Origin of the sequence: Bradyrhizobium sp. RP6 (genome assembly GCF_003837805.1) — a bacterium.
Lineage (GTDB): Bacteria > Pseudomonadota > Alphaproteobacteria > Rhizobiales > Xanthobacteraceae > Bradyrhizobium.
Genome location: NZ_RQIT01000023.1, coordinates 55,368 through 113,038 on the forward strand (window position 1 = coordinate 55,368; position 57,671 = coordinate 113,038).

The following is a 57,671-nucleotide window of genomic DNA, read 5'->3' on the forward strand; positions in this document are numbered from 1 at the left end:
GCTCAAGCCGTCATCGGCCGCGCGCGCGGTCGCGAGCGGCGCACCCTTCATCGAGCGCGTCGACCTCTTGGTGAAGCTGATCTCGCACCAGCTCGGCGTGCCCAATGCCGAGATCGACCGCACCGTCGACACCGTGGACCAGAAGCTGAACGAGAAGATCGTGCAGGGTGGATCGGGCGCGCAATAACGCGCCGTTTTCCAGCGACGTCGGCGCTCAGGCGATCAGGAACGATTGAAGCCAGATCAGGCCGGTCACGGCGACCAGCGTGACCGCGCCGGTGCGCGCGATCAGGTCGGGATGCCCGAGGTGGCGGACGCCGCGGCCGAGCGTCGCGCCCAGAATGATCCACGCGGCTCCTGCAGTGACGATCTGAAGCGCGATCACACCGAGCCAGGGCAGCAGTTCAAGCGGTCCGACCCCAAGGGGCAGGAGCAGGAACGCGAAGGCCAGCGCTTTCGGATTCAACAGGGTCGTCAGCAGCACCTGACCGAACGTCACCGCAGCCCCCTCGCGCAGCTCGTGCGTGTTGACGCGCCAGAGCATGACGGCGAGGCACAGGATATAGACGGTCACAGCCACGCGGAGCACGACCGCCGCAATCGGGATGTCGCTAATGACAGGACCAAGCGCCAGCCGCAGCACTGCGATCGCCAGCAGATAGCCGCACAACTCCGCCGCAAGCAGGTGAAGAGAGCGCGAGATGCCAGCCCCTGCGCCTGATGTCGCGAGCAAGGTGTTGGTCGGCCCCGGCACCGCCAGCAGGAAATAGGCCGTCGTGATGAAGGTCAGAAAAGTCATACGGCCGAATAACAGGCCTGGGGCTCACGGATCTTGATCTGCGTCATTCCGCGCCGAGCGTGGGATCGCCTCTTTGCATTCCCGCTCACCCAGCTTCGGCGCGACGCTGTTCCCGGTGTGGCACAAACTCAACGACAATTCTCGCGCGTCATATTCCACACGCCCCGCGCGCTGACGGCTGATATCACGACTGCGTGAGACGGCCGCATGCCGCTCGTCAGATCCCGGCGCTTCGCGGGCAAAGCGCGCCGATTGGACGCGAAATCAGCTCCCACACGTGCAGGTCCTTCATTCGCGCAGACGTTGCATGCGCGCAGGACGGGCCCGGCGTCTTGCCCAGCCAGGGAGAGATGAGCAACATATCTTTCTAGATCAGGTTTTTATTACCTGTTAGCCGGTCCGTTTGTTCCGGCGTGTTCGCAATGCACCGAGAGCCAGACAAGAACAACAAGAATGGATCAGGCGATGCTGAGCGTCGTCCGCGCAGTGGAGGCAGGCGCGACGACGATGAAGGGCGTGATCGACGCCACCGGACTATCCCGTCTCAAGATCGAACGCGCGTTGAATGCGCTGGAGAAGCAGAAGCTGCTGGTCCGCGACGGACAGGGCTTTCGCGCGACCGGCCTGCCAAAGACGACCCGGCCCGCCCGGCATTGCGGATCGTGCAATGCCTGCTGCGATATCCTGGAAGTGGCCGCCGTCGACAAGCCAGTGAACCAGCTCTGCAGACATTGGCAGACGGGGACGGGGTGCACGAACTATGACCGCCGCCCGCAGATGTGCCGCTCATTCGTGTGCGCCTGGCTGCAAGGCCATCTCGAGGACGACTGGTTTCCCGAGACGGCCGGCCTCGTCGTGCATTTCAGCCAGGACGCCGTCAATGTCACCGTCGACGACGACTGCCCGGATCGCTGGCGCGAGGAGCCATATTTCAGCAAGCTCGCCGAATGGTCGCTGAACGGCATCAGGCGGATCGGAAACCGCGGCTATGCCACCCTCGTCGTCTCCGGCACCGAGCGATTCCTGCTGCTTGGACGCACTGCCGTTCCCGATCCGACGCCGTTCGGCACTGCCTTCCTGCCGCTCACGGCCGACACGTTCCAATTCTGGAAGGCGACATCGCCGGAGCATTTGCAGCGGCTGCACGAGCGAATCGCCGAGATCGAGCGGATCAGGCAGGAATTCCGCTCCTGCGCGATCCCCGAGACCGAGGACGATGATCCGCAAGCCCCCTACCGGCCCGCGCTTCTACGGCTGTCGGGACACGCCTGAACCCCGCCGTGGGCAACGCGGCATGATTCGCCCTGCGCCGCTCGACGCGCCGCGACGGGATTGATAAGCCCCTGTCCGCGAATGATGGGGACTTGAGTCGGGGACATGACAGTTGCGATCGAGATGGGGCAGACCACGGCAGGCGCCGCGGCCGCCATGGACCTCGAGGAACTGCTGGCGACCCGCCTCCTGGTGCAGGGCAATTCGGGCTCCGGCAAATCGCACCTGTTGCGGCGGCTCCTGGAACAGAGCGCCCCCTGGGTGCAGCAGGCCATCATCGATCCCGAAGGCGACTTCGTGACGCTGGCCGAGCGCTTCGGCCATCTGGTGATCGAGGCCGAGGATCACACCGAGCGCGGCCTTCAGGTCGCGGGCGAGCGTGCCCGGCTGCATCGCGTCTCAACCGTGCTCAATCTCGAGGGGCTCGACGCCGAGAACCAGATGCGGCGCGCCGCGGCGTTCCTCGGCGGTCTGTTCGACGTCGACCGCGACCATTGGTATCCGATGCTGGTCGTGGTGGACGAGGCGCAGCTGTTTGCGCCCGCCGTTGCCGGCGAAGTGTCCGACGAGGCGCGAAAACTGTCGCTCGGCGCCATGACCAATCTGATGTGCCGCGGCCGCAAGCGCGGACTTGCGGGCATCATCGCGACCCAGCGCCTGGCAAAACTCGCCAAGAACGTCGCAGCGGAAGCCTCCAACTTCCTGATGGGGCGGACCTTCCTCGACATCGACATGGCGCGTGCCGCCGATCTGCTCGGCATGGAGCGGCGGCAGGCCGAAGCCTTTCGCGACCTCGAGCGCGGACAGTTCATGGCGCTTGGTCCTGCACTGTCGCGGCGCCCATCGCGTTTGAACATCGGGCCGACCTCGACCAGCCCGCGCAATTCGACGCCGCGGCTGATGCCGCTGCCGGAGGCGATGCTGGAGGATGCGCGCGCCGTGATCCTGGCGGCACCACCGCCCGATGCCAGCCGGCCGCAGCGCCGGCCTGCGCCGGATCTGCTGGAGCAGCTTCGTGCGGCGAAGGCGGCCGCCACACCGGAGATCCGGCCCGAGGTGGTCGAGGTGCCGGTCAGCGCAGAAGAGCTCGCCGCGCGGCGCGAACGCGTCGCCCGCACCTTGCGCGCCGTGCTGGCCGAGCCCGATGCCGGCTTCCGTGCCATCGGCGTGCTCTATCAGGAGTTCGTCGTCCGCTGTCGCATCGAGGGGCTCGGCGCGGCGGTGCCGGACCTCAACGAATTCCGCCGCATGCTGACGCATGCGCGCGCCGGGCTCGGGACTGATCTCACTGAAGACGACGCCTGGCAAGACGTCGCGCTGCGCGCCTCGATCCTGCCCGACGACATGCAGGGCGTGTTCATGATGATCGCGCGCGCGGCGAAGGAAGGCTGGCCGTGTCCCGGCGATGCTGCGATCGCCCGCGCCTACGGCTCGCATTCGCTGCGCCGCGCACAGCGGCTGCTCGGCTACATGGAGGAGCAGGGCCTGATCGTCTGCCAGCTCGACGGCGGCGGACGACGGATCGTGACGCTGGTGGAGCTCGCCTGGGCGACGGCGCCGGGCGATCCCCACGCCGACGACTTGCCGGTGGAACAGTTCCCGAGCGCGGCTTCGCTCTGAACAGGTGGAATCAGGGACGTCTCATCACGACGGCCTCAGTCGCATCGAAGCCCTCCACCGCGTCCGGCGAACTGTGCCCGTCATCCGAGAACATGCGGCGATAGAGCACGACCGAGGCGAGCCATGCGATCGCGAACAGCGCGATCACGACGAAGCCGACATTCGCGAGCGACTCGTTCAGGCCGTCGACCAGCGTCCACATGCCGCCGGAGAGGCCGAGCCGATCGCTGATCAGGCCGAGCGCTTCGACGCCGCCGATGAACAGCGCGACCGCGACGGAGGCGCCGGTGATCGTGAGATTGTACCAGAGCTTGCGCAGGGGATCGACGAAGGCCCAGCGATAGGCGCTCACCATCAGGACCGAATCGGCGGTGTCGACCAGCGCCATGCCGGCGGCGAACAGCGCCGGGAAGACCAGGACATCGGCGAGCGAGGCGCCGCGCGCAGCTTCGCTGGCGGAGATGCTGAGCAGGCTGATCTCGGTCGCGGTGTCGAAGCCGAGGCCGAACAGAAATCCGAGCGGATACATATGCCACGGCTTCGTCACCAGGCGGAACAGCGGCCCGAGCACCCGCGCCAGGACGCCGCGACGGGCGAGGAGCGCATCGAGGCCTGCGGCATCGTGAACGCCCTGCTCTCGCGCCATGCGAAACGTCCGCCACAGGCCGGCGAAGATGGCGAGATTGATGGCCGCGATCACCAGCAGGAACAGCGCCGACACTGACGTGCCGATCAGACCGCCGATCTCCTTGAGCAGGCTGTCACCGCCGAGACTCACGACGCCCAGCGCCAGCAGCATGGTCGCGACCACGACCACGGTGGAATGGCCGAGTGCAAAATAGAGGCCGACGCTGCGCGGCGTGCCGCCGGCCTGCATCAGCTTGCGCACGACATTGTCGATGGCCGCGATGTGATCGGCATCGACGGCGTGGCGGAGGCCAAACACCCAGGCCAGCAGCGCGGTTGCCGTCACCGTAGGACGGTCGCCGAACGCCGCGAAGGCCCAGGCCCATGCGGCGATATTGGCGGCGACGAGCCCGCCGAACAGCAACACCACGCCGGGCTCGACCGCCCGCAAAGACCATCTCGTCACGACAACCATTCCGTCCGCTGCACACCCCGTCGCCCACCCGTATGATATTTTCACAGGATACTCATACTGACTAGCCCCGTTGGCAGCCAGCTGATCGCATATGCGAATTTGCAGGTAGGTCGTCATGACCGGGCCTGTCCCGGGCATCTACGTTCTCCGTGGCGAGGCAAGCCGTGGATGGCCGGAGCAAGCTCGGCCATGACGGTGGATAGATCGAGCTACGCCGCCTCGGAACCGCCCAGATAGGCGTCGCGGATGCGCGGATCGTCCTTCAGCGCCCGCGCCGGGCCTGACAGCACGATCCTGCCGGTCTGAAGCACATAGGCTTCGTGCGCGATCTCGAGCGCGAGGCTGGCGTTCTGCTCGACCATGAACACCGAGACGCCCACCTGGTTGATGCTGCGGATCAGCTCCAGCACGCGATCGACGTAGAGCGGGGACAGGCCCATGGTCGGCTCGTCCATCACGATCATGCGCGGCCGGCTCATCAACGCACGCGCCATCGCCACCATCTGCTGCTCGCCGCCGGACAAGGAGCCGGCGCGCTGCGACAGCCGCTGGCCGAGCTTGGGGAACAGCGTCAGCATCCTGTCGAGGTCCTGCGCCACCGCCTCACGGTCGTTGCGCACGAAGGCGCCCATCAGGATGTTCTCGCGCACGCTCATGTCCGCGAACAGCCGCCGCGCCTCCGGCACCGAGGCGATGCCGCGGCGGACGATCTGCGGCGTGGAGAGGCCGATCAGTGAGGCGCCGTCGAACGTCACCTCGCCCGAGCGCGGCTTGACCAGACCCAGAATGATCTTCATCGTCGTCGACTTGCCGCTGGCATTGCCGCCGAGCAGGCACACGATGTGGCCTCGTGAGACCGTGATCGACAGGTCGAAATGCACCTGGGCCTGGCCGTAGAAGGTGTTGACGTTGGACAGGGTCAGCAGCGGTTCGGGAGAAGTGTTGATCATGCCGCGCTCTCCTGCTCCGTCGTGCCCGACAAGCCGTGACCGAGATAGGCCTCGATCACCTTGGGATCGGTCCGCACCTCTTCGCCCGGCCCCTCCGCGATCTTCCTGCCCTCGTCCATGACGATGACGCGATCCGACAGGCGCATCACCATCTCCAGCTTGTGCTCGATCAGGAGGATGGTCAGCCCTTCGGCCTTGAGCTCGGCGACGAGCGCCTGCATCTCCGCGGTCTCGGTCGGGTTCATGCCGGCGGTGGGCTCGTCCAGCAGCAACAGGCGCGGCTTCAAGGCGAGCGCACGCGCGATTTCGACACGGCGGCGGTTGGCGTAGGACAGACTATAGGCGGGCTGGTCGATCCGCGGCAGCAGCCGCTCGCCGAAGCGGGCGAGAATGGCCTTGACCTCCTCGCGCAAGCGCTCCTCCTCGGCCCTGACGCCGGCGGGTCGCAGCAGCGCAAGGCCCAACTCCAGCAGCGGGCCGATCACCGCCATCGCCGGCTTCACCGCACGCAGACGCGTGTGCGCGCCGATCAGGACGTTGTCCATGACGCTGAGATTGCCGAAGACGCGGCCGAGCTGGAAGGTGCGGGCGATGCCTTCCGCCGCGAGCCGCTCCGGCGAGAGACCAGTGATGTCCTGGCCTTCGAAGCGGACGGCGCCGTCATCGGGCCGATCAAGCCCGGTGACGAGATTGAACAGCGTCGTTTTGCCGGCGCCGTTCGGGCCGATGATGCTGATGAGCTCGCCCTTGCCGAGGTCGAGATCGATCGCATCGACCGCAGTGAGGCCGCCGAAGCGGCGCGTCAGGCCGCGCAGGGACAACATGGGCGCGTGCTGATCCGCCATCAGATCGTCCCCAACAGGCCCTGCGGCCTGAACCGCACGAGCAGCAGCAGAACGATGCCATAGATCAGGATGCGGTACTCGGCCGCGATGCGGAAAAGTTCGGGCAGGCCGACCAACGCGACCGAGCCGGCGATCGCGCCGACGACGTTGCCGAGGCCGCCGAGGATGACGACCGTCAGCGCCAGGATGGACTGCTGCGTGTTGAAGGTCTCGTGGTTGATATAGGAATAGAGATGCGCGGCGATCCCGCCGCTGATTCCGGCGGCGAACCCGCCGAAGATGAAGGCCAGCGACTTGTAGCGGTTCAGGCTGAGGCCATAGGCGCGTGCGGCGATGTCATCGTCGCGGATGGCCCGAAAGCTGCGGCCGAGATGCGAGGATAGCAGGCGGCCCTGCAGCAGCGCGAGCACGACCATGACCGCGAGGCTGAACCAATAGACCGAGGACGGGCTGATCAGGTCATAGCCGAACAGCGACAGCGGCGGGATGCCTGAGATGCCGATCGGCCCGCGGGTGACGCTTTCCCAATTCAGGATCACCAGCGAGACGATTTCGCCGATCGCGAGCGTCGCGATCGACACGTAGTGGCCGCGCAGACGAAACGACGGCGAGATCAGGAGCGTACCGAGTGCGGCGCTCATCAGGCCACCGCCGATGACGGCAAGTCCGGTGGGAACGGCCAGCGTCAGCGACAGCAATGCGGAGGTGTAGGCGCCGATCGCGAGCAGCGCGGCATGACCGAGCGAGACCTGCCCCATCGTGCCCGCAACCAGCGTCAGGCTGAGTGCGAGCATGCCGAGCAGCCAGGCGTTGATCAGGGTCTGGAGCACGTAGAAGGACACTGGAAACAGCGGCAGGAGCGCAAAGCCGGCAACGGCGACCAGCAGCACCAAGCGCGGAATATGCACCGGGCGGCTCGGCGCGACGAACGTGCCAGTGAGCGGCTCCGGCGGGGCCTGCCGTGCGCTGACGAACAGACCGTTCGGCCGCAGCACGAGCACGACGACGAGCAGCAGGAAAGCGAACAGATTGCGGTAGCTGGTGCCGAGTATGGCGACGCCGTAGCTCTCCACCAATCCGAGCAGCAGGCTGCCGATCACCGCGCCGGGCACGTTGCCGGCGCCGCCGACCACTTCCGCGACGACGCCTTTGAGCGTCGCCTGCAGGCTCATCGCGGTGTCGATCTGGTTGTAGTACATGCCGACCAGCATGCCGGAGACGCCGCCGAGCGCAGCCGCAATGCCGAACACGGCCTGATTGACGCGGTTGACGTCGACGCCCATCTGCATGGCGGCGTCGCGATCCTGCGCGGTGGCGCGCACCGCCCAGCCGAGCTTGGTGTAGCGCAGGAACACGAACAGCAGCAGCGCGCTGGTGAGCCCGACGCCGGCGATCAGGAGATCAAGTGGTCCGATGGTGCCGCCACCGAGCTGAAAGCGAACGTCAGGCAGCTGGCTCGGCAGCGCGCGCGGATTGGGCGAGAAGGTCAGCATCACCAGCTGGTCGAGCACGAAGCTGATGCCGATGGTCGCGAGCAGCGGCGCGATGCGCACCGAGTTCTGAAGCGGACGCAGGCCGAACCGCTCGATGATCAAGCCGACCACCGCGGCGGCCGCCGCCACCACGATGATGGTCAGCGGCAGCGGCGTGTGCAACCGCACCACGGCGACCCAGCCGATATAGGCGCCGACCAGATAAATCGATCCTTGCGCGAAGTTGATCAGCCGGCTGACGCCGAAGATCAGCGCGAGCCCGACCGCAACGAGGGCGTAGACATTGCCGACGATCAGCCCGTTGATCGTGTAGTCGAGCCAGGAAGACAAGCGATGATCCCCGCGAAAAGAGAAGCACGGCCGGAGCGATAAAGCGCGATGCGTTCATCGCGCCTTGGTTTGTTTGCGCATGATCTTTTCGGAAAACCGCTTCGCACTTTTCCGGATCATGCTTTGGTCCGGCCATCAGATCAGGTCGGCTTGCCGTCCCAGAGCGCGAACTGACCCTTGCGCACCACGAGCTCGGCGTTCATGGCGCCCTTGACGCGGCGGCTCTCGACGTCGAACGTCGCCTGGCCGTAGATGACGCTGGAGACGTCCTTCACCTTGGCGAAGGCGTCGCGGATGGCCCGGCGGTCGGTGCCGCCGATCTTCAGCACGGCAGCGGCCATGTTCATCGCATCATAGGAGTAAGCGTTGAAGGCATCGGGCTCCTGTCCGTTGTACTTGGCCTTGAAGCCCGCGATGAACTTCTTCACCTCTGGCCGCGGATCTTCCGGGAAATAACGCGTACCGAGATGGACGTCCTCGACCGCTTCGCCGCCGAGCTCCAGGAATTTCGGCGAGTACACCGAACTTGCCGCGCAGATCGTCTGCTTCAGGCCGACCTGGCGTGCCTGGCGGGCGATCAGCGCACCGTCGGAATAGTAGGAGATCAGGATCAGCCCGTCCGGGCTGGCGTCGCGCACGCGCACCAGGGTGGAGCGGAAGTCGCGTTCTTCCGCGATGTAGCCCTCGGTGACCGCGACCTCGGCGCCGTATTCCTTGGCCGCCTTGACGAAATGGTCGCGGCTGGTGCGGCCCCAATCGGTGTTGAGGTGCAGCACCGCGAGCTTCTTCAGACCAAGGCGCTTGACGGCATAGGACGCCAGCAGCGGCTGCTCGTCGGCCTGGCTGACGGAGGTGCTCCACATGAAGTCGCCGCCCTTGGTGAAATCGGGGTGCGAGTTGGTGAAGCCGAATTGCACGAGGCCGCCGCGCTGATAGATCGGCGAGGCCGCCATCGAGGCGGGACTCGAGAAATCGCCGAGCTCCATGACGATGCGGGGATCGGAGACGAATTTCTGGGCGATCGCCACCGACTGGCGCGGATCGCTCTGGCTGTCCTCGAACTGGTAGGCGAGCTTTCGCCCGTTGATGCCGCCGGCGGCGTGAATCTCGTCGAGCGCGAGATCAAAGCCCTGCTTCCATTGGGCGCCATATTGCGCGTTTGGCCCGGTCAAGGGACCGCTGACGCCGAGCAGGATCGGTTCGGCCGATTGCGCAAGGGCGGCGCGCGAAAACGCCGCTCCCGCCATCATGGTGGCGAGTGAGCCCCTGACCAGGGTACGACGATCGATGTTGCTCATGCACGGCTCCATCCATTCAATGTTGAAGACAGCAGCAATTCTTGTGCCGGTGAGGATTACCTATTTCGAGGGCTCGCCGAGCGACAGCATCAGCCGGTTCGCCCAGTTGAAGAACGAGGCGCCATTGATGACGTCGACGATCTCGGCATCGTCGAGGCCGGCACGGCGCAGCTCCTCGATATTGCCGGGACCAAACGCGATCGGCGTCGCGGCCAGTGCCACGGACGCCTTGACCACCGCATTCCAGCGTTCGCCGAGATCGGCTTCGACACCCTCGTCGAGCAGGCGCTGCACGTCGTCGCGGCGTTTGGAATAGGTGCTGGCAAACCGCGCATGAACGGAGGCGCAGTAGATGCAGCCATTGTAGCGCGAGGTGGCAGCCGCTGCGAGCTCGCGCTCCGCGCGCGGCAGGCCGTCCGCGGTATTGTAGAAGATGTCCTTGTCGGTCCTGGTGCGGGCTTCAAGGACTTCGGGATCGCGCACCAGGAGACGGAAATATTCCGACTTGGCACGGGCACGGTCGACCAGGCCCGCGTAATGCCGTTCGGTCAGCTCGGCCTCGGGCAGCGGATCGATCCACGAGACCCAGCCGAGCTCGTCCTGGGTGAAGACGACGGGCGGGTTGACGGTGCTCATGATGCGACCTCCTGCGCGCTTGCTGCTGCGAGCGTGCGCAAACCGCTGACGACGCGCACCTGGAACGACAGGAACGCAACGAGCTGAGAGAGCGTGACGATGCCGGTGGTCGACCAGCCGGCGGCCAGCAACGCCTTCATGTCCGCGGACGCGGCATCGCGCGGCCGGAACACCAGAAGGTGTGCATGCTCGAGCGCCGCTGTGAGCCTCGCGCCGAGGTCGGGCTTGCGCTCCGCACTGACGCGATAGATCAGCCCTGCCTTGTTCTCGATCGACAACGGGCCGGCCGGAAAGGCGCCGTACGGGCCGGACGTCCTGCCGCGCTCGATCTCGGCCTTGATCGCCTCAAGCAAGGGGGCTCTGTTCGCGTTCGCGGCGAGCTTCTCGCGATAGAAGGCTGCAACGGCGGACTCGCCATGAAGCCCGGTCACGAAGGCGGCGACCGCCGCGCGCTCGGCAAGCGAAAACTCGCTGGCGTCGATCGGCTCGAACAGGGCGAGGTAGCTCTTCTGCGCGTTCTCGCGTGCCTGCAGGCGCCGCGCGCGGATGGCGTCGAGAGCCGATCCCGGCTCGATTCCGGCGAGCGTGTCGATGATATCTTGTGTACCCATCAGTCAGCCCCGTGCAACGCAATGATGTTCATCTCGTCTAGCCCGCCAGCGCCACTTCGGGTGCCGTCCGGGTCCAGCCCAGCGCCGGCGCGACCTTGTCGGCGACGAGCTCGATCGAGCGCAGCACATAAGGATGCGGCGCATCGACGGAATGCACCTGGAAGACGAGATCGGTCACCCGCTCCAGCGTGGCATCGGTGCGGAGCGAGGCGATCACCTCGTCGGCGGCGCCGACATGGGTGTCGAACGCGGTGATCATCTCCTCCAGCGTCTCGCCCGGGGGAAGGTGACCGCCCTTCATGAATTGCGGGAGCGCGCGCCGCAGTCCGATGTCTGCGAGGCGCATCGCCTCGCGATGGTCGTCGGCGACGAAGACGCTGCGCGAGGCCATGATGCGCGGCTCGCATCCCGGCGGCAGCGCCGCGAGATAGGCATCGATGATCGGGTTCTGGATCTCGGCCAGCGTGGCCTTCGGCGCATCCTTCGTCCGCGGCTGGGTGCGCGACAACAAGAGGCCGTCGCCTGCCTTGCCGGCCCGGTCACCGCCGGCGACCGAGAACGTCGCCTGCCAGATGCGCTTGTCCAGTTGCGGCCGCTGCGGATAGAGCGTGTCGCCGCCGGCGAGCGGCTTGCCGACCAGCGCGGTGCGAACGACCTCGAGGTTGCGCGCAAAGATCTCGTTGCGCTGGCTGCTGTCGAGGCCGAAGGCGGCAAAGGCGGCCGGATTGCCGCCGGTGCCGACGCCGAGCTCGAAGCGGCCATTGCACATGAGATCGAGCACCGCGGCGTCCTCCGCCACCCGCACCGCGTTCTCCAGCGGCAGCGTGACGATGCCGGTGCCAAGCCGGATGCGCGAGGTCTTCGCCGCGACATAGCCGAGGAAAGTGAAGGGCGATGGCAATCCGCCCTCGCGCTCGTGAAAATGATGCTGCGCGATCCACGCGGAATCGAGACCGACCTCCTCGGCCCGCACGATCTGCTCGGCGGCGAAGCGATAGCGGTCCGCCGCCGGCGCCTCGTCGAGCAGCCGCGTGAAGAAGCCCAGGCGTTTCAGGTTTGCAAAGCGTTTCATACGACCCCTGTCGGGCGAGGATTGCCACGCCCCCGATGATGTCGGTTGCCGCAGCTCCAGACAAGCGGGGCATCGCGCAAGGCTGCCCGCCGGATCGCCCCTACATGGACTTTACGCAGGCAGACTGCCTACCAGCTCGGCAGCACGGCGCCCTTGAACTTGGCGAGGACGAACTCCTTGACCTCCGGCGTGTGGTAGCTGTCCACGAGGACCTTGACCCAGGGCTTGTCCTTGTCGGCAGTGCGCACGGCGATCAGGTTGACGTAGGGGCCCTTGGGATCCTCGCGCAGGATCGGATCCTTGACGGGATCAAGGCCGGCCTGGGTTGCATAATTGGTGTTGATCGCGGCGGCGTCGACGTCGTCGAGCGCTCGCGGCGCCTGCGCCGCGTCCACCTCGATGAACTTCAGCTTCTTGGGATTCTCGGTGATGTCGAGCACCGTCGGCTTGAAGCCCGTGCCGTCCTTCAGCTTGATCGCGCCCTTGTCGCGCAGCAGCAGCAGCACGCGGCCGCCATTGGTCGGGTCGTTCGGGATCGAGACCTTGCCGCCCTCGGGGATGTCGGCGAAGGCCTTGTGCTTCTTCGAATAGACGCCGATCGGGAAATTCACGGTCAGGCCGACGGCCTCGATCTTGTAGCCGCGATCGGCCTTCTGGTTGTCCAGGTAAGGCTGGTTCTGAAACGAATTGGCCTGGATGTCGCCGGAATCGAGCGCCGCGTTTGGCACCACGTAGTCGGAGAACTCGAGGAGCTGAATATCGAGTCCCCGCTTGGCGGCGATCGGCTTCACGGCCTCGAGGATCTGCGCATGCGGCCCCGGCGTCACGCCGATCTTGATGGTCTCGGCCGCAGCTGCGGCGGACCATGCGGCCAGCACGGCGGAGAGAAGCAGGGGGAAGCGAAACGACATTTTGGTCTCCGTAGGTCTGCGACAAGTATGGAACCGTATTCGCTTCTCCGCCGCGCGAAATCAATGAAATGGAAAACCATATTGGCAGGCCGCCGGCGGGTGCACGTTCTCCATTCGACATCAAACGGAAAAGAAATCACGCCGAGCGTCTTTGATCTGTGGCGATTTCCCGGCCGCGGCAATGATTCTTTCACTGGTGCAACACTCCGAAACTTGATGGATCTGCGCCGGCCGGGTTAGCGTTCTGGTGCGGCCTTAGAACTTCCCCAAGTTCACCTGGATCGCACCGGATCGCCGCCTGGGTCTCTCAGGCAGGCGATCCGGGTCCGTGCCTCGACCGGGGGCGCTCTCCACATCGTCATTTCGTCGCATCCCCGCCTTGCCGGCATTGCCGCCCCGGCCATCATGAAACATGATGGGTTGCCGGAAACGGTTTGTGCAGGTGGAGGTCGTCCGATGAACCAGAATGAGATCCGCGGTTTGATCGCCGAGGTGAAGCAAGGCAGGCTGTCGCGACGCTCGTTCATCCAGAAGGTCGCCGCGATCGGGATCATGGCGCCGGTCGCGAGCCAGATCCTGGTGTGGCACGACGTGGCGATGGCAGACGCCACGCTTGCCTACAAGCCGACCAAGGCCGGCGGCGGCGGCACGCTCAAGATCCTGCTCTGGCAGGCGCCCACCCTGCTCAATCCTCATTTCGCGATCGGCACCAAGGACCAGATCGCCACGCGCATCTTCTTCGAGCCGCTCGCCGGCTGGGACAAGGACGGCAATCTCATTCCGTGCCTGGCCGCCGAGGTGCCGACCAAGGCGAACGGCGGCCTTGCCGCGGACGGCATGAGCGTGATCTGGAAGCTCAAGCGGGGCGTCAACTGGCACGACGGCAAGCCCTTCACCGCCGACGACGTCGTCTTCACCTGGCAGTACGCCGCGGATCTCGCGACCGCGGCTTACACCACGGGCTCCTACAAAGACATCAAGGTCGAGAAGATCGACGACTACGCCGTCAGGGTGCTCTTCAAGGCGCCGACGCCGTTCTGGGCCGACCCGTTCGTCGGCGGATCGGTCGGCCAGATCCTGCCAAAGCATCATTTCGGCGACTATGTCGGCGCCAAGTCGCGCGAGGCTCCGGGCAATCTCAAGCCGGTCGGCACCGGTCCGTACAAATTCATCGAGTTCAAGCCGGGCGACATGATCCGCGCCGAGCGCAATCCCGACTATCACGTCAAGAACCAGCCGCATTTCGACACGCTCGAGGTCAAGGGCGGCGGCGACGCGGTGTCCGCGGCGCGCGCGGTGCTGCAAACCGGCGAATACGACTTTGCCTGGAACATGCAGGTGGAGGAGGAGGTCCTTAAGCGCATGGAGGCGGGCGGCAAAGGCAAGCTCGACATCACGCCGTCCGGCAATGTCGAGTTCATCATCCTCAACACGACGGACCCCTGGACCGAGGTCGACGGCGAGCGTTCGAGCGTCAAGACCAAGCACCCGACGCTGTCCGATCCCGCCGTTCGCCGCGCGATCAACCTGTTGATCGACCGCGATTCGATTCAGAAGTTCATCTACGGGCGCGGCGCCCTCGCAACCGCGAGCTTCGTCAACGCGCCCAAGCAGTTCAAGTCGCCGAAGCTGAAATACGAGTTCGACATCGACAAGGCCAACAAGATCCTCGACGAGGCCGGCTGGACCAGGGGCGCGGACGGCATCCGCGAGAAGGACGGCAAGAAGCTCAAATACGTGTTCCAGACCTCGACCAACGCCCCGCGCCAGAAGACGCAGGCCATCATCAAGCAGGCCTGCCAGAAGGCCGGCATCGAGATCGAGATCAAGGCGGTCACCGCATCGGTGTTCTTCTCCTCCGACGTCGGCAACCCCGACACCTACTCGAAATTCTATGCCGACATGGAGATGTACAACACGACGCAGCCGCAGCCCGATCCGGAGCGCTTGCTGAACCAGTGCGTCTCCTGGGAGATCGCCACCAAGGAAAACAAATGGCTGGGCCGCAACAACTCGCGCTATTCCGATCCCGAGGCCGACAAGGCCTACAAGGCCGCGCAGAGCGAGCTCGACCCGGTCAAGCGCGCCGCGCTGCTGATGAAGGTCGACGAGATCTTCTGCGGGGCCGACGTGTTCCTGCCGCTGCTCTCGCGCCACATCGTCAACGCGAGCGTCAACAGCCTCATGACCGACATCTCGGGCTGGGACACCATCACGTGGAACCTGGCGGCGTGGTATCGGAGCTGAGGGAGCAGACGACACGACGAAGGCGGGGGTTCCTCGGCACTCACGACATTCTTCGTTGTGTGCTTTGGGTCACAGTCGAATCAAGGGCTTTCGCCTAGAAACGCCAAGGCATGGCCGCAAACAAGGTAACGGCGGTACGCACGAGGCTGCGGAGGCGATCTACAGCTAGGGACTCATGAAGCCGCCGGGTGGAAGACCGGGCGGCTTTTTCTTTCTCGCAGGCAACGGGCGACCGATGCCGACGCCACGCCCTGTCATGCGGGGAAGCTTTCGTCCGCGACCCCCATCAATATCTCGCAACGAAAACGTGATGGTTTCGCAAGTGCGCTGACGGCGCACTCCGAGCCGCAAGGCCGCGCCGCTTCAGTGCCACGTCGTGTCCGCTTCAACGATCACCACTCTTATTTCGGGATCTTCGGCGGTGTTGCAGGTGCAGGGCATGCCCTCACCGCAGCGGCAGCCGCCCAGCTTCTCACTCCAAACCCGGAGCGGGTGGTTTTCGCAGACCCATCCCAGCCCCTGGCAGAATGGGCAGGTCTTGTCGGTCACAGCGTATCCGGCGTCCGCAATGTGTTCGACTTGTCCTCGTTGCGCAGCTCCTGCTCGGCGGCGCGCCAAAACTCTTCCTCGCGGCCCTCGGGCTTGCCGGCTTGCTCCCACAAGCGGTGCGCGCGCTCTCTGATGTCTTGCTCGGTCGGCTCGGACAATTGTACCTCCTTTTGGAAGCACGGCCCCACCCTGGGGGGTGTGGGGGCTTGGAGGCGGGGCCGTGCGGGCCAGCGATCGGCGGCGATGCTGGCCTGCGGAGTCAAGCTTCGATCATGTGCAAGAGTTCCTGCGCCTGACCACGACCGGGCGGAATCCTTGCCGGCCGGCGAACTTCGTTTCGAAGGTCAGACAGCGGGCACGGCGGCGCGCTCTCGCGGCGCAATCCGCCCGAGCTTTGCTTCGTCGCTTCCCCTCTGAAAGCCAAGAGGGCACAGGGAAGGCCGGGTGCTGACCTCGCACCCGCGGTCTGCTGCGCAAAATGCACGCGCAGGAAAACCGCACAGCAGCATACAGGTGGTGCCGAACACGCGGCCTTCCCTGCGCGATGGTCGGACGGCTTATGCCGTGCTCTCCCAGGAGCCGAGTTCCTTCTGGCCTCCCTCGCCCCAGCGAAATTCACCGGCGCCGCGCCGGTTGACGCAACTGCCGCATCCGCAAGAGCTTGACCGTAGCAACGACGGCCAGGACCACACGGTTTTGCCGTACGCACGGCCCGCCATTTCGCCGCAGTTTTCCCGGCCCTGTCGACGGAGCCGGAAACTTACAGACGAGACGAAACCTAGCAGCGCCGTTCGTCCGCGGGATGCCCAGAGCTCACGGAGAGCAATCCGCCCTGCCCCGGCCATTCGCGCCCGACGCTGCCGCGTCCACCGCAAGCCCGGCTCGCGAAACATGACGACCTACGATCGCCCCTCAAGGATGAGCCGGGATGGAGGATGGATACGCCCTTTCCGAATTTCGGTAAAGTGGAATATTTTCGCGGGGAGGGGTTGACGGGCGAGCGGGTGTTTTGCCCGACGGGCAAACGACCCTCTGTACGTCTTTCTAGGCCAAACTCATCAACCGAGATCGAGGACGAACAATGAGCATCCGCTGAACGCTCTGGCGCCCGTTCCGGCGGCTGAAGCGTGACGGGTTTCGCAAGAGCCATCCTACAGGCCCGTCAGCCAGCACACGCTCGTTCGATTTCAGTCACGTAGGATGTCCAGTGGAACGCAAAGGGACCGACCTTCGACAATTTGATTTCGCTGCTATGTCCATTCTCATACGCAAAGTCGGACCAACGCACGACGCCATCGCTCCGCGAGACGAGCGCGGTGATAGCTCCGCAGGCAAGGTCTCCACATTCCGGACAGACATACAGAGCCGTGCGGTTACTGCCACCGATCGGAACGGCCGACGTCAGAAGTCGCGCGAGTCCATCGTTGAGGCGAACGGCAAGTTCGGGCTCTCGTTGAGGGACTGAAAGACAACCGGACAAATCGAAGTTGGAGGCGCCGGTGACCGCAAAGAGAGATTGCCCGTTGACGACAAAATCGAACGTGTATCGCTCCTGCTTCGGAGGGCTTCCGCCACCGCTCCGATGAAGTGCTACAAGTTCAAGCTGGTCGGACATTCCCATCGCTCTGCGCCACGTTGCCGATCAATGCAGCGCGCGCGACGCCGCCCGCCAGCAGCCGGCATCAGAGCTATGGGACCAGCATAACGCAACCCGCTAGCATCGAGCCGAGTGCACGCGATATTCTGAAAAATCATCAGCTGCTTAGCTGGATTTGGTAGCGGGGGAGGGACGCGCTACCAGGTCCAAATCCGAAGCGAAATCCTGAGATTTTCCAGCACGTTGGCCGGAATGTGGTAGCGGATTCGTCGGTGTTACATCCCACCCGGATGTCTCACCCGGCCCGGCCGCCCAGAAAGGCCTGTTCGTGGCTCGTCCCTCCTACCTCGCCCGGCGCGGCGACGGTCGCTATTTCCTGCAGATTCGGTTGGGGAAACAGGCAGCAAAACTCTTTGGCCTCCCCCTGCTCCGTGTCAGCCTCAGAACCGGGGATTTTGATGAGGCGAGGCGGCGGCTGATGGACAATCTGGTATGGGTACAGGAGCTGATCGAGGCCCCCGACCTCGAAGTCTTGGGGACCGTGCTCGATGCCCGACTGCGCGCCTATGTCGACCGCGGCTCTCCGGAAGACGAGCGGCTCTTGGCCGAGCGCTGCGCCTTTGAGCACGAAGTCAGGCGCTACCGCACCCGGGCACAGGAGCGCGGCTATGCCTACCAGAAGCGCTTCCCCCGGATGCCGGGCCTGTGGGTCGACTTTGTCAACCAGAACAAGGCCGCCGAGGCCGGCATCGCGCGCCTGAACGTCCGCCGCGCCTACGAGACCGCCCGCCGCGACGCCACGGAGGCGGCCAACGAAGGCTGGGCGCCCGAGGCGAACGCCCCTTCGCCCATCCGGCCGGAGGCGTTCGACCCGATCGCTATGATCGACCGCCTCGTTCAAGACGCGGTGGCCCAGCGCGTGGCCCAGCTCATGCCGGCTACCGTCGTCCCATTGGCACCGGCCATCGCCCCGACGGAGACCGGTGCCCCTATCGAGGTAACCAAGTCCGATGCCCCGACTGCGAGCAGCCCTGATCGACTGTCCGCGCTGCTGCAAGAATTTCTGCGGCCCGCGGGGCGCAAACGCCAGCACAAGATGAAAGGCCGTGGGGAGGCAGAAGCCGTCGTCCAGTTCGCGATCGATTTCCTGGGCGATCTGCGCATGAACGAGCTTACCGATGACAGGTGGAGGGCGCTCGACGAGGCGCTTCCGGATATTCCCAACCGCGACAAGATTCCGCGGGAGTTTTCCAAGACGCTGCATCAGCGCTACAAATATGCGGAGACGCACGGCTGGTCCGAGCTCGTTCGCGTCACCACCACGACGATCAAGAGCCGCTACTGGGGCGGCCTCTACAAGTTCATCGACTGGGCGATCCAGGAGAAGCACTACCGCGGCCCCCGCTACACCTTCGAGTGCATCGACCCCGAAAACCTGGCGCCACTGCCGCGGGACGCGTTCGAAGACGAAGAGCTGCTTAAGCTTCTCAAGCTGCCTCTCTTTACCGGGTGCAAGAACCGCCTGCACGTCTGGCAGCCGGGCGAGTATTTCGTGCAGTCGCACATCTATTGGGGATTCCTCATTTGCATCCTCACCGGCATGCGGCCGGGCGAGGTCGGTCAGCTCAAATGCGTAGACATCAGAACCGATGGCGAGTTCTTCTACTTCGATCTGAGGCCGTTCGATGCACGTGAGGGACGCGTCGCCGTTCAGGATCTGCGCAACCTTAAGACCAATGCTGCGGGGCGCGTGATCCCGATCCATCCTTTGTTGATCGAATTGGGTCTGCTCGAACAGATGCAGGATTTGATCGACAAGGGCGAGGAGCGTCTATTCCCCGAATGGGATGTCTACGTCAGAAAGGACGGGAGCGAACGCTGGTCGCAGCCGCTCAGCAAGTCATGGCAATACGTGAAGAAGCTCCTGAAGTTGACCCGCGCCGACCTCACACTTTACAGCACGCGGCATCTCATGGCGGACTGGCTCGACAATGAAGCCATTGCACAACGAACCCGCGACCGCATCCTCGGGCACGCCAGTGATGTCCGCGGTCGCTATGGTCGCAAGGGCATCCTCGACCCGCAAATCGCTGCGAAGATCGAGGCGCTTGAACCGCCGGTCGTCAAGCAGATGAGAGAGATCCTGCTCGCCGCGAAGAACCGCGCCGACGCTGGCGAGCTCACCGTGCTGAAGACGTACTGAGTTTCAAAGTTCATCACGCTGTTATCTGAGTTCAACGGCGTGCCGACCACGCCCATCGAAGAGAGAGGATAGCCTTGTGACCGCAAAGTTCCATATTCGCCGCGACCGCTGGTTGCTTGAAGAAATCTGGCTCAAGGAAGGTGATAGACCAGGTTGTGGCGCCTTCGCGCTGATTCTTGACGATGAGCATTTCCCCTATTTTAGGTACCCTCATCGAAACAACTTGGGGACGCTCTAAGTCATGCCGCGGCCGGCCAAGAGGCACCGGCCGTCACCCTCGAAGATGGCGACCCGGTCCAGGTTCACCCTGCGTCGGGGTCGGTTCTTGTTTGCACTCCGGCTGGCGCGAAAAGAGACCTAAGCAAGCTCGAGGCCGAACTCCTCGCTAAGGATTTGATCTCACCATTGGCACAGACCCTTATTGGTCAAGAGTAAGGCTAGTCAATAAGCCAGATGCGCTGCAGGAGCGAGACCTCGGGTAAGGTCAGATTACTCGTCATACTGAGTGGCAATGGCTCTGAGCTCCGGAGTTCGGTCAATAAGCTCCAGCACGGAGCTGTCGGTTAATGCCCTCACGTCCAAGCTATCGCTTACTTGCTTGGTCTGCCACGCAAAGTCGTGCATCTTGGTCAGAGTCGCGTCGACGGCCGCGTCATGAGTTCTTGTGTCACGCAAAAAAGGCTTCAGCTGATCGTCGAGACGAACGGAGCGAGAGCCGTTGTTGACCCACAACAGCTGCTCGTCTGATATTGCAGTGCCTGCGTCCGCATAGAGCTTCCTTATCAGTTCTATGTATTCTTTTGGGTGCTTCCGCTGCCAAGACTGCTGCCCGAGCGATTCTGCAACACGTCGAGCAACTACATTAGGTTGGCTGGTTACCTCACTACGGCTCGCTAAGATCCATTGGGGTAGCATTTCCTCGAGCGTTATCCCCGAACACAGCATCTGCGGAGCTTTCGGCCGGACGAAGTCGAAAACCTCCGGCCCAAAGCCGCTAATTAGGTCGATCGCGTGGCGCTGAAAAGGGGCAACCATCTCAATATGTCGAAACACGAAATTTTCGTGAACGAGCTTTTGACCAGCTAATTTGATCGCGCACTGATCCAGGACGTAATGGCTCAGCGAACCATGCACAACACCTGCACGAGCATTGGTCAGAGCATGCGGATTTTTCTTGATTTTCTTGAATAAGTCCTGCCTGACAACGATCCCAGTTAAGGCTGCTTCGTCGATGCCCAATGCAACGATGACTAGGTCGCTATTATTCGCCGAGCGGACCAAGCCACAAACAGGGCCGGCCACATCAACTCCGAATTTTTGCTTGGTCAGTTCGGAAGGTGGAAACGCTTCACACGACGGGGTGACTGCCAACGCGGAGGTTACGAGTGGCGCCAGAAAGCAGCAAACGACCGCACTCACGCGTAGCAAATGCAACATCCCACGGCGAGATGTCTTCACGGGCCATCTCCAAACCGCGGGCCCATAAGCTGACCAACCCAAGCCATGAACTCCCGATTGAAACTCCCGATCAGACGGAGCGATTTCCCACCCCATTCGGGTTGTGACTCTACGTCCGCTCCGGCGCCACCAACGACGGGGCCTATCTGGCCATGCGCTAATAGGCCCGCAGCGTAACGCCCATTACCGACCAGTCCAAATCCTTCAACACCGAGGTCGGCCTTAGCCGTTCTGAAGTATGGAAGTTTCACTCCGGTACTAGCTCCGATTCCGATACCACCCATCGCCTCGCCTTCGGTGTCGGCAGCAGCGATGATCGAAGCCGTGGGGTACAACTTCGGCAAGCCCTTCAACACCCCTAGCTCAGTCTGCACGGATATTTTGGACTCTATGTCGTACGAACTGACTCCCTCCCATGTCCGCCCATTATCGCCGCCAAAAACGTTGTAACTCCTGAAAGCGTAGCCTCCAAGATTCTCCTCAACCTTCCTTTGGTTTGCTGTCCGACCTACCAAACCAAGGAACCAGAATACATCCACCCGAGGATTGAAGATGACCCAATGATCGTCCGTATAATAGTGCTCATCCGCAACGCTCCCGAAGATGCTACTCGTCGGCCCAGCTCGCTCCGGCTCACGGCCAGTTGGATCAATCTTCGCGATAGGATTTTGAGCTGCAAATGAGTACGACGCAAATCTGCCCAGTGACGTCGCGGCGCTCGCACTGTCGATAGCCATCTTTGGATCAGGATTTAACCACAGCGCCAAAGCGGGGTCGTAGTACCGCGCTCCAAAATACATCAGCCCAGTTTCGACATCAGCTTCTTTCGAATCGAACCTCCACGCAGGAATGCGAGGCGATCTGCGCTCGGCTGCTCCGACTTCGTCGCGCCCGATCAAAGAAGAGCGAGAGTGAATCATCTCGCCAAAGCCAGAGTACTCGAATTGCTGGAATATTCGAGCCGCTTGTGGCTTGGAAATATTTCCCACGACCACGTCATTCACGGACCGGTTCGCTAAAATTGGGTGGTATGAAAAGATTACTTGATCCCCGGCCCAATAAGACGCCAGCCGCTCACTGCCCATCGCCAGCTGCACCATAACTTCGGGCTTCTTGTTTGGAGCCCGCGCTACTGTCAGGACGTCCGCCAGGTAAACCGTATCTCCCAACGGCACTTCCGTAGCCTGACCGTTCTTGAATTCTGTGCGCACCGATCCGGCCTTTATGGCTCGCCCTCCCGCCATGTCATGCTCGAATTTCACAATCGATCGTTTCGCACTTACGTTTCGCTTCCGCTCACTTTCAGAGATAGGCAGCTCAATGGAGACCCCCGCGAGAAAGTCATCCACTTGCCAGTCAAACCTCGTCTCTCCACCATCTGTTCGTCGAGCTTTTTGACGTCCAAAACCGTCATATTCGAATTCCCAGGAGCGTCCTCCGGTCTGATGAGCTGTGGTTGGAGCGTGCTCAGGACGCGCACCGAAAGCGAACACCAAGGTCGAGTTTGCTTTTGCGAGCGTCGTCCCGGAAGGATCCGACGTCGTGGTGTTTCGAGCAATCTGTCGGAGCTCGTGCGTATTGGCATAAGCCAGCCGCTCGTTAAAGGACAGGATCCTCGCTTTCGCATTCGCAATGTCCGAAGAGTTCCAAATCGCGTCCTTCTCAAGTTTTGTTTTGCCCGAGTATACATTCATCTGATGTTCAACAGACCGCACGCGATTCAACTGATCATACGCAAAATTGCTCCGATTGCTTCTAATTAGAAGACCGATCTCGCGCGCGTTCGCATCCAACACAGGAGCACAGTCGAACCCATCGCCGCCTGGAGCGCGACACGGAGCAGCGTATACAGGTGTATTGTTCGCTTGCAGAACATTTCCTTGCGCGTCGTAAGTATATGATACCGATTGAAAGTCGACCGCGGGTGGAAATGCAGAGCAGTCATCACCGGTGGAGCTTTCTCGGCACGACACGCTCGGCAATCGGGATGTGAGATTCAGCAACCGATTAGTAGCCGGGTCGTATCGACGCAGCATCGTCACGCTGTTGCCCAGTTCAGCGTAGACGCGATTTCCCCGCTCGTCGTACCTAGCATCCAACAATATCTTCAGTTCTTTACTCGCGGCCGGTGGATTCGTCCTTGTTGCGAGCGATGCAAGCCTACCGCCTGCGGTATATTCGTACTCAATCTGCTCGTCGAATTCTGTCTTTTTAGTGGAGTCGCCTAGAGACACTACATATCCGCTTAGTGACTTCTTCTTTAGGGACGACCACACATCGTAGCCGTCCTTGATCACTAGCTCCGCAACCGCTCTTCCCCGATCCTTCAAATCGCGGATCCGCCGTGCAGTTAGCGCGCGGTGGCCGACCGCATCGTACGCTCGAAGCTCCGTGCCCACGAGATCGTCAATGCGGGCCAACCGACCAACAAGGTTAGTTCTTTTCATCTCGTCCGTCGCCGGACCATATTGCATGACAATCGTCTGGTGTTGGTCGGTGGAGACCGGCTTAGCTATAAATGTGTAGGCGATCCTCGCTGGTAATTTGAACAAGAATTCACTTTTGGCCACTCTGAGCACCGCCGAGGGATAACTCGGCAGATTGCAATTCCGATCGAGCCAGTACGCTTCGGGCGCCAACGACGGGTCGAACTTGGGATGCAAACCGGACCTCGCACAGATGGCATTACCAACTAAATCGAGGGCCCGAGCTTCGAATCCGCGATCTGGGTCATCTGTCCAAATACGTCTGCCGAGCGCGTCATACCCCATTCTTATAAGCGGCACGTTTCGAGCGGCCACTTCCGTGTCCTCTTTTCTCGGCAGAACAACGGCAATTGGATTATTCAAGGGATCATACTGATACTCTACCCGAGCACTTCTAACTCTGGTTTTTCCGAATACTTTTCCAGCCTGGAGTGTTTGAGCTATCGCACTTAAGGGCTCGCACTCCGACCGCTGCTGAACTTTCAGGCGATCCCAGGAAACTCCCTTGAGCCATCCCGCGCCGAGCGTTACTCGCAACTTCCCTTCATCAAAGGCCGAGCCAAGGGCCTGCGCATCAATGTCTCCTGTCTTCTTCGTCGCGTCGTCCTGCCAATATTCTTCTATGGACCGGATGTTTCCTCTTGCATCTCGTTCAATCGATACAGGCGAGCAAACGGCGTTTGTCGCAACCGACCGATGAACGGAATAGCTACCATCGGCAAAAGTCTTGCGATCTATCCAAAAGCCAAACTGAAACGTATTCCCGTCCAGATTGGTGACCAGTGTGGGACGGTCCAGGCCATCGTAATCCACCTTTGTACGTAGTGCCGCTTCACCTGACGTTGGATCAATGGAAGGGGGACTTAAGTACCGAATGTCATTTAGGTTGTCGGACCGTTCCGCCGCCATCGGCATGAATTCCGCGACCTGCCGCTCAAGGGAATCCCTGGTTATTACTCCCGACACGGTCGCCCCGAAGAACTCGCACCTTTTTAACTCTTTCTTGTCGAAAAGCGATTGACAGTTCTCATCGTCACTCTGTTTTTGAATCTCCAGTCCAAATTGATCAAACAGCACATCCGTAACCAGAGTTCGATACGGAGCATTCGGCGCCGAGCGTCCCGGTATTGATCGGTAACTCTTCGGATCAGCGATCACGCTGATTCTAGCCAGTGGCCCTGAATGACCGCTCGCTGGCGTGACAATCACACCCCAGTGTCGATATTCGTAAGATGCCAGCTCCCTAAACTCAAGATTAGCCGGCAATTCCTCGAATTGGCGTGGTGGCAGCAGCCGCGGGCCCAGATCTCCAAAAGTTGCTGAAACTGCCTTCGCGCGGCCAAATCCATCGAGCGGTGTGTAAATTGCGTTCGAGTTAACGTCGACCGATACCGTCGCGGTCGCAAATCGATAGTCAATTCCTAATGTATAGGCGGTTACTGTGCCGAGCGGAATTTCATCGAGCTGCGAGGCCGCGATAGCTTTTGCGTCGCCGAACGGAAGCAGCTTGCCCTCTCCGTTGGGCAACTGAACATTTTTTACACTCGCACTGCCAGGAAGGCAGGGCAAATTCGACCAGTTCCTGTCCGCCATCGGCACATCGGTGTTTATCGTTGTATCGATGGCACAGATGACTGCCGACTCGCTCCTCGCAACCCTCTGAAGTAAGACGTCATGCCTCCATCGTTTAGCGATGTAGTGACGGTTGGTGGCCGGCTTAGCAGGATCAAGACTGAATCCCGATGTGGGCGACAGTGCCCAGGCCAGATTACCTCGCGTGTCGTAGGCGAAGACGTCCATCGCTACATTATTGTCGTTCGCCGCCAACAGCTCCTTCGCGGACGTCGGGAACAGCATCTCAACACTCGGAAAATCTACGCCGCGCGGGGGCTGCTGACTGTACGCCTTTACTGGATCGCAGGGATCAGTGCTGGTTAAGGGATTTAGAAACCTGCATAGCTTAAGGAGCTGACCGTTCTCCAAGTGGTATAACGCCGAGCGACGACGAAGAATTCCGCGAGCGGACTTCACTACTAGATTTCTAACGAGACTGAACTGCGGCGTGGCAGCTACTTCATCGCCTAACAATCGTTCGTAGTGGATTAGCACTTGGAGCTGGTTTTGCGTCCTACCATCGCTCGCCAGCGAGTCGTAGTAGTCTATCTCAGAGCAAACGTCATCCGCGGGATTCTCTGGATCACCCAAGTCGCACGCTTTGACAACCCTTCCGCGGAAATCCGGCCGCATTCGCAGTAGGGATTTCAGCTCAGATTTGCCGGAGTTCGTCTCTCTCGTTGTTCGTACTACTTCGGCAACAAATGGTGCCAAATGTCGGGCGGTCGGATCAAGCGCCGGCAACGCGCTGCAGCCGCCTTCGATGTTCTGCAGTAAATGTTTCGCGACATCTAGAGTACTCGAGGAAACTAGGGCCGGACCTTCGCGTCCCGACGAAGTTGCGAAGCAATTGAACCGATCTGGGTGACGCGCGCGAAGATCGATTAGTACGTAATGATTGCGGGTTTCGCGACGCGGCTGTGGCTCCCACCCCAGCCTAGAATCGGCGACCGTAACCATTTCCGCCAGTAAAAGACCGGAATCGAAAACCGTGCGGTTGCCGAAAGTCCGATCAATACGCCTAGTCCCCGATAGCGATTCGGCGTCCCCGCCAGCGTCTAAGCGTTGCAACAAGGGGCGCTGCAGATACCGCGTCTGGCACCCCTCTACAATCCGAACTTTCGCAAAGCCAAGAAATCTCTTCTCATACTTGTCGAAGTAACCGCCCCCGTAAGCTAAGCAGGTCCGGCGAAGGTTAGGATCGTTTTGCTCTGACGGGCCAAGCTGGTCGTCCTGCACCACCCCGTCCCTTGCAATGACCTCGCTCAGTACCCAATGAGTAATCGGATCTTCTTGGGTATTGCCGGCTCTAGCGAAATTGAATTCAAAGTTGGCCGGAAGGTTCGCCTCTCGAGGATTAGTCGGGAGGAAGACTCGAGAGAGCAAACTCCTCTTCCCAAGTCCATTATGGAACACTTGATTCTTCGTGTTATCGAAGTTCAAATTGAACTGTCCATTCGACAACCCGCCGCTCACGACAATTTCTGGCAAGCCGTCTCCATCGACGTCCCTCAGCTGAACCACCTGGCGCGATGTCGTCTCGGTAAGCCCTGCACCAGGATTCACGATTATGAATAGCGGCGTTGGAAAAAGCGGGCCGAAGGCCAAGCTAAACCATGCGCCGCCTGACATGTTATCGGTCTCCGAACCTCCGCTGCCCAGCAGAGGTACTTTTGTTTCCGCCAGCGGCTTCCAATCCGTAAAGCCGCGCCCCAGATTGAACTTTGCGCATAGCTGCGTCGGAAAACTCCTAATCGTCGCCGGTGTACAAGAGTCACCCGTGCGCGGCGCGACAAGGTCCGGCAGACCGTCTCCGTTCACGTCCACAAAGGCTAGTGCCAGCTTGGAGGCCGAGAGACTGGCGTTTATGCCCCCGCCATATTCGTTGCGATCGTCACCATCAGAGAATCCTGCCCCCACGCCGAGCCCAATAGACAGGCTTCTTTCGAGGGGAGCGGAGCCCAGTATCTGCGGCGGACCAAAAGCATAGCCGAGGTTAAAGCTCACTGCGAGATCGCACCGCTCGGCTCTCGCGTCCCCCAGAGAGCAAGCGGTTATGATTCTGTCTGGAAGTCCGTCGCCATTTATATCAATCCAGTCGTATTGCCGTAGTGAGGCACTATCCCCGAACGAAATAGCGGGTGGTTGAAACCCAAAATGCGGTTCAGTTTGCCTAACCGCCTGCCGAACAGGTGCGCCGACAGAGCTGCTTCCATTGGTCGCATTCGGTTCCGGCTGACTAACCGTCGCAGACTTCGGAGCGGTAAAGGAGCCCAACTGCAGGGCCTCAGCGTCTGACGCTCTGCTGGGGTTCGAAATGGTCCAAGGTTGTAAGCACAAGCTGCCGGCCTTTGACCAAGTGTCTAACCGCGGGTCGGTGCATCTGTAATTTCCCAGAGGATCCGACAACAGGATTGACTGCCCGTTCACCTGATCGGGATATCCGTCTCCATTAACGTCTAAGGTTTCTTGAGAGGAAGAAACCGTTGTACGCGATTCCGACAAGAGTCCGGGATCAACTCCAACCGAATACCCGTCGGTTGTGAAACTCGTAGATTTGGGAAGAGCGATTTGCCGCACTGCGGCAACTGTCGTGGACGGAGCACCGCCGCCGGGTGGCGTCGGGTAGATTGATTCCGCTGTTTCGGACGCGAGCTCGGCAACTCTGTCTGTGATATCCTTTGCACCCAGGCGCGAAGCGCTAACGCGGCTACCACTTATCCAGACCTGTGAATCAGGCCCCATTGAACAACTGTCTCTTCCCGCACTGACTTGCCGCCCGCTATTTCTCGTACCGGCGTCGGACTCTCCCATATATGCTCGCATCGGAGCAACGGGCACGATCGAAGGCAGCGTGGTGAATGCCCTCTCCGACCCAGCGGCATCCGCTACGTTTCGTTTTTGATCGTTTGCTATACAAGTTTCCCCTGCTCCGGACGCCTGTCGCCACTGCGGCACGAGAGGGAATGCACGAACTGCCACGAGCGCCTTGTAATGACTTGACTGGGCGCAATCGGCGCTCGCACTTGCCGATGGCGGCGCTGCCGGTGAGGCGTTCAATGCTCCGCAAGCTGACCGCACATCGCCATTGGCCGAAAGAGCAGCGCCTGCATCAGACATCACGTGAAGTATGGTTGCAAAATCCGGAAGCGGAACTGCGCCTGGCGTCGGCAACGCTAAGGACTTTGGCTCTGGCACAGTTGGGACGCTGAGGTCGTATTCTGTGTTTACTGCCAAATTGCTCCATCCTCTTGAGGATTGGGGCGAGGCCCATTCGTCGCGCGGCGCAAAAATGAAATGCGGGCTCTCAACAAACTCGACGGCCCCTGCCGGAAGTTTTGTCGCGCTCGCGTAACTTGAGGTCAACACGACGGACTTCGTTAACGGACACACAGGGGCCGTACCAGGCACAAGGGCCGCGCAGTCCCGTGAATCTAAGATGGCAAAACTTTCACGCTTCATAACCTCCACGTTTGAGCCGCCTTGCATCTGACTAGGCGCAGCCGGTGATGGAGGGATTGAATCGGCAACTGGGCGCAGCACGGTCTCAACGTCTATCGCCAACCTGGGAGCTTCTCTGGAAACAATGACTTTGTTGTAACCTGCGGCCATCAAAAGGTTAGCGACCTCATCGACTCGTTGTTCCGATATGCCTGTCAAGCGAGACAGGTAGATGAAATCGTTCGAAGCGATCTTTCCTGCCAAACTTGCTATAAGGTCAGCGTCACCAATATCCTTAAACCTGAAGACGACACCCGATGTATCCACGTGCAACACAATCGGCTGTTGGTGGCACACCTGATATCCCGTGATGTCGGTGGGCAGCTCCTCGCGAGGTCCGACAATGAACTCGTCGAATGTTACGGTTGTCTGAGTCAGGCCATTCGATGACGTCCTCCTAACAAGCTGCTCCGCCATAAGAGAGCGATTGACTTCGAATCCTCCACCCACCGTTGTGCGTTTATCGAAGACGATACGCTCCTCCGGTGCGAGCTTTCCTAAGAGATGCTCGGGACGCAATTTAACAGGCTCACCCGATGCACGCGAGATCACCTTGAAGGTCGCAAAAAGCTCAGGATTCCGATCACTCGGATGTAAGGGATCTCTAGGGACAAAAGCACTAACAAGCGATCCGACAAGGTCATCAGAAGTCGCTTCACCGGGAGGTCTCTTTATAGTCAACGTCGTGGGGTTTATTTGAAGCCGATACAATGATCGCCTGCCGGCTTGCCCGTTCGTTAAGCATTCTTCCTCTGTCTCAGGCAGCACGACAGGTAAAACGCGCATAACGGGCCTATCGGCCCGAGGGCCAGTTGAAGGATCCTTGTTGTCGGCAACGCTGCGGTTAAACGCGACCGGGACTTTCGGCATAACCGCAAACGCGTCTTTGGTTTCATAGCAGACGAATTTGTATGGGTGCGACTTGCCATCGGGATCCTGCACTGCGGCCGGCGCTCCTTTTGGAGTCGGCAAGTGCATCCAGTCAGAACCTGGATCGATGCAAACGCCGAGCTTTTCAGCGTCACTTGCACCAGTGGCGAGCTTGTCACCTTTAGGTGGCAGAGCCAAAGCGGGATCCGTGGTGACGAGCAACTTTGAGCGATAAGCAATTCGTAGCGGCGCGTCCCATACTACCTGCGAAAGGTCCTCTGGCCACGCACCTGCACCTATAGTCGAACGATCACTAGAAATGCGTGGCTCAGTCGAAATCCAGAACATGCAAACAAGTGCGCCACGCTCGACGGCCACGGGCCAGTCATCTCTGTTAAAGATGTCCTTGGCAATATCTTTGGTCTCTTCCGCAGCAGAGAACTCAACAATGATGCGCGTGTCGGCCTCGTCGCGGGAGTTGCATGGCTTTACATGGCCATCCTCCGCTCGGTGCCGCAATTGCAGAATCAGTCGCGCGCCGAACAAGGTGGAAGGCTTTCGCACTACACCTTCAATGCCAAACCTGCCGGAATATGGTGCCAAGGCACTTCCCAACGATACAGCTAGGTCATTCTGCTCCTCTGCAGGAATGTATCGGACAATGCTGCGCCCCCAACGATCACAGAGGCCCAACATTTGCTCGGAAAATGTTCCGGGTATGCCCGAACGCGTTACTGGTATATCTGAATTCCCGGAACATCGAGTATTAAGACGCGATAGAGATATCTTCACCGCATCGAGTCCGGGCAAATCGGCGGCCTGATCGTATCCGTAGATTACTCTACGCAGTGACGTACTACTCGCGCCGTCTAGAATTGTCTCGTACAGCCACAGGTAATCTACGCGCGGATTCCATTCAACAATATCAGCATTTCCGTTATTTACCGGATCTACGGCAAAATAGAGCACGTCTCCTGGGGCAACAGAGACGATCAGCTCATCGCTCGCTACGAGACCTGTGGGTGGCGTTGGCTCTCCAGCTGACGTATCCAAACAACTACCTGGCCCGTTGAAAGTGGCGCCCAGTTTTTCTGGTAATGTTTTTGTTGGGGTCCGCGACTGTTCAGTTAAGGCAAGGGAAGCCTCAGCGCACACGTCCACTTTAGGATGCCCCGCTGGCCCGGTCGAGCTCCGTTGAACCGAGACGATAACGCCATCAATTCGCGAAGCCTCCTTTCTTTCCTCGGGTGTTCGGACGTCCTGTCCATCGATGGGCGCCAGCCCGTCCGGCCTCGGCAAGTCGATCGGACCCGATATGCGAACTTGGCCGCCAAACGGAGCTTTCCAAGCCCGCAACGTGTTAAGACGAGGATAATCAATACTTCTAGGGGCTCTATTCTGGGCCGTGACCGCTTTCTTGATTTCATCCCGAGCGAGAGGAAGAACAGGTTGATCCTGAACCGATGAAGCGCCTTTCTCGTCGACCGTACGGAATCCCACCATCGGATCGGGCGGGTTTGCCGTAAAAACAATATGGGTCTTCTGCCCATCAAAAGTCGAACGATTGTAGAAGATCGTTCCTCCTACGACTACGTCGAGCTTCTTGTCACCGTCCATGTCGATCAAAAAGCCGTTTTGTACTCCCTGCGTCCACGACCTAAACCCTGCGGCGTATCCTCTTGGGAAATGCGCTTCGACTGCTACGTTGTCCGAGCTGTATTGTGTCTCTTGGTGCAGCGCTGGGATCTCCGCCATTCCGCTCGTATCGGCAGCCGTGGCTTCGAACGATAGCTGTCCGTTCTTTGCGTCAATCTTTCCGACATAAACCTCAAACCCGCCGTTCCAGCCTCTCGTAACCAGGTCTGGAATTCCATCGCCCGTAAGATCCGCAACTGTAGACATTTCCGAGTATGTGAGCCGCCGGTTGAATCCACCCTTTACTCCAACAGAGAAGCGCTTCTCGCTTCCAAACCCGATCCCAAGGAAGATGCTGCCCCCGAGCTCGCTCGTGCCTACCGAACCATTTGCATTTGGAGCGAAGGGTCCATTCCTCTTCCCGTCGCTACTAAAAAGGTCCCTAATGGCACCGGTGGCCGGCGGCAATCCGGCAGACGTTAGACGGTTACCCGCGTCCAACGAGTAGCTCTCTTCTGAGAGAAACTGACTGTTGTCGTACTCGAATCTTGTCACAGCCAAATTGGGACCAGCCTGAACCTTATCGTCGGGCGATAAAGAAGGTTCGGCGCAGGCCCCTAAAGCGTGCGTAAAAGAAGCAGGCACCAAGCCGCCCGCCTGATTCCGAAGAGTCGCAGGAATCAGATCATGGTCGGAAGTAACAGTACGCACGTGTGAAAGCAGATACTCCCCGCCATCCTTGGAAGAGACCAGTTCGTCGCGCTTATAGATGAAACGATGCAAGAAGAAGGGGTCCGAACAAAGCCAGTCAAGTTTCGCGAGGGTATCCGAGTTGTTGCGGCGTAATCTGCTCGAGATTTGGTCCAGGCGCCGACCAGAGACAACAAGACCGCCGCTACGAGCATTTGAGCGAGCATAATCTGCCTGAGCTAATCCACTCCAACTGAATATGAACTCATAGACCGCCAACTGCTTTTTGCAGATCGGGGAGTCGGATATACGGCAGGATTCAATGTCTTGATCGATCTTTGAACTTGAACCGTACGTAATGCGTCGCAAATAGAGGTCATTCGCAAAGACCGAGGATGGAATAGCCTTTGGGTCGATATCCCAACAAGAGTCCTTGATTAAAGGCTCACTCTGATTTGCCCCCCCAGCCAGTATGCAATCCGATTGCCACTCGTAATCTATGGTGTTCCCAAATGGGTCTGATTCTCGTCCCAGGACCCACCGCATTTGCGCGCGTTCTGGTCGTGGTAGCCCTGGAATTGATAGGGACGCAGGACTATGGCTCGCCGGACCACGCGTTAAAGCTAGCTCGCGCTCGATTTGATCCTCGGGCGCATTGGGATTTCTTACGCTTCTCTGCTCAATGTCGAGTGGATCGGCGGGATTTGACAAGTATGGATATCGCCTGCCGGGAGCCTTTCCAAAGAACATGATCTTTTGGCTATCGCCCGTTTCTTGCCATCCCTCCCACCAGTATTCGTCAGGACTAGAACCATGCCGGACAAAGTGCATGTTCCCACTATCGCGACGCAATACAAACGAAACACGCGATTGGCGTTTCGCCAGTATTTTGGCACGATGCGGCTGATCAGCCAGATAAACGATTCCAGTTTCTTCGTTGCTTTCTGGCCGTTCGGCGATCAGCTGCTCTCCGTTGAAGAGATAGGTTTCTGTCTCGTAATTGGGGTCGAATACTGGAACACCCCAACGTGTATCGACTGATATGGTCGGTGTGATCAGAGACCACCCCTCACCTAGTTGGCCATATCCGCTGTTCGATCCGTATTCGATTGAAACAGACGGCCTGAGACCTTCCCGCACTCCCGGAAACACCAACGGAAACGAGAGGCGTAGTTCGCCTGTCGGGCTAGGGTTCGGCCGGGACACCATCGGAATCCGCCCGAATACATTCGCCTCCTTAACACTTGCCATTCGACGCGGCTCGAAACCGCTCGGTACTTTCTCAGTCTGATCACCCTGCTTCAATACGCCGTTGATGAATCGCCCGCTTTCATCCTTGAGAGTGGCAATAGTCGTTCTGTTCTCCCGATCCAGATAGAATTCCATGGAAGAGATGACGTCGCCTGACGACGAGGCCACTTTGAGCAATTGGACAGAGTGCTCCGGGACGTCTGAAGGAATCTTCTTTGGATCAAATGGAAATTCAACAGCCAGCGTGCCCCGCACCAAGATAGAATACGACTTGCATCCGGCGGTCACATTGTAGATCTCATGGCTATTGGCCTCGTTATTGTCTCTCTCGCACGAGACGAGCGCACCTTCTTCTGCTTGTGCAGCGTTCAGTATCACTCCCTTGGGCCGCTTAATTCGTAGCCCGAAGGCGGCGGCCGTTTCCTCCCCGCGGCCCAATCGTAAAACGGCGACGTCGTTCGCGGAGTCAGAGGGAGCGGAAAGAGAACGCTCTACGTCATCAGCCGATCTTGCGGCGGTAGGCGCACCAGAAAATATCAACGAATATATAGCAACCAGCTTGGCAGGTTTAGCGTACCAGCTACCTTCAAATGCTCTTAACATCGACTTCCCCCGATCCCGATGCAAGCCGTGGTAGTTTGTACTCTTTTTTTCCCCCTTGCAACTATTGGATAGCCTCTGTTTACTTTGCCCTCGCCAGGGGAGTGAGACGGCTCATGTTCTTGCTGAAAATCTGCCTGCCAACCTGTTTTCTGGTCGCGACCACCGTCGGCTTGGCGGCGAAGGATTGGACCAGCTTGAAGATTGGTATCGAGGCCAACTATCCTCCATGGACGAGTTTGAACAAAAATGGATCACCAGAGGGCTTCGACGTCGAATTCTCCAATCAGGTGTGCACGCGGACGAAAATTACTTGCACGTTTGTGAAGCTGTCGTTTGACGATCTAATTCCTTCGTTGGTGACCGGGCACGTCGATGTCGTACTTTCGGGCCTTGAGGTTACTCAACGGCGAGACAAGATAATCTCCTTTAGCCGGACTTACGCGAGGGACGAATATGTCTTCATCGTTACCAACGGGAGTCCGCTTGGCAACCTGGATGGCGCGGGAAAGCGCGTCAATTTAGTCGATGGCGGTGCCAAGCCAATCATTCAGGGGTGGCAAGCTAAGTTGAGCGGCAAGAAACTCGCTACTCAGACATCCACTCGCGCTGTCGAATTTGCGCACAAGTTCTTACAGGAAACGTCTGTACTTGAAGTGCCGACGCCAGCTGACGTTTTGCAATCTGTTGCTGCAAAGACTGCTGACATAGCAATGCTTACTGAAAGAGCAGCGATTGAAACGCTTCGCACCCCGGCATTTTCTACAATGAGAATTGTTGGAGCGACTGCTACAGGCGATGTTCTAGGAGAAGGGGTTGCCGCGGGCATTCGGAAATCCGACGCCGACTTGAAGCAAATTTTCGATCAAGAGATCTCCAAAGCAACAGCTGACGGAACTCTTCTCTCGATGTCGATGAAGTGGTTTGGAGCGGACTTGAGACCGAAATAAAGCCGCTGCCGAAGGTCTAAACCAGTTGTTTTGTGCTGGACCAAACTCATGACCATGCGAGCGGCCTACATTTCGCCTCTTAGGGTCAGGCCTCGTCCCGACTGCCGCACGCGGCGGAGCGGCCAGTCACCGACGCGGTTCGGGTGCGTAAGCGATCTTTTCCAGCGCCTTGTTTGCCTCGCGACGTCCCTGATAACTGCCGAGCACTTCGCCCCGATCGCTCACCTCTTCGACGCGGTACAGCGTCCAACGTTTGTCCTGGCCCTGCACGATGCGAAAAACGCGTCCATTGCGGCGACAATAGAACGCTTTGGATTTCTTAATCCGTCCACCCACAATCGGCCCCGGATAAGAAACGCTGCTCCAACTTGACGCGTTCGTCGGCCTTCAATCGACGCCAATTCTCCTCTCGCTCGCGCCTCAGTCGATCTTCCTCGCGCTCGATGTGCTCCTGAAGCGCTCCGATGATCGCTCGCATCTCAGTGCCCAGCGTTTTCTCTGACCGATACAGTCCGAGGCAACCTTCCTTGAGTTCATCGTTCGGGCACGTAGTGTAGGGCGCCTCCCAGTTAGCACGAAGTCGTTGCTCAACGTCCGTTTTGGTCAGGGACGGACCAGGTAGTGTGTTCAGATGTCCTCGATCGGGATCCAGCACGGAGCAGCGGCCTTAGCGAGCTCTTCCCGAGACCCGTCCCATTTCCTCCAGACGGAGCTCGATCTGTCGAGCGCATGCACGATCTCTCTCGCCAACCTGTAAATGCTGTTCGGATCTCGCAAGTGCCGCAACGAGGGGCTCTTTACGTGCTCGAACAAGTTGGCAGTCACGACGTGCTGGCGATCGGCTTCCATATCTGACTCCTAGCTCGGCTCTGAAAACTCGGACCTCCAAGTGTTTAGCGAGTCGTCTGCTCGGCGAGCGGTGACTCATCGAACTCGAAAAGGCCGATTTCACAGAGCTCATCGACGAACCGCGAACTGGAGCGATTGCGGGCGACGCTCTCGAGAACGGCACGCTGCAGGCGGTGCTCCAGGATTGCCAAGAACCTGCACCACATTCCTGTTCAAGCTCGCGATATGTCTTCGGCGGAGCGTGTGACGCGCGATCGGTTGACCACTTCAGCGACTGACGTCCCATTCGCGGGCGACCGCACGCCCTTTGACTCTCAGGTCTATGCGGACCCTGACCGACTGTACGACCTCGGCCACACGCTGCGCAATCTCTCGATAGCTGTAGCGCGCCCTATCGACTAGCCGCCATGCAGGGACGGTCATAGACGGTTCACTTGATATCTCGCGCGCAGCTTCCAAAAGCCGCTGTGCCGCCCGCGCAACTCGACCGAGATTGAGCGGCCCCGCGTGACGTCGTACTTGAATTCGACCGGTGCGCATGAAATCAATGCGATCCTCGACGTAGTCCACGACGTTCGCTTTTTCTGCGTAGGATCTTGCTTCCGTAAACAGCCGCTCACGAACTGCGATCTCCGTGGGGACGCCGCGCGCATCGGATTGACGCTGCGGTATTCCTGCCTCAAGGCGATTGCGTTCAGCGACGACGTAAGCATCGATTTTGTGGCGCGTCAGGCCGACATAGATCTCTCTCGCATCGGTCGGCTTGGCGACGTAGAGCACAGCCGCGGCTGATGTCCGCCCTTGAACGGAATACGCCGTACCTGCATAAGCCGAGCTAATGCGAGGCGGGTTAGGCAACCGTCCGCGTTGCTCTCGAACCAATGACGCCCACGGAGCCTCGATCAGCCTGCCGTCGTCAAGTCGAACGCTCAGATCCACTTCACCGCAATTCGATTCCAGGCGTTCGATCGTCCCGCGAGTGCCGTTGCGGATCAGGAATTGAGGTAGGTTTTCGCCGAACCGGATTCGATCGCCTTCGGCGAGTTCGATTGGGCCAATCCTCTTGTCTCGGCCAACGGCAGCGAGAGACATATCTTGGCCTACCAAGCGGCCTTCGGCGCGCAGGACGGCGCGAGCGGCTTTATTGAGGGCTGCAGCATCTGAATTTCGACGGGTGATGATCAATACATCATCGCCATGTGCGAGACGACAGCCGTTCCAGATCTTGATGACCCGGGCTTGCGCCTCGGCCTCACCCGATACGAGTTCGAGCCGCTCATGTTTGGCGTAAGCCCGCAAGCCCGCCTCGGAATCGCCTCTTGCCATCACCATTGACGCCGCTCGTTGCCACGCGACGTTCTGTCGTCGCACCTGCGAAAGAACCGCACCACGGGCAATCACGTCGAACACAGCTCTTAGTGCGCTGCCGCCGGGTACCGACTGAAGTTGACGCCGATCCCCAAGACATACGACTTTGGCATGTGCCTCGTGTGCCGCCCTTAAGACAGATTCGAGGTCGCGCACACCGGTTAGGCCGGCCTCATCAACAATGATAAGGGTCCTGGCATTGATCGCGGACTCTAGCCCGCGCTCGCGATCGTATCGCCACTGCGCAATTGCGCGCGCATCGATACCGCAAGACTTCGACAGTTCATCAGCGGCAACCCAGGTAGGTGTCAATCCCAGAACTTTGAGGCCGGAGTGATGCGCGGCTTCGACCAGCGCCTGAGTCATGACCGTCTTACCTGTGCCGGCCGGCGCCTCACATATGGCGACTCCATCGCGATTGGCGGAAAACTTTACAGCTCCGGCCTGTTGCGCGGATAGGTAAGGTGCATTTGCGAGCGCTGTTTCCAGCGCGTCCGGTCGAAACCAATCATGCTCATCAAGGCGGTTCGCGGCTCGCAGCAAGCTCGCTTCAGCGGCGGCGATGGCAGGGGTCGTCCAGCATTCCGCCCTCTCCTCGCCCGTAAGCTGGCGAAGGGCTCCGCGCTCTTCATATGCCTGCAACTCTGCCCAAACTTGGTCAATACCGACCGCGAGGAGACCTGCCTCGACGAATGCGCCATGCAGCAACTCCTTGCGGGAGATCACGCTTTGGTGCCGAAGCAGCTTTGAGGCGGCAACGGCGACAGGGCCGGTCCCTTCGATTTCCGGAGGATCGAGATCACGTTCGATAATCGTGTCGATGTCACGACTTGGTACGAAGTCGCGAACCGCCCTCCATGGGTCGATACCGATCTCGGCCAGCTCCTCTCTCCAGCGGGTTTCCAGGACGCTGCCGACGGGCACTTCAGCTTTTGAGCCGCGCGTTGCGAGCGCGGCAAGCTCCTTCTGGGCACCAGTGGCATCCCGCCCGACCCGCTCTTCAATCTGATGCGATCTCTTCGAAAATGTCTCGATCACATGTTTCGGGATCCCAGCGATTTCAAATTGATTGCGCCCCGCCGCGCGCATTGAGAAGCCGATGTCTGCCAGACGTCGGGCCAACGAGGCTCTGAACGCCCCGCCAACGACGAGTTGATACTCGAATAATTTTTCGGGCTCCAGGGTGCGAAATTTTGCTCGATCCCAGCAGGCAGCCACGTTCATAAGCACGGCGTGGGTATGAATATTTGGGTCCCCCTCCCGCGAAGTGTAGTGATCGAACCGGCCAACGATGACATCGGCAGGCGGCTCGCGGAGATACCCGCCCTGACCTAACCGTACTTCGACAAGGCCTTCGTCCACCAAGAACCGGAGAGCGTCCTGTACCGCGGCGCGATGCAGTTCGTGCAGCATGGCACGCTGTTTTTCATCTCCGGCCATCCACAGGACGGAAAGGGATTTGGGAGCCGAAAATGTAATATCCCAGCCGGCCCGATGCCCTGGTCCTGAACCACGAACGAGTGGCTTTCCGGTGCGAGGATCGATCCCGGCGCACAGATCTCGAAACGTCTCCTTCTCGATATCGGAACCGTGCCGAACCACGGTCTCACCGGTTGACCACCAGCTACCACCGCCATCCCGCACGTAGTACTCGTCGCGGCTTTTCGGCCGAGCCTCACGGCTAGGATCATTGACGTAGTAAAGACCGGCGTCGCGACCGACGCCCAATGTGCGCAGCGACGCCGTCATGCCTTCGGGGCAGAATATCGACAGAGGCTAGAAACGTCGAAGTGGCCACTAGCGGTCGCCTCGCCAACAAAGCCCGCCAAATCCAGCAAGCCTTGATCAACGGTCTCTAGACGTTCGATTAGTGCACGAAACCTAACCGCGATGTCTAGATGCTGCTCAACGCACTGCGCAATCAATTCAGCCGGTGCGATTTTCGCGGCACGAGCAGCCTCTTCAAGCTGCTCGGAAAGCTTCGTCTCGATCTGAACTGTGTAGACCCGCATACGTTCTCCAGAAGGCGATCACCTAGCAATCGGCAGCCTTACCCGGATGTCGTATCAGGCGGCACGCGGTTCAAGGCACTCGGCTCTTCCTCCTAAAAGCATCTTTAGTGCGTGTGGTGTGAAGACCAAGGATTCTGTTCTTTGGTTGGCAGCTCGGCGGACATTGTTGGCGACCGGTGGCCCCTAATGGACAAGCGTTTGGGCTGGAATCCACAGTCTAGTGGAAAAAATTTTCGACCCGAGCAAAAACAATGACTTAGCTAAACGAACACGCCCGTGCAGCGCTCCGGGGGTTTTTTCGAGAGAATTTTTCGTCCGCGGGCTTCTCCGAGCCCTTTAAGACGGTTTTAGAGGCCTCGGCAACGCACTTGCTCGGCGATTTTGTTGGCATGTTGGCCCCGGGGTTGCCGACTCGCAGAAACGCAGCGCCGCCCGCATATTCTGCTGCATGGCAATTGACCCCCGCAAGTTCAAGGCTGACGCCAGCCGTCTAGCCGTGCAGCAAAAGGCCAAAGATTGGCGCGGCGGCCGTACCGGTGCCACTGACATGATCTCGGCTGCTCTTCCGGCAATCAAGGAGCTTCGAGAGCAAGGTATCGCGTGGTCCGTAATCGCAGCCGCTTTGGCTGCACAGGGCGCCGTGCAAGGCATTGATCGACAGCCGCTGACTGGACGCCGCTTGTGCGCCCTTATATCCGCGATCAACAAACGCGAAGAGCGCCGCGAGCGCAAGCGTCGTTCGCGATACGCGCGCCGCGACCTTGTACCGCGTGCCCGCGAACGGGCCGTCACGATCACGCCCGAGCTGCAAAACGAGATTTGCCGGCGGACTTCTGCCGGCTTTTCGGAAGTCGACCTTCGCAAGGAGGCCTTCGCCGAGCTCAAATCGCTGCTCAAGGAGCCCCGCAAGTGAGCAAGGTGCTGATTTTCGCGCAAGAGAAAGGCGGCTGCGGCAGGTCGACCAACACGCGAGCTGCTGCGGAAGCCGTTCCGGCTGCGCCAGTCATCGAATTGGAGATAAACCGGCGGCTGACCGAGCTGGGCGATCGTGCTCAGCATTTCCCGATCCGAGCCAGTCGCGAGGAGATCGAGCGCACGGGTGGCCGTGCTGCGCGCTCGGAATTCGACGCATTCATTGAGGCCATGGTGGTTGCGGAGGTGCCGGCGATTGTCGATTTGGGCGCCAATACCTCGACGGCACTCTTGAGCACGATCAGCGAGGTGGCCAATGACTTGCGGCAAGTTGGCGTTGAGTTCGGAATTGTGATTATCGCCACGGCAGAGCCCGGCGCGCTTGCGTCCGTGCCGCTGCTTGACGAAATCGTCTCGCCCTGGGCGTCCGCGCGTTTCCTCGTTGAGAATCAGCTTCACGGTCCCATCAATCCGATCCATCTGGACCGCATCGCAAACGGCGCTGTCCTGACCAGCTTGCCGCATCACCTGATGGATACGGAGGCCGAAGCAATCTTCCAGGCGGGCGGCTTTGCTTGCATCTGCGACCTCGACAGCAAGGCGCTCGCCAAGAAGTACGGATTGATGCGGGGTCTGCGCATTCAGCGGGATCTGGCGCGCTTCCGGCTTGCCGCAATGCGAGCGGTGGAGCCGGCCGCGCGGTGGCTGGTAGCACCGTGACAACCGCTTTCACCGCACTTATGTCGGCGTTGTGCTGGCTCTTGGGAATACTTTGGGCCGCTATCCAGAAAGTCCTCGGCCTCGGTCAGGGCAATGCGGGCCACCAGGCTCGCCTATGGCGGCTTAGCCACACGATAAAGAGCGTGTCCTCCGCACTCTGGTCAGCGTTGTACAGGTTCTCGCTGAGACTTTGGACCATGGCGCTGCTCTACCTTGTCCCGAGCGGAGTGCAGACGCAACAGCGTTTAAAGGTTTCGCGCGTGCGGCGTGCCAGCGCAAACATAAAAAAGCGGCATGCTTCCAACGGCAACGATGACACTACTACAAGCGGTACTGCGAAGAGGCAGCCGAGCGGCTCAAACCACCGACCGACCGGAGTTGCCAGCAGGTCACAATCTGCCGCCACAACGGTCAATGTCCTACCTCCTGAAAAGCAAATCGCAGCAGCAGCTGCAGCTGCCAGCGCAGCGCAACTGGCGGTGGACCGAGCAAGTGATCAACGTCTTGCTGGCCTCATGCAAGAACCGGCGCGAAAGCGTTTGTATCACCTGAATGATCCATCGCTCACGACCGATGGCCAAGCCCGGCTCCGCGATTCGATCGGCAAAGAGCTGCCGCGAGGCGCCGCCTCGAACGCCGAGCGGAGCAAGGACAGCGGCTGGTCCCTTCTGCGCCATTGGCATGCTATCGTGGCGATACTGCTACTTCTGGCGCTGTTGGCAGGGCTCACCTTTGCCGCGTGGCGCAATACCGGTGTGGATACGCTCGTTGCTGACCAGACCTGGGCGGTGACCTGGCGCCTGCCCGGCGGTCAGACGCTCGCTGGTGCTTGGCGCGCCGGCTATCCGGTCGTCGTGATGCAGCCGAGCAAGGGCACGGTCATCATCCGCCGCTGGGTCAATTCGCGCGGCTACGCGGAAACAGTCGTGCCGGCCGATTGGCTCGCATTGAACAGCCGGCCGTTGAAGTAGCTTATGTCTCGCGGAGGGACCAGCATGCTTAATAAACAACTCGCTTCATGGATCGTCGATTCTGTTATCGGCAGGCTCTTAATCAACGGTCCGCCACCTCAAATTGAGGGAAAATACGGCCGCGTGACGCTGCGGTGGTGGGCGCACCAGGTATCGTATGATGCCGTGCTCGCATCCGCGATTTGCAGGCTCGATGAGCTCGAATATAGCGAGCGCTTCGCGTTCTTCTGCCACCAGTTCCTGGAGGCTCCGCATTCGCCCGCGATGGAGCAGGATGGTGGCTTTCAGTTCGCGCACCGCGCCACGCGCCGATACATGATCGCCGAACCCGCAATCTTCGCTGCCGATATCGATGACGTGTGGCAGCGCCTTCGCGAGCGCTTCGTCGGCGCGTTGCGTCGCAGCGGTTATCCGTATGCGCCCGTCACCGAGGTGCCAATCCCGAGCGAAGGCTAATAATGCGCACACCAGCATCGCTCGCGATCGCCGCAATCCTGGTCCTCGCAGCGGCTCTGGTCGGCTATCCCATAGCCGCGAGTGTCACTCATGGGGTCAATGTTGACGTCTGGCCCGCCCCCGTGATTAGGCCTCACACCTGGTTCGAAGCGATCCTCGAATCCTACGGCTGGGACAACATCAAAGCATATCTAGACATGATCAGCGGCACCAGCGTAGCCTTTGCAGGTGGCGGGTCTTGGCAAGCCGTCGCAATCTTCGTCCCGCCGACACTCGTGTTACTCCTTTTGCCCGCAAGTCCTCCGGTGACTCGCGACCCGCGCGGCACCTTTGGCGACGCGCGCTGGGCATTTCCGCGAGAGAAATCCGAAATGCGGGAAGGGATAGAGCTCGGCATCGATCCGGATAGCGGCAAGCCGGTCCGCGTCAGGTTCGAAGGAAATTTCTTGACGATAGCGCCACCAAGAGCGGGGAAGACCTCCGGATTGGCGATCCCCAATCTGCTGGCACCGACCAGAAATGCTTGGACCGGGCCAGCCGTCGTCATTGATCCGAAAGGACAGGTTTTCAAGACTGTTGCTGAACGACGGCGTGCACTCGGACGCCGTGTCGTCTGCCTTGATCCGATGAATCTTGTCGGTGGCATCGATACCTGGTGTCCGATGCAAACGGTACATCCTAACGACGTTCTGCATGCGCAGCGGATTGCACGGGCTATATTACCTGCCACTACGAGCGCGGAAAGCGTGTATTTTCAGAACCGCGCCACTGATCTCATCGTGACAGCGCAACGGATCGCAATTGCCGCAGGAAATCCCACTCCGCGTCGCGTTGCAGAACTGATCGGAGATCCGGAAGCGCTCGCCAAACGTATCGATTCACTAAGCAGCGACACGATCACGGACCGAGTCCGATCGCTGCTTGCTATGGAGGCGCGAACGCGCGACCCGGTCATCTCGACTGCGATGCAAGCGTTTCAGTGGTGCGACGATCCGCGGATGCAGCAACTCACCAACGGGAGCACGGTCGATTTCGAAGATCTCTGCCGCGACCAGCTAGACCTATTCCTCACCTTGCCAACGGAATCACTTGAGACGCTCGCGCCTTTTGTGCGATGGTTTCTGACAGACCTTTTTGCGACCATCCGCCGAACGCCGCCGATCGAACGTGCCATAATATTCGTTGACGAAGCTCGCGCGCTCGGCCGGTATTCCGAGCTCGTTGTCGCGTCAGGCGAACTACCCGGTCATCAGGCGAGCCTCTGGACCTTTTGGCAGGACAGGTCGCAAATTCAAGCGATCTACGGCGAGCAAGATGCCGCGACTTTGCTGCGCACGGCTGAATTCGTGACAATCTCCGACCCAGCAGCGGTTGATCCGGACGAGTGCGATTTCTGGTCGAGAGCGCTTGGTGACTTTTCGCTTTTGCAGGAGACGAAATCGATTGATACGGGCGGCGGTCAAAAAAGGACCAGCACGACGACCGTGCCGATGGCCGCGCGCTTGATGAGTTCTGAAGAATTGGCCAGGCTGCCAGCCAGCGAGCTCATCGTGTTTCCGAAGAGCCCCCGTTACGCGAAACGTCCTCTGCGGCTCCTAAAGACGCGCCATGACGACCCCCGTTTGAGTGTGAAGTAGTCATGGCGCGCTTGCTTACCTAGCCGACGGCGACGCACCGAGCCAAGTAGATGCCGACGGTTGCGCGACAGATGCCGTTGCGCGGCTCATCGTTTCAGATTGCACTTTCCATCTCGCGCTTTGTCTTTCGTTCGAGAAGGCATCCTTGATCGCTCTGGCTCGGGCGAATGCGTTCTTTCTAATCTGCGGGTTTGTTGCCCCCGAGGGCCGCCGCCGAGCTCTCAGGGACGGGAAATCAGGGCGCTTACGCGCCCTTCGCCTCTCCGCCGTGTCTGTCTTCGGCGGCTTCCCGCAGCACGATGCGGCTACCGTTCAGCGGCACAAGATCGAGCTGAAGTGTGAGGCCCTTGCCGTCCTCGTGATCCCAGCCCGCGCCAATCCGTGTCCAAAAGCTCTGCTCGCCGCGCTCGGCTACGTGATAGGCGATCAGAGCCGGGCCTTGATTTTCGAGTGCCTTTCCCTTGCGGTAGTTGCGGTTACGTGTCGTCATAGTCTTTCTCCTTTTCGGTTAGGGTTTTTCGATATGCCCACCATTCATCCGGGCGGAAAAGCCGGCGATGCACCGAAGGGGAACGGGCAACACGGGAGCTAAGCGAATGGAGCGGGCCGCCTGTTGCATCGACGGCGCGCACGGTCAGGTTGGCGTCAGAGTCGAAAGAACCGCCGACAAAGAAAAAGGCGTTGTGATGATACGAAATTCTTTGCAACATCTGCTGCGAGGAAAGGATTTTGTCGAAAACAAGCCTACCCGCGATGAATGCTCCTCGCGTCGGCGAAGCGCGTATGAAGGGCTGCTATATCCAGGTCGGCGTTTTACCTGAATCGATCAAGAGGATGGCAAAGCGTTGCTCCGCATCCGGTGACACTCTCTGTTCGCGGAACGGCAGACGCATCGTGCCGCGAGTGCCTTTTCCAAGATGAGGAAAGGACAAACGGAAGCGAGCGTAAGCGCTCTTGCTCTTTGACTTGAAGCCGCCGATTTGCGAAGCGGCGAGCAGCCTCGGGCAGCGATTTTTCGTGCATCCTTCCGTGCGCCTGGACGCCCTTGCAGCCGGCGTCGCCATCCGGCGTGCGGCAAACAACCCTCATCCAGGAGCGGCCGTTGAACGCAAGTCCGTCCTCCGCCACCGGACGACCGATGCACTGCCGACCCGGCACACTTTCCCCTTTCGGGCAGGTCAAGCCATCGGCCACCCGTTCTTTCAGTCCACGAATCTGGCAGACAGTCCGCTGGTGGACGCAAGCGTGAAGCTCCTCCTCTGTCGTTGCGGCCCGTCCTGACCACTCCTTCGGCGCATGAAAGCCCCGATTGGCCGGGCTTGAAGCGCAAGGAGGAAAACATGCAGATCCGCATCGCATTCATCGCGCGGCAGCCGATGACGGCCCCGGCGTCAGCGTCTTCTGACTGATGGTGTTTATTCTGGACGACGGCGACCGCCGCGGGAAAGAGCGGCGCAAGCGCAGGCATGCGCAGCCACAGCCATAGGGCTGCACGCCGCGCCCGCCACCCGGCGGGCGCGGCAATTTCGCAAGCTCCTACGCTGCCTCCGCTTTGTTGGATGGCTGCAAGCTGTTCAGATAGTCGGCAGCGCGCTGCGCATGCGATGCGGCGGTAAAGATCGCCCGCTTGTCGTTCTTCAGCACCTTGAGCCAAGAGGCGATATAGGACGCATGGTCTTCGCGCGTCTCGGGCGTCAGGTCGAGGTCAGAGGCAAGAAAAGCCGCGCCAAGCTCGGCGACAAGCTCTTCCATCGCATAGCCTTCATCGCCCCAACGCTTGCGGCCAAAGTCGCGCTCTAACCGTTTGCCGTGCTTCGTCCAGTGCGTGACTTCGTGCGCGAGTGTCGCGTAGTAGGACTCGGCATCGCGGAACGATTCAAACGGCGGCATCTGCACGTGGTCGTCGGTTGCGCTGTAGTGCGCCATGTTTCCGCCGTGCCTGATGTCGGCGCGGGTCGCGGCAAAGAACGCATCCGCCCGCTCGATGCGCTGCACGGGATCAAGCCGGGCCTCGGCCACCGCATAGAAATGCGCCGGCAATCCTTCGACCTGCTCGACATTGAAAACCGTATAGCCTTTGAGGAACGGAATCTCGCGCTCGGCGTCTTCGCCTGTCGCTTCATCGCGCTCCGTCCTGCGGATGCGGTCGGCATAGACGACAAGGCTGCCGTGCTCGCGCTTGCGCACATGCGCGCCGAGCTCTGCGGCCTGCTTGAAGGTCATCCAGATCGGTGCGGCATAGCCCTTGGCAACAGCCTCGCCCCACAACATCAGGACGTTGATTCCGTGATAGGGCTGGCCGTTAAACCGCAGGGGCCGCGTGATCCGTCCTGCGGCATGCTCTGCATTCCATGGCTTGAGCCAAGGCCGGACGCCCTGCTCAAGTTCAGTCACTATGCGGCTGGTGATACGCTCATAAACATCTGCTTTCACTGGTCTTTCTCCTAGTCTTAAAAGTGGTGCGCATGCAACCGGACTAGGCCCGCGCCAATGAGCGGGGGGATTGCCGTCAAGGCCGGAAAACGGCGGGTTGGTGCGGGCTGGAGCGCAGCGACGACACGGTCGCCGTTTTCCGCCCGCAGCAACGCGAAGGGCTTGGCCTTGAGGGCTTGGGGGTCGCAGACCCCCGACTTCTTGAAAGACAGGGGCCGCAGGCCCCAAAAACAAATGAAAAGGAAGTCAGCCGGCTTGTCCTCCATAGCCCGAAGGGCGACGGAGGGCGGCTGTCCTGCTCACCTTGCGCGAGGGATCGTCACCGGATGGTGGAGACCGCGAAGGCGGCTCCGGGAGCGCAGCGAGTAGAGTCCGGTGCGCGAAGCGGCACGTGCTCTAATCCAATCAGCATGATTCTTGACGGACGAGTCGTTCGCTGGGTATGCTTACACGGTGAAAACGCTTGGCCAAAAAATCCGCGAACGCCGCGAAGAGCTCGACCTCTCGCTCCGCGAGTTCGCAAAGAAGCTCGATTGCTCGCCCCCCTTCATCTCCGACGTGGAGCACGGACGGCGCTTTCCTTCCGAACCGATGCTGGAGGAGATGGCGCGCCTGCTGAAGCTCGATGTTGCCGAGCTCAAGCGGCATGATCAGCGCGCGCCGCTCGATGAAATCAAGCGCATGACGGAGCAGGACCCCGGCTACGCCTTCGCCTTCCGCACGCTCGTCGATAAGAAGCTGACGCCGGAGCAGCTTCTTCAGCTGGTGAACCAGAGCAAGCCTCTACCCAAAGGGGGCAAGAAATGAGGACGTACCGGACGAACCGGAGGCCGTTCGCGGCCCGACCTTTCTACAAGCCCCCAGAGATCGACCGCATCTGCGGCGACGCTCTGAAGTCCGCGGGATTGATGCCTGACACGCCCGAACCAGTCAGGGTCGAACGGTTCGTCGAAAAGCACTTCAAGGTCTCACCGCGATACGAGGCGCTTCCCGACAGCGTGCTCGGCTATACGTCCTTCGGGCCGAACGGGGTCACGGGCATTGTGATCACGACGGCGCTGGATGAGGAAGGCGGCAGCGTCTCCGAGCGCCGCATCCGGACGACGCTCGCTCACGAGGCCGGGCACGGCCTGCTTCATACGCATCTCTTCGCTCTCGGCGAGAAGCCGCCGAAATTGTTCGAGGATGGGAACGATCGACCGGAGATTCTCTGCCGGGATGTTCACGGCACACCGCACGAATCGCGCTACGACGGGCGCTGGTGGGAATTCCAGGCGAATCGGGCGATCGGCGGCCTCTTGATGCCGCGTGGTCTCGTCATCAAGGCGGCGGCTCCCTTTTGCGAGGAACGCGGCGGGCTGGGCCTGCCTGCGCTCAAGGAGGATGAGCGGGAGCGCGCCGCCCGCGAACTGGCTGAAATCTTTGATGTAAATCCTGTCGTCGCTCGTATCCGGCTCGATGATCTTTTCGCCCGTCCGGAGAGCGGCCAGCTTACCCTTTGATTTTTTTTGCGACATCTGTTAGCTATATAAGCTAACGTTGGCATACATTGTGACGGAGACATCTGGACCGGCACTAGAGCCGGGTTAGGAGTGAACATGGAGAGCGGAACGATGAGTCAGGCGAAGGCGAAGCCCGATGAGGGCGCGAAGTACATTCTCAACATCGAAGGGGAGGAATTTCCCTGGGACGAGGACACGATCACGACCGAGCAGATTGCCGAGCTGGGCGGCTGGGACAGCTCGCAGGGCGTGATCGAGGTCGACCAGCACAACGTCGAACGGACGCTTGCGCCGGGCGAGGTCATCGCGATCAAGCCGGGCCAGGGATTCGGCAAGAAGCACCGCTGGAAGCGTGGGTGATGCGCGCGCGTATTAGCCACGAGCTGGCCCTGCTGCGCCGCCACTTCGGCGACGTCGAGCACGCTGAATCGAACGGGGAAGACTGGTTCAGGATTCCCCGTTACGTGCTGCCCGAAGGCTGGCGCATCGGCGACAAGGCGGTGAGCGAGCTGCCGGTCTGTTTTCTGATCAAGGGCAACTACCCCGGCGATGCGCCTTACGGATTTCTCACGCCCGCCGGACTGAATTTCAAAGGCGCCGCTCCGAATAACACGGGCGCTCCACCGTCGCCGCCGCCCTTCTCCGGCGAGTGGCTGCATTTCTCGTGGTCGGTGGAGAATTGGTCGGCAACCGCCGACATGGGCAAGGGCTCGAACCTGCTGGCGTGGGTGCGGAGTTTCATGGTGCGATTGCAGGAGGAGGCATGAAGGCATTTTTGAAGTTGGAGAACGGCGCGCTCGATGATTTGATGGCGCACCTGCTGCCGTCTGGCTCCGAAGAAGAGCAAGCGGCGTTCCTGTTTGCCCGCGCCGTGTGCAGCGATCATCAGGTCACTTTCGAGGTCGCGGAAACGAAGAAGCTCGGTCCTGGCGACTTCATCGTGCAGCAGGACGACTATCTGGAACTGGCCGATGAAACGCGCTCCGCGTTGATCAAGCGCGCGCACGATATCGACACGTCGCTCGTGGAATTGCACTCGCATCCCGGCCCATGGCCCGCCGGCTTCTCTTACGCCGATCGCCTTGGGCTGCAGGAGACCGTGCCGCACATGTGGTGGCGGCTCAAGAAGCGCCCCTATCTCGCCATCGTCGTCGCGAAGTCCGGGTTCGACGCCCTGCTCTGGCTCAACAATCCGAAGATCCCGCGTCCGCTGGACGGGATTGTCGAGGGCAGTCGCGTGCTCAAACCGACCAACTTTTCTCTGGGAGGCTGGGGATGAGCGATCTTCCTGCCCGTTACGACCGCAACATCCGACTCTTCGGCGAGGAAGGCCAGAGCAAGCTGCGAGCCACGAACGTCGCGGTCATCGGCGTCGGCGGCCTCGGCAGCCCACTCGTCCAGCACCTCGCCCTGCTCGGCGTCAGCGGCATCACTCCGGTCGACGACGAGGAACTTGACGAGACGAATCGCAACCGCTTCGTCGGCGCAAGACATGACGATCCCGTTCCTGGCAGTCCGAAAGTCGAACTGGCCGCGCGTCTTGTACACGAGATCGATCCCACCATTCGCGTCACGCCGGTAAGGGCAAGCCTGATCAGCGAAGAAGTGTTCGCTACCGTGAAGCAGGCCGATTGGGTATTTGGCTGCTTCGATGAGGACGGCCCGCGCGCGATTCTGAACGAATTGTGCGCCGCCTACGCGAAGTCCTATATCGATCTCGCCTCGGACGTACCGGAGGAAGGCGTCTACGGCGGACGCATCTGCGTCGCATGGCAGGGCGGCGGCTGCCTGCACTGCCTAGATGCTCTCGATCCGCGCGATGTCGAAGCATACCTGAGCACGGACGCCGAAAAGGCGGGCCGCGCCGCGATCTACGGTGTGCCGGTGGAGGTGGTGCGCGAGACCGGGCCTTCCGTGTCCCCCATCAACGGCGTCGCCGCCGCGCTCGCCGCAACCGAGTTCATGGTCGCCGTCACCGGCATGAGAGAGCCGCAGCGCCTGATCAACTATTACGGCCACGTACCAAAACTCACCACGGCAAAGCCGAAACCGGATTGCTATTACTGCAAGGGAATTCGCGGAAAGCCGCAAGACGCCGATGCCGAACGCTTCCTGCGGATGCCGCATCTTCGCGAAAGGCGGCGGAAGCAGACGCGCTGAATCGGCGAACCCGGAGCGTAGCACAGCGACTCTTGGGCAAGTCTCGAGCGCTGCGGAGATTAGCCATGCTATTCGCCGCATCTTTTGCGGAGAATGCGGGCGCTCCGGTGCTCCTAGCGGCCATTTATTCGGCCCGAATTAGGGCCAAGGAATCTTCCCGAACGCGTTGGACATCTTCGTGGAAGGCGAGCTGTCGTCGTCAACGGCCGGCCCCTGACTGTCACGCTGGAAGGAACGACCAACGCCGTTTACTTCGTAAAGCGTCAGAATGCGATCTGACGTGAATCGCTTGCGTTCGCCTCCCCGCGGCCTGGGGGGCAAAGCACCCCTAAATACCTAGAAGCTCTTTCAGCTGAAGTTGAATTGATGCCGAGTCGATACCGCGTTCTTCGCTAGTCGTTACAAGTATCCCCGACTCGCCGCCGCCTTCCTCACTCGGAAGGACGCCTTGCGCCCGGTACCAATCGAGCTTGTTCTGCCAGCGGCGGCGATACGCTGGCTCGGCCATCATCCCGAGGTGTTCTAGAAAAATTCTCTGACCAGTTTCGGCGTCGTCGATCGTGAAGTCCGGATAGCGGACGCTTCCGTCGCGACCGGTGAAGGGCTGTTCATAAGCGTACGGAATATCAAGCCCGTGAAGCAGATTAGCGATTATTACCTCCGACTTTGATCGGACGAGCTCGCCCCTGGCAGTGCGGTGAATCAATCCGTCCTCAAGGAACTTGCCGACGTATTCGACCGGCCTCGGGTCTCTGAACAGGTTGGTGATTCGGCGGAATGTCTCCGAATGCTCGGCAGATGATAGCTTCAGAAGGGCGCGGACGTCGCCTTGATGAAGGATAACCACATGCTCCCGTTGGCGGGTCAGAGCCGTATAGAGCAATTCCCGCGACAGCAGCCGACACGGATTCGGGACCACCACAAAGGTAACACCGAACTCACTGCCCTGAGCTTTGTGAATGGTTAGCGCATAAGCTAACTCCAGAGGCGCATCGCCTTCGTCGCCGAAATCACGCTCTGCGAACCCGTATTTGAAGCCGAGTTGAGACGAAAACTCGATCTCCATCTTCCAAGGCAAGCCTTTCGGCTTCCAATTTTTTCCCTTGAATTGCCCCACGACGAGTCCGATTTCGCCGTTGGCCAAATAGGGTTTGTCGACCTTGGGATACACGTCGTAGCGTCGCGCATTTGAAATATTGATGACCTTGTCCCCGTACAGAATGCCTTGTGGTCCTAAAGGCTTGCACGTCTTACGGTCCCAATGCCTTTCGGGTTCCGCCCAGGCGCGAGACTGTCGGCGAAACGATTTCTGCAACCATCGGTTCAGACCGTCGACACCGGTCTCACCTGCGCGCACCGGCGATAGGATTTGCCAGGATTCAACGTCGACGCCCCCGCCCCTTCGGCGCTCGACGCCTTCCGCGTCGGGCTCACTCCTCGAAAGATTGAAATACACAACGTCGTTGTAGAGGCGACCTCCCAAACTTACTTCAAAGAATGCACTGTCAGCAGCACCGGCCGGGACTTCGCTTTCCGCTATCGTGCGGACTGCAGTCTTGATCTCCGCGAGTAGTTTCGATTGCAGATCAACATCGCTCTCCCATCGGATTGCACGGATACCGATGGCTTTGCCGGACGCCAGTCGATCCCACGCTTCATCGGCACCGGGATCTGGCGCTTCATTTCCGAACCAACGAGAGAGAATGATGTCATCCCGCACGCCGCGAGTGCTCGCGTTCATCTGCTCGGTCTGGCGGCGGACGATCTTCAGTTCGGCATAGCCTCGCGGCCCCTTAGCGGCCTCTTTCGAGCCGTTCGCTGCAACAAAAGCGACAATATCGACGAATGGCCGTCCGGCTCCTATTGGCGGCAGTTGTCTGGGATCGCCTACTAGAATCAAACGTTCTACGGCCGTGGTCTCGATAGCATCAAGAGTTGCAGCAAGCTGATCTTCGGTTAACATTGAAGATTCATCGATGACTACAGTCTTGAAGCCCCGCTCTCGGTTAGGAGCGTCCGTGACGCTGTAACTGCCCGTTTCCGGATTGTATCGCCCGAGACCTAACAGGAACTGTGCGAGCGTAAACGCTTGAGCGTTCTTCGCGCGCTTCTGCATCTGGACCCGCGCCTTGCCTGTGGGCGCAAGCAGAAGGACACCGCCTTCGGCGATCGATGGAAGGGAAAGCAGCGCGGTGAGGAGACTCGTCTTACCGGTCCCTGCTGGGCCGATCAGCACTGAAAATCTCGACCGATAAAGTTCCTCTAGTGCCGCTGCTTTCTCGCGCCGGGCGAGCTCTTCCGTCTCAGGATCTGTCGCTTCCGCAAACGGTGGCAGTTGTTTATCGATCAGCGCACGCCAATTGTAATCGCCTGCGTGGATCTTACCCGCTAGACGCCGCTTCACGCGGGCAGCAATCAGCTCTCGGGATCGATCGTATTCTTTCAGCTGCCAGGCAGGTGCGCCATCTGCAATCTGCGCCGGCGTCAACCGCTCGCGCAACGACGTGCCGAATGCCTCCACCCAATCGCCGCCTATGCTGCAACGAGGTACAACGTCCAAATCACGCACCCTCTGAACGAGCCACGACTGTGGCAAGAGGGTGTGGCCTTGACCGGCCGCCTCGTCGAGCGTTGCCATACATAACGCCCGAACGCGCCGGGGGTCGATGGCCTCGGAGCAACGCGATGGTTCTGGAATTGGAAGGGCTTCCGATACTGTAGCGTCGGGGAAAAGACCGCGATCGATCGTTTTCACCGAAATCGCGTCGATGCGTGCCCTATCATCCTCGAAGCACCGATATGGATTGGCGATAATCTCCGCGTCGCTTGCCACAATTCCGGCGCGGGCGCGTTCTTCTGGCACAAACCAGCGCGTCGCTTGGTCGGACGAAATCTCGAAGCGCGCAAGCAACTTCAGCAAAGCGCGCCGTTCCGGCTTAAGGCCGTCCCATAATTTTGCGGCACTTGGGCCTATGGTGGACGCGAGGTCGGCCGGCAGCGACTTCGGATCGTGGAGGACTTTGCCGGTCGCCGGCCAGGGATCCCGGACTTCGTTAGAACCATCCGCGTGAAGCTGCTGTCCTATGGCGTGGGCAACCAGAGTCCCATGGGTCAGTCCAAATGCTGTGAGCGCCGAGCCGAGACCAGGAAACGCTCCTCGAAGGCGCCATAGCCTATTAAGTTGCGCATCAACCCACTCACGAGCGACGTGCCAATTGCCCGGCACGAGTTTCTCCAGCTTCTCCAACAAGGAAGCGCATGAGAGAAGTACAGTAATTGCCTGATCGTGAGTGACATGCTCGGAACCCATCGAGAAAGCATCCCAATGCTCATCGGGAGCATGCAGGACCAAGCTCGCCAGATCGACATTTGGATCCTTTGCCGCAAGTTCGAGCAGATCGTGATAGGGCAACAGAAAGCCATCGTCAATCGTCGGACGAATGGAATGATGTAGATTGCCCTCCCACAGCACACAGCGCATCCCATCAGATGGCGCATCTTTCTCGTAAGCATACTCGACAGGGAGATCGACCCTGAGAACGCGACCAATACCGACAATTGCCCGCCTGCCATCTTCAGTCAGTGGGGTACGTTTCGCGTAGAAGAAGACAAGCGATTCTTCGGGCTTGATCGCTCCAAAAAACGTCTCCAGCATCGCAAGCTGATTGCGGCGTTCCTGCACCCACAACTTGTCGAAGGCTAGGTCTGGCTCCAATTCAGGCCTGAAGCCAATTTTATACTGCTCCGCCTTGGCCGGAATGCCTGTCTCGGCGTTCTTCATCATCCACGCGAAAGGAACCGCCGCCGCAGAATATGCTGGGTGATGGAATTGACTCCCTACAAAATGTTTGTAGAGCGGATCGTGGCTGTACGGATGTTTAACGCTGCGCGAATAGCCGAAGGGCGACATGAAAGCGCCCCGCTCTGCTGCGCAAGCTGGCAATCCGACTCCGTCCGCATTCCAGGCCTTGCCTGCGATCCCAGCTTCGAAATCATCCTCTTTCGTTTCGGCAATCCGAGGGAGAATCAAACACGATGTATTGCCGCGCGGATTGGTACACACTTTGCCTGCCCATCGCCCGTCGTGCCACGGCACCCGAACGGAAACGTGCATTGTCGGCAACTGCCTCGCGCCTTGGATCATAAGCCCCCCGTTACGATGAATGTTTTTTCAGCGCCCAGCAAAGCCCCATTGGAGCGGGACTATCACGCCACACGTGAACCAGAAGACTCAATCGGATCTTCGGATCTCTGAACCAGCGCTCTCCAACCGACCCTCTCGCAGTAATCCATTGATCAACGATCGCGCAGCATCTTCTATCGCTGGTCCGGTCCGGCGGTATCCCATCCACCGAGCGAACGCGCGGACAGCCTCTTCGCGTGCGGTCCACTGCCGCCCCTGCAAAGAAGCCAGGAATTGCTCTTTCAGAAAGTCGCGGTCGTACTCTTCAATTGCTCGCGCGAATAGACGGACGACCCCGCGATCGCTCGCGGTAATTCCCCGCCGTACAGCCGCCCGCATGGCACCATCGAGTTCGTCATAAATCCGGGCTCCTGTGCGCTGGTAACCCAGCTCTCGCGCAAGCGCATCGATTGCCGCCTCCCGTTCTCGCTTTTGGCCGTCGCCGAACAGATGGCGAATTCTGCAAATCAAGTCCTCCCGATCCAACTCGTCCGGTTCCGTACACCGAGCATCGAGATCGACCGATGCGGCCGGGTCGTAGGACGTCGTATCGGGTTCGGCCGCTTGCAGAAGCCGCGACGGGACCGTCCGATATGCAGGAGCCGCCGAGTTCGGATGCCGCAGGGTCGTCACATTGCCCGCATCTCCGTCGATGGTGATAGTCTGGCCCTGCGCGTTCCCTTGTACGAATGCACCTGGCCAGCCACCGTGTGCGTCTATGACCTCGTCAATCCTCCTCATTATGCGGATTGTCTCTGCGAGAGCGGCTATGATCTTTTGGTAGTGCTCAATGTCCTCCTTAGAGAGCGTGCGGCCTTTGCGGTCTTTGAGCCATTTCTCGCAGACCTGATATCCGCCGATCTGGAAGGCCCAGACGTCTTCACGAACGCCACGGAAGCCTATCGTCTGAGCTTTGTCGATCCAGACGGTCTCCTGAGACCACGAGACTTTTTCCATTTCTGGATTGCGTTCGCCAATGAACTCGGTGATCGACGGCGCAAGCTTGGGCGAGTCTAAGACATGCAACGCGCTAAGTTCCCCACCGAGGCCGACCAACGCGCGGAACAACTCTAGACTTCCGGTCAACGGCACACGCGGAAAATCTACCTTCAGAAACTCGGCGTAGCGGCTTCGGTAGACAGGACTGTGAAGTAACGCATAGATGTAATTGAATATATCTTCTGGGGCCATTCCGGCCGGAAGACCGTACGCGCCGACGGTCTCCAGTGAAAGAGCGGATGCGAGGGAACGGAGAAATGAAGGCGCCAAATTTGGTCGTCTCTCGCCGTCCCCTTTCAGCAGGGTCTTTGGTTCGTCATCAGCAACCAATAGCCAAAGTGGACAAAGGTAGTTCACTTCTTTCAATGAGACCGAGTGATGGCCGATAATTCCTGCAGTGCAGAAGACGTGATTAAATTGACCAATCTCGACACTGCGCGAAACCGCAAGCCCCACGTTGGGTTCTCCCACCATGTTACTCATCACTTTCCGACATGGCGAAGCATAGAATCCTCGTGAGTTACCCGTGTAATACGTAAATCTGCTATCAAATGGTCGATACAGAATGGGACAAATCTTCTTCTTGGAGGGCCCGCTTGCTTGAACATCGGCCTGTGCAGTTGCGACACGCCAGTCCCGCGCGTCCTTGCCAAGCCCGTATTTAGCCCTCGCTTCTTCAGGAGCTAACGAAGCAAAGTCTCTGACGCGCTTCCACAGAGCATCAGCATCAAAGTCCACCGTCATCGAATCTCGCGCCATCACCACACCAACACCGTTGATGGGGAAGATGTCGGTCACTTTCCAGCCCGAGTCGTACTCTAAACGAAAGTCGATATTCTGGGGCTCTAAGAAGTAAAATGGCGAGTCTGGCTTTAGCGACGTAAACGCATTATCGTTTCCGTCATGCTTTCCAAGCCAAGCATATTTGTATTCGCGAGAACCCCACAGATCCGCGTATTCTACAATAGCATTGGCGCCGATCCGAACGCCGAGACAAATGGCGACACCTTGTCGAATGTCAAAGACATTTCTGTCTTCGGAGCCATCGGGCGCACGTTCCTTTTTGTTCGCGTTTCCATGAAGGTTCAATACACGCAGTCGGGAGAATGTCGTCAGAAGACTCTGGCGCATTCCCCGGAACGTCGGGTTATCGAGATACCCGTGATTCGTTATGTAGCCGATAACGCCGGCGCCCGTGCCATCTATTGTCGCCTGCGCTTTGCGGATGAACTTCACGTAGTCGTCCTGCAGCCAGAGTTTACGTTCGTTCAACGCTTCCCCGTCAACAACCTTGTAAGCGTCAACAATACGCTGCGCGTATTCCGTCATGTTAGACGAAATGCCGGCATACGGGGGATTGCCAATAACGACGGTGAAGCGCTTGCTCCGCTTGATTTCGTTCACAGCCGCCGCCTCATGAGCGAGCGCCCCGAACCCGATAAGTGGGAGCTGCTTCACCCATGGTTCGAGAGCGTTGCTGAGATAGATTCGAGCGCGCTCTTCAGTAGCAAAGAGATAACCAGTCTCGGCGAGTTTGAGGCTGATCTTCATGTGCGCGATGGCGTAGGGAGCCATCATTAGCTCATATGCATGGAGGCGCGGCAGCAGGTGCTCCGGCACGTAGTCATTCCACGCCGCGTTTTGTTGACCTTCGCTAAGACCCAGCTGGCGCCACTTCAGGGAAAGCGTACGATAAATAACGTCAATGACTTCGACGAGAAACGTCGCGGTACCGGTTGCCGGGTCTAGGATCTGGACGAAGGGCTCTTCAGGCGCAATCGTGCGCGTCTCGCCAGGCTCGTCGCTAACAAGCGGGAGTTTCAGGTTGGGATGCCTTTTCAGCATCTCGCCCCAAGTTGCGGTGTCTGCGAGCCCATCGGCAAGATCGAATTCGGCCCGCAATAGTTCGTGGACACCGCGGACAATGTAGGAAACGACCGGTTGTGGGGTGTAGAAGACGCCGCGCTGAACTTTGAGCTGCTTATTATATTCATGCAAGAACAGCTCGTAAAAATGCATCACCGGATCTTCCGCCCGGTTGCGGTCGCCGAAGTCGCGGATGACCGCTTCCATATTTGCATCATCAAGTAACTCTACGACCTCTGAGACACCAAGCTCGTCGAAGTCGATACCCGGCCCGCCTGCTTTGCCGCGCCTTCCGCCAACTTTGAGGAACGTTTCCATCAGCTCGCGCAGAAACGGATTGGTGCGCATATGGGCGGCAAAGTCGTCCGCCGTCTTCTTGTGTGGATCGGCGATACGCGCCGATAGCAACCCATAGGCGATCGTTTGCGCGTACATGTCGGCGAAGCCGCGAGGGTCGAGGTCATGAACCAGCGCTTCCCGAAAAGCCTTCATAAGCTTCGTCAGCGGCCCTTTGTCGGTCTCAATCGCAAGCGCTGTGCCGATACGGTCACGAATAGCACGAGCCAGCTCGGCCAGTCTGATGGAGAGCTCCCTGGAGGTGACCACAACTTCGCGATGGCGCAGGTTGAAGGCGGAACGCCAGTTTTCTCGCCAAGCCTTCACATCGGCATCGTCCTTGGGCCAAGCGAGATGTTTCCTCAGCTCGCTGGCAACCGCGTCGAGGTGAAGCGCAGTATCGAGGTTGTCCCAGCCCAGCACCTTGAGAGTTGGAAGGTCGCGACCATCATCGGCCCTTGAGAAGTGCGCGAAGCTAATTTGTCGCTCCTCGCCCGCGCCATAGTTGGAGATGAAGAGCAAGTCATCGGCTGCCCAAGCAGCGCGTTCGGCAGCATTAGCGGAAGCACGCTTTTTCAGCGCGACCGAGCTGAGGATGCGGCGTAGCGCGACCACCGGAAGGCTTTTTGGCTCGAACTTGACAAAGAAGATGCCCCAAGGTTGATTTGCGGACAGCG

General features: G+C 59.9%; 39 protein-coding genes (2 of these 39 cut by a window edge). 17 read left to right on the forward strand and 22 right to left on the reverse strand.

Annotation, left to right across the window (positions count from 1 at the left end):
* Positions 1-187: the final stretch of a ketopantoate reductase family protein gene (locus tag EHH60_RS30060; protein ID WP_124162975.1), read on the forward strand. 878 nt of this gene lie to the left of the window's left edge; the window shows 187 of its 1,065 coding nt (coding positions 879-1,065); its start codon lies beyond the left edge, outside the window; the stop codon is at positions 185-187.
* Between the two features lie 27 nt (positions 188-214).
* On the opposite strand, the gene EHH60_RS30065 is transcribed toward EHH60_RS30060, so the two are convergent.
* Positions 215-799: a LysE family translocator gene (locus EHH60_RS30065; protein WP_124162976.1), complete on the reverse strand. Its 585-nt coding sequence runs from the start codon at positions 797-799 to the stop codon at positions 215-217.
* A gap of 453 nt (positions 800-1,252) precedes the next feature.
* Between EHH60_RS30065 and EHH60_RS30070 the strand changes: the two genes are divergently transcribed.
* Both EHH60_RS30070 and EHH60_RS30075 read left to right on the forward strand, forming a co-directional pair.
* Positions 1,253-2,071 (forward strand): YkgJ family cysteine cluster protein, encoded by an 819-nt coding sequence (locus EHH60_RS30070; protein ID WP_124162977.1) that lies wholly within the window; start codon positions 1,253-1,255, stop codon positions 2,069-2,071.
* 105 nt (positions 2,072-2,176) lie between these two features.
* Positions 2,177-3,691, forward strand: coding sequence for a helicase HerA domain-containing protein (locus tag EHH60_RS30075; RefSeq protein ID WP_124162978.1), 1,515 nt, complete (start codon positions 2,177-2,179; stop codon positions 3,689-3,691).
* 10 nt (positions 3,692-3,701) lie between these two features.
* Here EHH60_RS30075 and EHH60_RS30080 read toward each other — a convergent pair whose 3' ends face one another.
* The 9 genes from EHH60_RS30080 to EHH60_RS30120 all read right to left on the reverse strand — a co-directional run bounded on the left by EHH60_RS30080 (position 3,702) and on the right by EHH60_RS30120 (position 12,939).
* A complete protein-coding gene (locus EHH60_RS30080; RefSeq protein WP_124162979.1) occupies positions 3,702-4,793 on the reverse strand; it encodes a HoxN/HupN/NixA family nickel/cobalt transporter in 1,092 nt (363 codons plus the stop codon).
* 209 nt (positions 4,794-5,002) lie between these two features.
* Entirely contained in the window at positions 5,003-5,743 is a 741-nt protein-coding gene (locus tag EHH60_RS30085) for an ABC transporter ATP-binding protein (RefSeq protein ID WP_124162980.1), read from the reverse strand.
* Positions 5,740-6,588, reverse strand: coding sequence for an ABC transporter ATP-binding protein (locus tag EHH60_RS30090; protein ID WP_199752201.1), 849 nt, complete (start codon positions 6,586-6,588; stop codon positions 5,740-5,742). The genes EHH60_RS30085 and EHH60_RS30090 overlap by 4 nt, the downstream gene beginning before the upstream one ends.
* Complete coding sequence (locus EHH60_RS30095) at positions 6,588-8,411, reverse strand: ABC transporter permease (protein WP_124162982.1); 1,824 nt, start codon at positions 8,409-8,411, stop codon at positions 6,588-6,590. The genes EHH60_RS30090 and EHH60_RS30095 overlap by 1 nt, the downstream gene beginning before the upstream one ends.
* Positions 8,412-8,551: 140 nt before the next feature.
* Positions 8,552-9,709, reverse strand: a complete 1,158-nt coding sequence (locus EHH60_RS30100) for an ABC transporter substrate-binding protein (RefSeq protein ID WP_124162983.1) — start codon at positions 9,707-9,709, stop codon at positions 8,552-8,554.
* Positions 9,710-9,769: 60 nt separating this feature from the next.
* Complete coding sequence (locus tag EHH60_RS30105; protein WP_124162984.1) at positions 9,770-10,345, reverse strand: alkylhydroperoxidase domain protein; 576 nt, start codon at positions 10,343-10,345, stop codon at positions 9,770-9,772.
* The gene (locus EHH60_RS30110) at positions 10,342-10,956 is read right to left on the reverse strand and encodes a CMD domain protein (RefSeq protein WP_199752203.1); all 615 of its coding nucleotides are present in this window, start codon (positions 10,954-10,956) and stop codon (positions 10,342-10,344) included. The genes EHH60_RS30105 and EHH60_RS30110 overlap by 4 nt, the downstream gene beginning before the upstream one ends.
* A 37-nt stretch (positions 10,957-10,993) precedes the next feature.
* A complete protein-coding gene (locus EHH60_RS30115) occupies positions 10,994-12,028 on the reverse strand; it encodes a putative FMN-dependent luciferase-like monooxygenase (protein WP_124162986.1) in 1,035 nt (344 codons plus the stop codon).
* A gap of 128 nt (positions 12,029-12,156) precedes the next feature.
* Complete coding sequence (locus tag EHH60_RS30120) at positions 12,157-12,939, reverse strand: MetQ/NlpA family ABC transporter substrate-binding protein (RefSeq protein WP_124162987.1); 783 nt, start codon at positions 12,937-12,939, stop codon at positions 12,157-12,159.
* 456 nt (positions 12,940-13,395) lie between these two features.
* Between EHH60_RS30120 and EHH60_RS30125 the strand changes: the two genes are divergently transcribed.
* Positions 13,396-15,186, forward strand: coding sequence for a peptide ABC transporter substrate-binding protein (locus tag EHH60_RS30125; RefSeq protein ID WP_199752205.1), 1,791 nt, complete (start codon positions 13,396-13,398; stop codon positions 15,184-15,186).
* 363 nt (positions 15,187-15,549) lie between these two features.
* Here the strand turns inward: EHH60_RS30125 and EHH60_RS30130 are convergent, their stop codons facing one another.
* From EHH60_RS30130 to EHH60_RS30145, 3 genes are all read right to left on the reverse strand, one after another.
* Positions 15,550-15,735 carry a hypothetical protein gene (locus tag EHH60_RS30130; protein WP_124162989.1) on the reverse strand — a complete coding sequence of 62 codons (186 nt, stop codon included), beginning with the start codon at positions 15,733-15,735 and terminating at the stop codon, positions 15,550-15,552.
* Positions 15,732-15,893, reverse strand: a complete 162-nt coding sequence (locus tag EHH60_RS30135) for a DUF2934 domain-containing protein (protein ID WP_124162990.1) — start codon at positions 15,891-15,893, stop codon at positions 15,732-15,734. Before EHH60_RS30135 ends, EHH60_RS30130 begins: the two co-directional genes overlap by 4 nt.
* Before the next feature lie 1,004 nt (positions 15,894-16,897).
* Positions 16,898-17,350: a hypothetical protein gene (locus EHH60_RS30145; protein WP_124162991.1), complete on the reverse strand. Its 453-nt coding sequence runs from the start codon at positions 17,348-17,350 to the stop codon at positions 16,898-16,900.
* 310 nt (positions 17,351-17,660) lie between these two features.
* On the opposite strand from EHH60_RS30145, the gene EHH60_RS30150 reads away from it, so the two are divergent.
* On the forward strand, positions 17,661-19,535 hold the full coding sequence (locus EHH60_RS30150) for a site-specific integrase (protein WP_245454626.1): 1,875 nt from the start codon (positions 17,661-17,663) through the stop codon (positions 19,533-19,535).
* A 489-nt stretch (positions 19,536-20,024) separates the two neighbouring features.
* Here EHH60_RS30150 and EHH60_RS30155 read toward each other — a convergent pair whose 3' ends face one another.
* Entirely contained in the window at positions 20,025-20,993 is a 969-nt protein-coding gene (locus tag EHH60_RS30155) for a substrate-binding domain-containing protein (protein WP_124162992.1), read from the reverse strand.
* Complete coding sequence (locus EHH60_RS30160) at positions 20,990-33,418, reverse strand: RHS repeat-associated core domain-containing protein (protein ID WP_199752207.1); 12,429 nt, start codon at positions 33,416-33,418, stop codon at positions 20,990-20,992. Before EHH60_RS30160 ends, EHH60_RS30155 begins: the two co-directional genes overlap by 4 nt.
* A 338-nt stretch (positions 33,419-33,756) precedes the next feature.
* Between EHH60_RS30160 and EHH60_RS30165 the strand changes: the two genes are divergently transcribed.
* A complete protein-coding gene (locus EHH60_RS30165) occupies positions 33,757-34,590 on the forward strand; it encodes a substrate-binding periplasmic protein (RefSeq protein ID WP_158626788.1) in 834 nt (277 codons plus the stop codon).
* Between the two features lie 126 nt (positions 34,591-34,716).
* Here the strand turns inward: EHH60_RS30165 and EHH60_RS38190 are convergent, their stop codons facing one another.
* The 3 genes from EHH60_RS38190 to EHH60_RS30180 all read right to left on the reverse strand — a co-directional run bounded on the left by EHH60_RS38190 (position 34,717) and on the right by EHH60_RS30180 (position 38,819).
* Positions 34,717-34,926 (reverse strand): hypothetical protein, encoded by a 210-nt coding sequence (locus EHH60_RS38190; RefSeq protein ID WP_245454627.1) that lies wholly within the window; start codon positions 34,924-34,926, stop codon positions 34,717-34,719.
* A 780-nt stretch (positions 34,927-35,706) separates the two neighbouring features.
* Positions 35,707-38,556, reverse strand: a complete 2,850-nt coding sequence (mobF, locus tag EHH60_RS30175; protein ID WP_124162995.1) for a MobF family relaxase — start codon at positions 38,554-38,556, stop codon at positions 35,707-35,709.
* Positions 38,553-38,819 carry a hypothetical protein gene (locus tag EHH60_RS30180; protein WP_124162996.1) on the reverse strand — a complete coding sequence of 89 codons (267 nt, stop codon included), beginning with the start codon at positions 38,817-38,819 and terminating at the stop codon, positions 38,553-38,555. Before EHH60_RS30180 ends, mobF begins: the two co-directional genes overlap by 4 nt.
* A 448-nt stretch (positions 38,820-39,267) precedes the next feature.
* On the opposite strand from EHH60_RS30180, the gene EHH60_RS30185 reads away from it, so the two are divergent.
* The 5 genes from EHH60_RS30185 to EHH60_RS30205 all read left to right on the forward strand — a co-directional run bounded on the left by EHH60_RS30185 (position 39,268) and on the right by EHH60_RS30205 (position 43,515).
* Positions 39,268-39,732 carry a hypothetical protein gene (locus tag EHH60_RS30185; RefSeq protein WP_124162997.1) on the forward strand — a complete coding sequence of 155 codons (465 nt, stop codon included), beginning with the start codon at positions 39,268-39,270 and terminating at the stop codon, positions 39,730-39,732.
* Positions 39,729-40,451: a hypothetical protein gene (locus tag EHH60_RS30190; protein WP_124162998.1), complete on the forward strand. Its 723-nt coding sequence runs from the start codon at positions 39,729-39,731 to the stop codon at positions 40,449-40,451. Before EHH60_RS30185 ends, EHH60_RS30190 begins: the two co-directional genes overlap by 4 nt.
* A gap of 197 nt (positions 40,452-40,648) precedes the next feature.
* Positions 40,649-41,422 (forward strand): hypothetical protein, encoded by a 774-nt coding sequence (locus EHH60_RS30195; protein WP_124162999.1) that lies wholly within the window; start codon positions 40,649-40,651, stop codon positions 41,420-41,422.
* 3 nt (positions 41,423-41,425) lie between these two features.
* Positions 41,426-41,878: a hypothetical protein gene (locus EHH60_RS30200; protein WP_124163000.1), complete on the forward strand. Its 453-nt coding sequence runs from the start codon at positions 41,426-41,428 to the stop codon at positions 41,876-41,878.
* A gap of 2 nt (positions 41,879-41,880) precedes the next feature.
* Positions 41,881-43,515, forward strand: a complete 1,635-nt coding sequence (locus tag EHH60_RS30205; protein WP_124163001.1) for a type IV secretory system conjugative DNA transfer family protein — start codon at positions 41,881-41,883, stop codon at positions 43,513-43,515.
* Positions 43,516-43,759: 244 nt separating this feature from the next.
* Here the strand turns inward: EHH60_RS30205 and EHH60_RS30210 are convergent, their stop codons facing one another.
* Together EHH60_RS30210 and EHH60_RS30215 are read right to left on the reverse strand one after the other, a co-directional pair.
* On the reverse strand, positions 43,760-44,005 hold the full coding sequence (locus EHH60_RS30210) for a hypothetical protein (RefSeq protein ID WP_124163002.1): 246 nt from the start codon (positions 44,003-44,005) through the stop codon (positions 43,760-43,762).
* 1,046 nt (positions 44,006-45,051) lie between these two features.
* Positions 45,052-45,948, reverse strand: coding sequence for an ArdC family protein (locus EHH60_RS30215; protein WP_124163003.1), 897 nt, complete (start codon positions 45,946-45,948; stop codon positions 45,052-45,054).
* Between the two features lie 417 nt (positions 45,949-46,365).
* Here EHH60_RS30215 and EHH60_RS30220 point away from each other — a divergent pair, with 417 nt between their 5' ends.
* The 6 genes from EHH60_RS30220 to EHH60_RS30245 all read left to right on the forward strand — a co-directional run bounded on the left by EHH60_RS30220 (position 46,366) and on the right by EHH60_RS30245 (position 49,610).
* Complete coding sequence (locus tag EHH60_RS30220) at positions 46,366-46,755, forward strand: helix-turn-helix domain-containing protein (protein ID WP_124163004.1); 390 nt, start codon at positions 46,366-46,368, stop codon at positions 46,753-46,755.
* A gap of 101 nt (positions 46,756-46,856) precedes the next feature.
* The gene (locus EHH60_RS30225; protein ID WP_124163005.1) at positions 46,857-47,450 is read left to right on the forward strand and encodes an ImmA/IrrE family metallo-endopeptidase; all 594 of its coding nucleotides are present in this window, start codon (positions 46,857-46,859) and stop codon (positions 47,448-47,450) included.
* Between the two features lie 111 nt (positions 47,451-47,561).
* Positions 47,562-47,810 (forward strand): multiubiquitin domain-containing protein, encoded by a 249-nt coding sequence (locus EHH60_RS30230; RefSeq protein WP_124163006.1) that lies wholly within the window; start codon positions 47,562-47,564, stop codon positions 47,808-47,810.
* Positions 47,807-48,217 (forward strand): hypothetical protein, encoded by a 411-nt coding sequence (locus EHH60_RS30235; RefSeq protein WP_124163007.1) that lies wholly within the window; start codon positions 47,807-47,809, stop codon positions 48,215-48,217. Before EHH60_RS30230 ends, EHH60_RS30235 begins: the two co-directional genes overlap by 4 nt.
* Positions 48,175-48,729: a Mov34/MPN/PAD-1 family protein gene (locus tag EHH60_RS30240; RefSeq protein ID WP_124163008.1), complete on the forward strand. Its 555-nt coding sequence runs from the start codon at positions 48,175-48,177 to the stop codon at positions 48,727-48,729. The genes EHH60_RS30235 and EHH60_RS30240 overlap by 43 nt, the downstream gene beginning before the upstream one ends.
* Positions 48,726-49,610: a HesA/MoeB/ThiF family protein gene (locus tag EHH60_RS30245; RefSeq protein ID WP_158626789.1), complete on the forward strand. Its 885-nt coding sequence runs from the start codon at positions 48,726-48,728 to the stop codon at positions 49,608-49,610. The genes EHH60_RS30240 and EHH60_RS30245 overlap by 4 nt, the downstream gene beginning before the upstream one ends.
* A 328-nt stretch (positions 49,611-49,938) precedes the next feature.
* Here the strand turns inward: EHH60_RS30245 and EHH60_RS30250 are convergent, their stop codons facing one another.
* A complete protein-coding gene (locus tag EHH60_RS30250; protein WP_158626790.1) occupies positions 49,939-53,724 on the reverse strand; it encodes an AAA family ATPase in 3,786 nt (1,261 codons plus the stop codon).
* Between the two features lie 117 nt (positions 53,725-53,841).
* Positions 53,842-57,671 carry the 3' portion of a type ISP restriction/modification enzyme gene (locus EHH60_RS30255; RefSeq protein WP_124163011.1) on the reverse strand. Its footprint extends 193 nt past the window's final position, so only the last 3,830 of its 4,023 coding nucleotides appear in the window; its start codon lies off the right edge, out of view — the gene reads right to left on this strand; its stop codon occupies positions 53,842-53,844.

What these genes read in the sequence shown, in the direction of transcription:
- EHH60_RS30205 (WP_124163001.1), top strand. Translation starts at nt 41,881, where the DNA reads ATGCGCACACCAGCATCGCTCGCGATCGCCGCAATCCTGGTCCTCGCA.
- EHH60_RS30245 (WP_158626789.1), top strand. Translation starts at nt 48,726, where the DNA reads ATGAGCGATCTTCCTGCCCGTTACGACCGCAACATCCGACTCTTCGGC.
- EHH60_RS30125 (WP_199752205.1), top strand. Translation starts at nt 13,396, where the DNA reads ATGAACCAGAATGAGATCCGCGGTTTGATCGCCGAGGTGAAGCAAGGC.
- EHH60_RS30070 (WP_124162977.1), top strand. Translation starts at nt 1,253, where the DNA reads ATGGATCAGGCGATGCTGAGCGTCGTCCGCGCAGTGGAGGCAGGCGCG.
- EHH60_RS30210 (WP_124163002.1), bottom strand. Translation starts at nt 44,005, where the DNA reads ATGACGACACGTAACCGCAACTACCGCAAGGGAAAGGCACTCGAAAAT.
- EHH60_RS30105 (WP_124162984.1), bottom strand. Translation starts at nt 10,345, where the DNA reads ATGAGCACCGTCAACCCGCCCGTCGTCTTCACCCAGGACGAGCTCGGC.
- EHH60_RS30110 (WP_199752203.1), bottom strand. Translation starts at nt 10,956, where the DNA reads ATGGGTACACAAGATATCATCGACACGCTCGCCGGAATCGAGCCGGGA.
- EHH60_RS30180 (WP_124162996.1), bottom strand. Translation starts at nt 38,819, where the DNA reads ATGCGGGTCTACACAGTTCAGATCGAGACGAAGCTTTCCGAGCAGCTT.
- EHH60_RS30080 (WP_124162979.1), bottom strand. Translation starts at nt 4,793, where the DNA reads ATGGTTGTCGTGACGAGATGGTCTTTGCGGGCGGTCGAGCCCGGCGTG.
- EHH60_RS30090 (WP_199752201.1), bottom strand. Translation starts at nt 6,588, where the DNA reads ATGGCGGATCAGCACGCGCCCATGTTGTCCCTGCGCGGCCTGACGCGC.
- EHH60_RS30065 (WP_124162976.1), bottom strand. Translation starts at nt 799, where the DNA reads ATGACTTTTCTGACCTTCATCACGACGGCCTATTTCCTGCTGGCGGTG.
- EHH60_RS30195 (WP_124162999.1), top strand. Translation starts at nt 40,649, where the DNA reads ATGGCGCTGCTCTACCTTGTCCCGAGCGGAGTGCAGACGCAACAGCGT.
- EHH60_RS30225 (WP_124163005.1), top strand. Translation starts at nt 46,857, where the DNA reads ATGCCTGACACGCCCGAACCAGTCAGGGTCGAACGGTTCGTCGAAAAG.
- EHH60_RS30100 (WP_124162983.1), bottom strand. Translation starts at nt 9,709, where the DNA reads ATGAGCAACATCGATCGTCGTACCCTGGTCAGGGGCTCACTCGCCACC.
- EHH60_RS30115 (WP_124162986.1), bottom strand. Translation starts at nt 12,028, where the DNA reads ATGAAACGCTTTGCAAACCTGAAACGCCTGGGCTTCTTCACGCGGCTG.
- mobF (WP_124162995.1), bottom strand. Translation starts at nt 38,556, where the DNA reads ATGACGGCGTCGCTGCGCACATTGGGCGTCGGTCGCGACGCCGGTCTT.
- EHH60_RS30185 (WP_124162997.1), top strand. Translation starts at nt 39,268, where the DNA reads ATGGCAATTGACCCCCGCAAGTTCAAGGCTGACGCCAGCCGTCTAGCC.
- EHH60_RS30085 (WP_124162980.1), bottom strand. Translation starts at nt 5,743, where the DNA reads ATGATCAACACTTCTCCCGAACCGCTGCTGACCCTGTCCAACGTCAAC.
- EHH60_RS30200 (WP_124163000.1), top strand. Translation starts at nt 41,426, where the DNA reads ATGTCTCGCGGAGGGACCAGCATGCTTAATAAACAACTCGCTTCATGG.
- EHH60_RS30075 (WP_124162978.1), top strand. Translation starts at nt 2,177, where the DNA reads ATGACAGTTGCGATCGAGATGGGGCAGACCACGGCAGGCGCCGCGGCC.
- EHH60_RS30250 (WP_158626790.1), bottom strand. Translation starts at nt 53,724, where the DNA reads ATGCACGTTTCCGTTCGGGTGCCGTGGCACGACGGGCGATGGGCAGGC.
- EHH60_RS30120 (WP_124162987.1), bottom strand. Translation starts at nt 12,939, where the DNA reads ATGTCGTTTCGCTTCCCCCTGCTTCTCTCCGCCGTGCTGGCCGCATGG.
- EHH60_RS30230 (WP_124163006.1), top strand. Translation starts at nt 47,562, where the DNA reads ATGAGTCAGGCGAAGGCGAAGCCCGATGAGGGCGCGAAGTACATTCTC.
- EHH60_RS30165 (WP_158626788.1), top strand. Translation starts at nt 33,757, where the DNA reads ATGTTCTTGCTGAAAATCTGCCTGCCAACCTGTTTTCTGGTCGCGACC.
- EHH60_RS30145 (WP_124162991.1), bottom strand. Translation starts at nt 17,350, where the DNA reads ATGTCCGACCAGCTTGAACTTGTAGCACTTCATCGGAGCGGTGGCGGA.